Below are 57,671 nucleotides of genomic sequence, written 5' to 3'. Positions count from 1 at the left end.
GCTGGCCATCCACATCGTCTTCGCCGCGCTGCTGACCATCTCCGACACCGGCGTGCACATCGGTGGCTCCGACCAGCTCGGTCTCGCGCTCATCGGGGTAGTCGAGGCCGCCGCCATCCTGCTGTTCACCCAGCCACGGCTGCGGGTGGGTCCGTCGGGTGTCGCGGTACGCAACCTGGTGGGTGAGCGCCTGTTCGGCTGGGATCGGGTGCGCGGCATGACCTATCCGGACAAGGGCTTCTCCGCACGGTTGTTGCTGCCCGACGACGAGCACGTGCCGGTTCTCGCGGTGCAGGCAGCCGACGCCGATCGCGCGGTGTCGGCGATGAATTCGTTTCGTGAGTTGGCCGAGCGCTACGGCTCGGACTCCGGCGGCGAGATGGGTCCGGTCGAGCAGTCGTAGGCACCGATTAGCCTGGACTGTGTGGCAGACCCGTCAACCTATCGCCCCGCCGCGGGCAGCATCCCGACCGAACCCGGGGTCTACAAGTTCCGTGACGCACACGGCCGGGTCATCTACGTCGGCAAGGCCAAGAATCTGCGGTCGCGCCTGACGTCGTACTTCGCGGACCTGACCGGGCTGCATCCGCGCACCCGCCAGATGGTGACCACCGCCGCGGCAGTCGAGTGGACCGTGGTCGGCACCGAGGTGGAGGCGCTGCAGCTCGAGTACAACTGGATCAAGGAATTCGATCCCCGGTTCAACGTCCGCTATCGCGACGACAAGAGTTACCCGGTGCTCGCGGTGACCCTCAACGAGGAGTACCCGCGGTTGTTCGTCTACCGTGGCCCGCGACGTCGCGGGGTGCGCTACTTCGGGCCCTACTCGCACGCCTGGGCCATCCGCGAGACCGTGGATCTGCTGACCCGCGTGTTCCCGGCCCGCACATGTTCGACCGGCGTCTTCAAACGCCACCGACAGATCGACCGGCCCTGCCTGCTCGGGTACATCGACAAGTGTGCGGCGCCGTGCGTCGGGCGCGTGACCGCCGAGCAGCACCGTGAGATCGTCGACGACTTCTGCGACTTCCTGGCCGGCCGCACCGATCAGATGATCCGCCGACTCGAGCGTGAGATGACCACCGCTGCCGACGAACTCGACTTCGAGCGGGCCGCTCGACTGCGTGATGACGTGGGCGCGATGCGGCGCGCGATGGAGAAGCAGGCAGTGGTCCTCGGTGACGGTACCGACGCCGATGTGGTCGGCATGTCCGGGGATCAACTCGAGGTGTCGGTGCAGGTCTTCCACGTTCGCGATGGCCGGGTCCGTGGCCAACGCGGATGGGTGGTCGAGCGGTCCGACGACGATTCCGCCGGTGAGGAGGTCGGGCAGTTCCTGACCCAGTTCTACGGTGCCCAGGTCGATCTCGACGCCACCGTCGAGATCGACGACGACCGTGCGCACGGCGAGTCGATCCCGCGCGAGGTGCTGGTCCCGGCGCTGCCCGACGATCACGCGGATCTCCAGCAGTGGTTGTCGGATCTGCGGGGCAGCCGGGTGGACCTGCGTGTGCCGCAACGCGGTGACAAAAAGGCGCTGTTCGACACCGTGACGCGCAACGCCGCCGAGGCACTGGCGCAGCACAAGCTCAGGCGTGCCGGCGACCTCACGACGCGGTCGGCCGCCCTGACCGAGCTACAGGAGACACTCGGCCTCGACCAGGCGCCGCTGCGAATCGAGTGCGTCGACATCTCCCATGTGCAGGGCACCGACGTCGTGGCGTCGTTGGTCGTGTTCGAGGATGGCCTCGCCCGCAAATCTGACTACCGGCACTACTCGATCCGGCACGCTGCCGGAGACGGCCGCTCCGACGACGTCGCCTCGATCGCCGAGGTGACCCGACGGCGATTCCTGCGGCATCGGCAGGATCAGGAGAGTCCGATCACCTCCGCGGTGGACCCCGATACCGGTCGCGCCCGCAAGTTCGCCTACCCACCAAACCTTTTCGTGGTCGACGGTGGTGCGCCGCAGGCGCACGCCGCCGCCACGGTGCTCGACGAGCTCGGCGTGACCGACGTCGCGGTCGTCGGACTGGCCAAACGGCTGGAAGAGGTGTGGATTCCGGGTGATGATGAACCGATGATCCTGCCGCGGACGAGCGAGGCGTTGTTCTTGCTCCAACGCGTGCGCGACGAGGCGCACCGCTTCGCGATCACCTTCCACCGCAGCAAGCGCAGCAAACGCATGACCGAATCCGTTCTCGACGGTGTGCCGGGGCTCGGTCGTACCCGCCGCACGGCGCTCGTCACGCATTTCGGGTCGGTCGCCCGCCTGCGCGAGGCGTCTCTGGAGGAGATCTCGGGGGTCCCGGGAATCGGGTCGGCGACCGCACGAGCCGTCCGAGCCGCACTGGCCCAGGATGCGGCACCCGACCCCGCGGTGTCGGATCCCGCTGGGGCCGATCACGATGGGCCAGACCCTGCTGTGCGCGACCCTGCTGGGCCGGAGCACGCCGGCGCGGGAGCTGCAACAACTCAACGCGAATCGACGGAGCAACGAGTGGAGGAGACGACCGGTGATCGACCCACCTGACGCCGAACCGACCGCCGAGACCGGCAGAGAGGCCACGGACCTCACCGTCCTGTTCGTCGCCGGTCTGTCGGGGGCCGGCCGTTCCACCGCCGCAAACGTGCTCGAGGACGACGGGTGGTACGTCGCCGACAACGTGCCGCCGTCGTTGATCGCGACAATGGTGGAGATGGTGCGCGAGAGCGACCCGACGATCTCGCGCCTGGCGATGGTGATCCGCGCGTCCGACGACGAGATCGGCGGTCAACTCGACGATCTCCGCAAGTCGCTGGAAACGTCCGGCGCGCGCACCAAGCTGCTGTTCCTCGACGCCAGTGACCATGTCCTGGTGCGCCGCTTCGAACAGGTGCGGCGACGCCATCCGTTGCAGGGCCGCGAGACACTTGTCGACGGCATCGCCCGCGAGCGCGCCATCCTGGCGCCGATCAAGAACTCCGCCGACCTTGTCGTAGAGACATCGGCGCTGACCGCAGCCAAACTGCGCGAGGTGGTGGAGGGGGTGTACCCGCACGACACCGACAACCGCCTCAGCGTGGCCGTGCAGTCGTTCGGATTCAAGTACGGTCTGCCGATCGACTCCGACTACGTGGCCGACGTCCGGTTCCTGCCGAACCCGTATTGGATCGCCGACCTGCGGGCGCAGAACGGTTGTGATGACGAGGTCCGGGACTACGTGCTCGGTCAGGACGGTGCGGGTCGTTTTGTGGATCTCCATCTCGAGATCGTGGCGGTGGTGGCTCCCGGATACCTGCGAGAAGGCAAGCGGTACATGACGATCAGCATCGGGTGCACCGGCGGCAAACACCGCAGCGTGGCGATCTCGGAGGAGGTCGGCCGTCGGCTCGCGGCGGCGACCGACACGCACGGCACGCCTTGCTACGACGTGCGGGTGATCCATCGTGATCTGGGGCGCGAATGAGTGCCCCGCAGGAACCCGCGGCGCGCGACATGCGGATCGTGGCGCTCGGCGGGGGGCACGGTCTGTACGCGACGCTGACGGCGATGCGCTATCTGAGCCCTGATGTCACGGCAGTGGTCACCGTCGCCGACGATGGTGGATCGTCGGGACGGCTGCGCGCCGAATTGGGCGTCATCCCGCCTGGTGATCTGCGAATGGCATTGTCGGCGTTGATGTCTGCGCCGGCCGCGCTGGCCGACAGGGTAGATGGACCCACCCCGCACGGCCCATCGGCACACGAACTGTGGGCGAGTATCTTCCAGCATCGATTCGGCGGTCGGGGAGCTCTGGCGGGTCACCCGGTCGGCAACCTGCTGCTGGCAGGCCTGACCGAGGTCACCGGGGATCCGGTGGCGGCGCTCGACGAGCTCGTCGCCGTGTTCGACATCGATGGCCGCGTGCTGCCCATGTCGGCGGTGCCACTCGACATCGAGGCCGACGTCTCCGGGCTGGAGAGCGACCCGCGCATCAGCAGGTGCATCCGCGGGCAGGTCGCGGTCGCGACCACACCCGGAAAGGTCCGGCGGGTCCGTCTGCTCCCGGCAGACCCGCCGGCGTGCCCGGATGCCGTCGAGGCGATCCGCGAGGCAGATCTGGTGGTGCTGGGCCCGGGGTCCTGGTTCTCCAGCGTGATCCCGCACGTGCTGGTACCCGAGCAGCTCCGGGCGCTGCGGGAGACCCGCGCGCGGCGGATGCTGTTCGTCAACCTGGCACCCGAACCCGGTGAGACGACCGGATTCTCGGTGGAACGCCACCTCCATGTGCTGCACGCCCACGCCGACGTGTTCCAGGTCGACGACATCGTGGTCGACGCCGCCTCGGTACCCGCCGGGCGTGAGCGGGATCACCTGATCCGGGCGGCTGAGTTGTTCGGCGCACGCCTGCACGTAGGTGACCTCGCAATACCTGGTCGGCACGTGCACGACCCGGAGAAAGTCGCCACTCTGGTGAAGCAACTGTGCGAAGGTGAATTGAGTCGATACGCTGTCCGAGCGCAAGAATCGTGAGTGAGTCGTGTGCACCGGCGACGGCGTTCGGAGCCGACGCAGTGATCACCGGGGATGGGTTCAATGCTCCTGGCGTGCCACGGCGCGACCCGGACAGAAGAACCGTGACAGGAGGGCAGGGACCGGTGGCGATGACCGCGGCGGTGAAGGATGAGCTTTCACGTCTGACCGTGACCCAGGTGAGTTGCCGCAAGGCCGAGGTGTCGGCGCTGTTGCGATTCGCCGGCGGACTGCACATCGTGGCGGGGCGGGTGGTGGTCGAGGCGGAGGTGGACCTCGGCAACGTCGCGCGACGGCTGCGGCGGGAGATCTTCGACCTGTACGGCTACAACTCCGACGTCCACGTGTTGCGTAGCGGCGGTCTTCGAAAAGGTGCCCGCTACATCGTGCGGGTCACCAAGGACGGTGAGGGTCTGGCGCGCCAGACCGGACTGCTCGACCTGCGTGGCCGACCGGTCCGGGGCCTCCCGGCTCAGGTCGTCGGCGGCAGCGTCGCCGACGCCGAGGCCGCGTGGCGCGGTGCCTTCCTGGCCCACGGTTCGTTGACCGAGCCGGGTCGCTCCTCAGCACTCGAAGTCAGCTGCCCCGGCCCCGAAGCGGCCCTCGCGTTGGTCGGCGCGGCCCGCCGGCTCGGTGTGTCCGCGAAGGCACGTGAGGTGCGCGGAGCCGACCGGGTGGTCATCCGGGACGGGGAGGCCATCGGTGCGTTGTTGACCCGCATGGGTGCCAACGACACCCGGCTGGTGTGGGAGGAGCGGCGCATGCGTCGCGAGGTCCGCGCAACCGCCAACCGCCTCGCCAACTTCGACGATGCCAACCTGCGTCGTTCGGCTCGGGCCGCCGTCGCGGCGGCCGCCCGGGTCGAGCGGGCCCTCGACATCCTGGGCGATGAGGTGCCCGATCACTTGGTGGCCGCCGGCCAGTTGCGCATCACCCATCGGCAGGCCTCCCTGGAGGAACTCGGTCAGCTCGCCGATCCGCCGATGACCAAGGATGCCGTCGCCGGGCGCATTCGACGATTGCTGTCGATGGCGGACAAGAAGGCCCGCACCGACGGCATACCGGACACCGAATCGGCCGTGACCTCGGACCTGCTCGACGACGCCTGAGCGCAGTCGAACCCGCGTGTCGGGCGATTCGTACCCATCGCATGCTGTTCGGTGAGCCTCCTACTAGGCTGAGGTGGGCCACGGGTGATGTTCACCATCGTGAATGTCGCCCCCGTTTGCGGCCGCAGGCCTTGATGATGAATACCGCTAAGGAGCACAACAGTGACTGTTCGGGTAGGCGTTAACGGATTCGGCCGGATCGGCCGCAACTTCTTCCGCGCCGTGGAAGCACAGAAGGCTTTGGGTACCACCGACATCGAGATCGTCGCGGTCAACGACCTGACCGACAACGCGACACTCGCTCATCTGCTCAAGTTCGACTCCATCCTCGGCCGCCTCCCAGAGGACGTCAGCCTCGAGGGTGAGGACACCATCGTCGTCGGCGACAAGAAGATCAAGGCGATGGCGATCAAGGAGGGCCCGTCGGCACTCCCGTGGGGTGATCTCGGCGTCGATGTCGTGGTCGAGTCGACCGGCATCTTCACCGACGGCACCAAGGCCAAGGGGCATCTCGACGCCGGCGCCAAGAAGGTCATCATCTCCGCGCCCGCCAAGAACGAGGACATCACCATCGTGATGGGCGTCAATGACGACAAGTACGACGGCAGCCAGAACATCATCTCCAATGCCTCGTGCACCACCAACTGCCTCGGCCCGTTCGCCAAGGTGCTCAACGACGAGTTCGGCATCGTCTCCGGCCTGATGACCACCGTGCACGCCTACACCCAGGACCAGAACCTGCAGGACGGCCCGCACAAGGATTTGCGCCGCGCCCGCGCCGCCGCGCTGAACGTGGTCCCGACCTCCACCGGTGCGGCCAAGGCCATCGGCCTGGTGCTGCCCGAACTGCTCGGCAAGCTCGACGGTTACGCCCTGCGCGTGCCGATCCCGACCGGCTCGGTCACCGACCTCACCGCGATCCTGGAGAAGTCCGCGACCGCCGACGAGATCAACGCTGCGATGAAGGCTGCTGCCGAGGGACCGCTCAAGGGCATCCTGAAGTACTACGACGCGCCGATCGTCTCCAGCGACATCGTCACCGATCCGCACTCGTCGCTCTACGACGCCGGCCTCACCAAGGTCATCGGCAACCAGGTCAAGGCTGTCTCCTGGTACGACAACGAGTGGGGCTACTCCAACCGCCTGGTTGACCTGACCGGTCTCGTCAGCAAGTCGCTGTAATCGCCCTCGAGTCACTAGGAGCAACGCCACCATGGGCGTACCCACACTGAAAGACCTTCTGGAAGAAGGCGTTTCGGGTCGGGGAGTGCTGGTCCGGTCGGATTTCAACGTTCCGCTCGACGGAACCACGATCACCGACCCGGGCCGCATCCTGGCCTCCCTGCCGACCTTGTCGGCGCTGGTCGATGCCGGTGCAAAGGTCATCATCACCGCGCATCTCGGTCGTCCGAAGGGCGAACCGGATCCGAAGTTCTCGCTGGCCCCGGTGGCCGAGCGACTCGGCGCCGAACTCGGCCGCAACGTGCAGTTGGCCGGCGACGTGGTCGGAACCGATGCGCTCGCCCGGGCCGAAGGCCTCACCGACGGCGATGTCCTGCTGCTGGAGAACGTGCGTTTCGATCCGCGCGAGACCTCCAAGGACGAGACCGAACGGGAAGCGCTGGCCAAGGCGCTCGTCGAGTTGGTCGGCGACGACGGTGCCTTCGTCTCCGATGGCTTCGGTGTGGTGCATCGCAAGCAGGCGTCGGTGTACGACGTCGCGAAGCTCCTGCCGCACTACGCCGGCAAACTCGTGGCGGCCGAGGTAGACGTGTTGTCGAAGCTGACCCACGAGGTGGCGCGGCCGTATGCGGTCGTCCTGGGCGGGTCGAAGGTGTCGGACAAGCTCGGCGTCATCGAAGCGCTGGCCCCGAAGGTCGACACCCTGGTCATCGGTGGCGGCATGGCGTTCACCTTCCTTGCCGCGCAGGGACACTCGGTGGGCAACTCGCTGCTGCAGGAAGATCAGATCGACACCTGCAAGGGCCTGCTCGAGCAGTTCGGTGACGTGATCCGGCTGCCGGTCGACGTGGTGGTGGCCGACAAGTTCGCCGCCGACGCCGAGGCGAAGACGGTCTCCGTAACGGAGATCCCAGAGGGGTGGATGGGTCTGGACATCGGGCCCGAATCGGTCAAACGTTTCACCGCGGTGCTCTCCGGAGCCGAGACGGTGTTCTGGAACGGGCCTTCGGGCGTGTTCGAGTTCGAGAAGTTCGCATCGGGTACCCGCGGGGTCGCCGAAGCGATCGCGGCGACCACCAAGGGCGGCGCGTTCACGGTCGTCGGCGGCGGCGACTCGGCGGCCGCCGTGCGCACCCTGGGTCTGCCCGACAGCGATTTCTCGCACATCTCGACCGGTGGCGGGGCATCCCTGGAGTATCTCGAGGGCAAGGAGCTGCCCGGACTGAAAGTGCTGGAGAGCTGATGGCGCGTACACCGCTCATTGCGGGCAACTGGAAGATGAACCTGAATCATCTGGAGGCCATCGCGCTCGTCCAGAAGATCGCGTTCGCCTTGCCCGCGAAGTACTTCGACAAGGTCGATGTGACGGTCATCCCGCCGTTCACCGACATCCGGAGCGTCCAGACCGTCGTGGACGGCGACAAGTTGCTGCTCACCTATGGTGCGCAGGATCTGTCGGCACACGATTCGGGGGCGTTTACCGGTGAGATCAGCGGTGCCTTCCTGGCCAAGCTGGGGTGCACCTATGTCGTCGTCGGACACTCCGAGCGTCGCACCATGCATGCCGAGACCGACGAGGTCGTCCTGGCCAAGACCAAGGCGGCGCTCAAGCACGGCCTGACGCCGATCGTGTGCATCGGTGAGGGTCTCGACATCCGGGAGGCGGGCGAACACGTCGCATACAACGTCACCCAACTCAAGGGGTCGTTGGCGGGTTTGTCGGCCGAGGAGGTCGGCAAGGTGGTCATCGCGTACGAGCCGGTGTGGGCCATCGGCACGGGGCGAGTGGCCAGCGCGCAGGACGCCCAGGAGGTGTGTTCGGCCGTGCGGGGTGCACTCGCCGAAATCTCGGACGATGCGACCGCAGATTCGGTTCGGGTGCTGTACGGCGGCTCGGTGAACGCGAAGAACGTCGGCGACATCGTCGGCCAGACCGATGTCGACGGAGCCCTCGTCGGCGGTGCGTCGCTGAAATCCGACGAGTTCGCGACATTGTCGGCCATCGCGGCCGGCGGGCCACTGCCGTGACGGCTCCTGCTCGCAAGCTCCGGGCCTCCTGAGGGCGGCAGGGGTTTGGTTCCGCTGACCCCCGTCACCCCATTCTCTGAGCACCGGCGACGAGCGCGTAGACTGTGGCAGGTTGTGCGGAGTTCGACGCTCCGCGCGACCTGCCACAGTTGCTTTGCACCGACCGAACAGGACTGACTACACGTGAAGCTCGCACTCGACATCGGATTGGTCATCACCAGCGTGTTGATGGTGGTGCTGGTGTTGCTGCACCGCGGTAAGGGCGGTGGCTTGTCGTCGCTGTTCGGTGGCGGTGTGCAGTCGAGTCTGTCCGGTTCGAGCGTCGTCGAGCGCAACCTGGATCGGCTGACCGTCTTCGTCGGCATCATCTGGTTCATCTTCATCATCGGCATCGGAGTCGACATCAAACTTTCCTGACGATCAGACGTCGAAACATTCGGCGACCCTGCCTTTCCGCATCAGTGCGGAGGTATGGGTCGCCGTTTTCGCGCTGACCGCGCCCGCCACGGTGCCCGATACCGGCCGCCGGGCCGACGCGCCCCGACGCGCCCCGAGATGACGCACCGTGTGAATACCGGGATACTGACCTCATGAGCGAATCGATCTCGTCTGAGTCCACTCGGTCCGCCGGAGCGCCTGCGTGGCGTCCCACGATGACAATCGCCGACCACATCATCATCGACGACGAGGGCCGCGCTCTCACCGAGCCACTGCGTGAGGACATCCGCCTGCTCGGCGGCCTGCTGGGTGACATGGTTCGCGAACACTCGGGCGACGAGGTCTTCGATCTGGTCGAGAACGCGCGGATCGCCGCATTCCGCATCCGTCGCGCGGAGATCGATCGCGACACCCTCGCCGACATGTTCGCCGATGTCGACCTGTCGGTTGCCATGCCCGTGATCCGTGCGTTCTGCAACTTCGCCCTGCTGGCCAATCTCGCCGAGGACATCCACCGCGAACGGCGGCGCGCCATCCATGTGCGAGCGGGCGATCCGCCCCAGGACAGCACCCTGGCGGCAACCTACGCAAAGCTGGCCGAAGCCGGGCTGACCGATGCTCAGGTGGGCAAGGCGCTGGCGGACGCGACGGTGGTGCCGGTCATCACCGCTCATCCGACCGAGACGCGCCGCCGCACCGTGTTCGAAGCTCAGAACCGCATCACCGAACTCATGCGTTTCCGCAGCCGGACCGAACTGACGCCGGCCGAAGAGGCCGAGGTGCTCGAAGGCCTCCGCCGGCAGATCCTGACCCTGTGGCAGACGGCGCTGATCCGTCTCGAGCGACTCAACATCAAGGACGAGATCCGCTCCGGCCTGCGGTATTACGACGCCTCCTTCTTCGAGGTGGTACCCAAGATCAACACAGGTGTCCGTGCGGCGCTGCGCAGCGCGTACCCCGACGCCGGGCTCGACGACGATCCGATGCTGCGGATGGGTTCCTGGATCGGTGGCGACCGCGACGGCAATCCCTTCGTCACCGGGGAGATCGTGGAGATGGCCACCACCCTCGCGGCGCGTACGGCCATCGGTCACCACTTGTCGGAACTGCGCCTGTTGGCCGAAGAACTGAGCATGTCGACGCGCCTCATGTCGCCCGACGACCGGATTTATGAACTCGGGGGAGTCGACCGGGCCGATCCCGCAGCCGACGAGCCGTTCCGACTCGCCTTGGGCAAGATCCGATCTCGTCTCGTGGCCACCGCGGTCCACATGTTCGGTGAGGAGGTCATGAAGGCATCGGATCTCTTCGAGCTCGACGGGGCCGAGCCGTATTCCGACGCAGACGAGCTGCTCGCCGAGCTGGACATCGTGGACGCCGCGCTGCGATCCACCCACGACGACATCATCGCCGACGACCGCCTGCTCATGCTGCGAGAAGCGGTCCGTACCTTCGGTTTCAACCTATCCGGCCTGGACATGCGGCAGAACTCCGACATGCACGAAGAGGTCGTTGCCGAGTTGCTCGCATGGGCCGGCGTGCACCCGGACTATGCCTCACTCGACGAGGCGCAACGGGTGGAGATCCTGACACGCGAGCTCACCGCACGACGTCCGCTCACCCGACTGGACGCGGAGCTCAGCGAGCTCGCGACCAAGGAACTCGACATCGTGCGGGCAGCCGCCAAGGCCGTCAATATGTTCGGCCCCGAGTCGGTGCCGAACTACGTCATCAGCATGTGTACGTCGGTGAGCGACATGCTCGAGCCGATGATCCTGCTGAAGGAAGCCGGATTGATCGATCTGGATCCGGAGACCGGAAAGCTGTCGTCGTCGGTGCGTATCGTGCCGCTGTTCGAGACCATCGAGGATCTGCAGCAAGGGGCCGAGACACTGCTGGCGGCACTCGACATCCCCCTCTATCGCGACCTCGTCGAAGGTCAGGCCGGTATGCAGGAGGTGATGCTCGGCTACTCCGACTCGAACAAGGACGGCGGGTACATGGCCGCGAACTGGGCGTTGTACCGCGGCGAACTCGACCTGGTGGAGGCGGCCGAGAAGGCCGGAATCCGACTGCGACTGTTCCACGGACGTGGTGGCACCGTCGGGCGCGGTGGTGGCCCGAGTTACGACGCCATCCTCGCGCAACCGCCCGGAGCCGTGCAGGGTTCTCTGCGAATCACCGAGCAGGGCGAGATCATCGCGGCCAAGTACGCCGAACCCGTCCTGGCCGAACGAAATCTGGAGACCTTGCTGGCAGCGACCATAGAGTCGTCGCTGCTCGATGTGGAAGGACTCGGCGACGAATCCGAGGACGTCTACAGCAACATGGACGAGATCGCGGCCCTCGCACGTTCCGCCTACAGCAAGTTGGTTCACGAGACGCCCGGCTTCGTGGAGTACTTCACCACGTCGACACCGTTGTCGGAGATCGGCGCGCTGAACATCGGCAGCCGGCCGGCGTCGCGTAAGCAGACCGAGAAGATCTCCGATCTGCGGGCCATCCCGTGGGTGCTGTCCTGGACGCAATCGCGGGTGATGCTGCCCGGGTGGTACGGCACCGGTTCTGCCTTCGAACAATGGGTGCGCGACGACGAGAAGCGCTTGGAAACCTTGCGCCGCTACTACGAGACCTGGCCGTTTTTCCGCACCGTCATATCCAATATGGCGCAGGTGCTCGCGAAGTCCGATATGGGACTGGCGCACCGCTACGCCCAGCTCGTCGAGGACGAGGACCTACGCGACACGGTGTTCGGGATGATCGTCGACGAACACGAACGCACCATCGCGATGTGCGCGAAGATCACCGGTACCGAGGACCTGCTGTCGGACAACTCGGCGCTGAAACGCTCGGTGTACAACCGGTTCCCGTATCTGGAGCCGCTCAACTTGTTGCAGATCGAGCTGCTGCGCCGGTTCCGTGCCGGTGACGACGAGCCACGGATACGCCGCGGGATCCAGCTGACGATGAACGGCCTCGCCACCGCCCTACGCAACTCGGGCTAGTCCCCGGCCCGTCGACTGGGCGCCTTTCCCGTCGATTGGGCACTGATTCTTGTTGACTGGGCGCCCCGACCGGCGCAGGCGGTTCCCTCGCGCGGAATGCGGCAGTCGGTTGTCCGTGTTGCACCCGGCATGAAGGCTTTGTGGGTGAGTGCACATCCCGATCGCGGGTCTCTCAACTGCCATCTCCATCAATTCGGTGTACGGGCTCTGCACGCCGAGGGGTGGCAGGTGACCGAATCCGATCTCTACGCGATGGACTGGGATCCGGTTCTGCGCGAGGAGGGCGGGGCCGACGTCGAAACCGAACAGCGCAAACTGGCCGATGCCGACCTCGTCGTGCTGCAGTTCCCGCTCTGGTGGTACGGCATGCCGGCGATCATGAAGGGATGGATCGACCGGGTCTTCGAGCGCGGTTTCGCCTACGACGTGATGGATCCGGCCACGGGGAGAGCCCGAAAGTACGGCGACGGCGGGTTGGTCGGACGACGTGCGCTGACGATCGTCACCGCCGGCGACCGTCCCGGTAGCCTCGGCCCGCGCGGGATCAGCGGCGACATCGAGGACGTGCTGTGGCCTACGCTGCACGGAACCCTCTGGTACACCGGGATGTCCGCACTCCGTCCGCATCTCATCACCCAGGCGCGCGACGTGAATGCGTCCACCATCGAAGGGGTCGAACGCGAGCTGGCCGACAGACTTCGCAGTGTTGCCGACGAGGAACCGATCGGATTCCTACCCCTCGACGAGGAGTTCTACGATCACCCGATTCGATTGTGCGAGGGTGTCTCACCTGGGCTCACCGGCAACGCCGCTCATCGCTTCGTGACGTGACCGGGGCCTGACGACGTGTACCCGTCGGCCGCCCAGTTGGTCCATGCGAAGAGCATGGCCCGACGACGACCGCCTCAGAGGCGCGACGCGGCGGGACGATCCAGGAACCAGACCGTCTCGTCGGTTCCGTGCGCACCGGCGCAGGGCCAGTCGGCTGCGTGCGCGCCGGTGTGGGCTGCCGCGACCGCCTCGGCCTTGTCCTCGCCGGCAACCAGAAACCACACCGCCTTGCTGCGGTTGACCACGGGGAGCGTCAGGGTGATGCGTCGGGGTGGCGGCTTGGGCGAGTCTTCCACGGGGACAACAATCTTCTCGGTCTCGGCGGTGGCCGCGGTGTGCGGGAACAGCGAGTTGATGTGACCCTCACCGCCCATCCCGAGCAGGTGCAGATCGAAATGCGGCACACGGCCGGCACTGGTCCGCGTCAACACCGATGCGTACGAGGCGGCGGCGGCCTCGATGTCATCGCCGAACTCGCCATCCGACGGTGCCATGGCGTGCACTCGCGCCGGGTCGACCGGAACATGATCGAGCAACGCCTCGCGCGCCTGTCCGTAGTTGCGCTCCGGGTCGTCGGCGGGCACGAATCGGTCGTCGCCCCAGAACAACTCGATCCGTGACCAGTCGACGTCACCGCTGTCGGCCGCCAACGCACGCAGGATCGCTATCCCGTTGCTGCCGCCGGTCAACACGACCGAGGCGACACCGTGGTCGGCCTGGGCCTTGGTGACCAGATCCACGAATCGACTGGACGCGGTCGCGACCAGGTCGCTCTTGTCGTCGAACACCAGGGTTTCCGGAATCATCAGGCGACCGCCTGTCCTTCGAACTCCACGTCCACCACACCCTGCAGTGCCAGTGCGTAGACGTCGTCGGTGTCGAGGCGACGTAGTTCCTCGGCCAGCAGAAGAGGCAGTTCGCGGCGGGTCATCGCGACGCGCCCGTCGGGTTTGCCCGGCATGCTCAGCACAGCGTTGTTGTTCATGTCGAGCGAGAGGACGGTCGGGCCGTCTTCGCGCATCAGACGGACCTCGAAGCTTCCCACGGTCCGCCGGGTCGGCACCGACAGCGCCGACCGTAGCCAGCCCGCGAGCAGGTCGATGCCGGGGGAGTCGGCGGGGCCTGCCACCACGACCTCGGTGAGCGGCGTGTGCGGCGGTCGATCCGCTGCCGAGGCCAGCAGGGCCCGCCAATGGGTGATCTGCGTCCAGGCGAGATCGGTGTCACCCGGCGAGTACGTGGCCAACCGCCGGGCAAGCACCGTCTTGGGATTGGCACACCGGTTGGCGTCGAGGATGCGACGGCGCCCGAGTGAACCCATCGGATCGGATGCCGGCGCAGTGGGCGCCTCGCCGGGCCACCACACGACAACCGGTGTGTCGGGCAACAGGAACGGGGTGACCACCGAGCGCGGGTGATCGGCGAGTTCACCCTGTAGCGAGAGCAGCACCACTTCCGACGCCCCGGCGTCGCCACCCACCCGAATCTCGGCATCGAGCCGGGAGTCGGCAGAGCGATCGCCGCGGGTCACCACGATCACTCGGCTCGGATGCTCACTGCTGGCACCGATCGCGGCCTCGATGGCACCTTCGGTGGGTTCGCCGTGTTCGGCACACACGACCAGCGTGAGCACGCGACCGAGACTGATGGCGCCGCCGGCCTCCCGGACTTCGACGATTTTCTTCGCGACATCGGTGGTGGAGGTGTTGGGCAACTCGACGATCATCGTCAGCCATTCTGTCGTTGGTCTACCGGCGGATGCACGGGCGTCGCGGTCATGGTCGGCGCCAGGTTCGGCCGACGCGCGACATCATCTCGTCGGCGGACGCCGGGCCCCAGGTCCCCGACTCGTAGGTGTCGGGCGTGCCGGACTCGGCCCAGTGTTCTATGACCGGGTCGAGTATTTTCCAGGAGAGTTCGACTTCTTCGTTGACCGGGAAGAGCGACGGCTCACCGAGCAACACGTCCAAGATCAGTCGCTCGTAGGCCTCCGGCGACGCCTCGGTGAACGCGGTGCCGTAGCTGAAGTCCATGTTGACGTCGCGGACCTCCATGCTCGACGCCGGCACCTTGGACCCGAACCGAAGGGTGATCCCTTCGTCCGGCTGTACTCGGATGACCAGCGCGTTCTGGCTGAGTTCCTCGGTCATGGTCTTGTCGAACGGCAGATGGGGAGCCCGTTTGAACACGAGTGCGATCTCGGTGACGCGGCGTCCGAGGCGTTTGCCGGTGCGCAGGTAGAACGGGACACCGGCCCAGCGTCGGGAGTCCACCTCGAGGGCGATCGCGGCGAAGGTCTCGGTGGTCGAGTCCTTCGCGAAGCCCTCCTCATCGAGCAGTCCCGGCACCTTCTGGCTGCCCTGCCAGCCACCGCCGTACTGCCCTCGCGCGGTGTTTTCGTCGAGCGGCTCGATGTTGCGGGTCGCCGCGAGCACCTTGATTTTCTCGTCCTGCAGTTGCTTGGGTTCGAAGGAGATCGGTTCCTCCATGGCGACCAGCGCCATCAGCTGCAGCAGATGATTCTGGATCACGTCACGTGCTGCGCCGATGCCGTCGTAGTAGCCGGCGCGGCCGCCGAGTCCGATGTCCTCGGCCATGGTGATCTGCACGTGGTCGACGTAATGCGAACTCCACAGCGGATCGAACATCTGGTTGGCGAAGCGCAACGCCAAGATGTTCTGCACCGTCTCCTTGCCGAGGTAGTGGTCGATCCGGAAGACCGACGACTCGGGGAACACCCCGTTGACGATCGCGTTGAGTTCCTTGGCCGATTCCAGGTCGTGTCCGAACGGCTTCTCGATCACCACGCGACGCCAGTGGTCGCCGTCTTCCTTGGCCAGGCCGCTGCGGTCCAGCTGCTCGCAGACCGTGGGGAAGGCCTTGGGCGGGATCGACAGGTAGAACGCGTGGTTGCCGTCGGTGCCGCGTTCCTTGTCGAGTCCTTCCAGGGTTTCCTTGAGGCGGTCGAACGCGCTGTCGTCGTCGAAGGCACCCTGGACGAACCGGAAGCCTTCGGCGAGTCGCTCCCACACCTCCTCGCGGAACCCCGTGCGTGCGTGATCGCGCACCGCGTCATGGACGACCTTGGCGAAGTCCTCGTCGTCCCAGTCGCGCCGAGCGAAACCGACAAGCGCGAACGACGGCGGTAGCAGACCCCGATTGGCGAGGTCGTAGACCGCCGGCATCAACTTCTTGCGGGCGAGGTCGCCCGTCACGCCGAAAATGATCAGGCTGCACGGGCCCGCGATCCGTGGCAGCCGCTTGTCCTGGGGATCGCGGAGCGGGTTGTTCCAGGTGGTACCGCCGCCGGGCACGCGCGGTCAGCCCTTCGCGGCCGTGAGCTGCTCGGCGGTGGCGTCGAGCAACTCGTTCCACGACACCTCGAATTTCTCCACGCCCTCGTCCTCGAGGACCTTGAAGACGTCGGCGACGTCGATGCCGACAGCGGCGAGACTGTCGAAGACCTCTTGCGACTCGTTCGCCAGGCCGACGATGGATCCGGTGTTGACCCAGCCGTGATCGGCGAACGCATCCATCGTCTTGCCCGGCATGGTGTTCACCGTGTTGGGGGCGACGAGTTCGCTGACATACAGGGTGTCGGGGTAGTCGGGATTCTTCACCCCGGTCGACGCCCACAGGGCACGCTGTGGGCGGGCGCCCTGCGCGAGAAGGTCGGGGAAGCGGGACTCGACCTCGAAGACCTCCTGATAGGCCTGATAGGCGAGTCGTGCGTTGGCCAGTGCGGCTTTGCCCTTGAGGTCGGTGGCGGCCGGGGTACCGATGGCATCGAGACGCTTGTCGACCTCGGTGTCGACCCGCGAGACGAAGAACGAGGCGACCGAATGGATGGTCGAGAGGTCATGGCCCGCTGCGGCGGCCGCGTCGAGGCCGTCCAGGTAGGCGTCCATCACCTCCTTGTACCGCTCCACCGAGAAGATCAGCGTCACGTTCACGCTGATGCCCTCGGCCAGGGTGCGGGTGATCGCGGGCAGTCCGGCCTTGGTGGCGGGGATCTTGATCAGCAGGTTGGGCCGGTCGACGATCTTCCACAGTTCGACGGCCTGTGCGACGGTGGCGTCGGTTTCGTGGGCCAGTCGCGGATCCACTTCGATCGACACGCGCCCGTCGACGCCGTCGGACTCCTCGAACACCGGTGCGAGCACGTCGCAGGCGTTGCGTACGTCGTCGGTGGTGACGGTCCGGATCGTCGCGTCGACGTCGGCTCCGCGCGCGGCCAGCTCGTTGACCTGGCCGTCGTAGGCGGTTCCCTTCGACAGGGCCGCCTGGAAGATGGATGGATTCGTGGTGACTCCGACGACGGATTTGGTCTCGACCAGTTCCTTGAGGCCACCGGAGGAGATCAGTTCTCGGGACAGGTCGTCGAGCCAGACCGAGACGCCGGCCTCGGACAGTTCTGCCAGCTTTGCGTTCTGAGTCATGCTGCTATCCCTTCACGTTGGCGATCGAGCGTTGTGCGGCGGCGACGGTGGCGTCGGGTGTGATGCCGAACTCGGTGTACAGCGTCTGGTAGTCGGCGGATTCCCCGTAGTGCTCGAGTGAAACGCATTCGCCGAAGCCGCCCACGATCTTGTGCCACGACATGGCGATACCGGCCTCCACCGAAACGCGCGCCTTGACCGTCGGCGGCAGTACCTGATCGCGGTAGTTCTGGTCCTGACTTTCGAACCACTCGACGCATGGCATGGATACGACCCGCGCGCCGATGCCCTGCGCCTCCAGCTTCTGGCCGGCGGCGACGGCGATCTCGACCTCCGAGCCGGTGGCGATGAGGATCACGTCGGGGACGGGTGTGGATGCCTCGACGAGGACGTAGCCGCCCTTCTCTACGCCCTGGGCCGAGGTGTTCTCCAACACCCCGACCTTCTGGCGGGTCAGGCACAGACCGACCGGTCCGCTGCTGCTGGACTTCTCCAGCACCGTCTTCCACGCGAACGCGGTCTCGTTCGCATCGGCCGGACGGACCACGCTGAGATTCGGGATGGCGCGCAGGGCCGACAGGTGTTCGATCGGCTGGTGGGTGGGTCCGTCCTCGCCGAGCCCGATGGAATCGTGGGTCCACACATAGATCGGATCGATGTCCATCAGCGAGGCCAACCGGACCGCCGGACGCATGTAGTCACTGAACTGCAGGAAGGTGCCACCGTAGGCGCGGGTCGGTCCATGCAGCACGATGCCGGACAGGATCGAACCCATGGCGTGCTCCCGGATGCCGAAGTGCAGCGTCCGCCCGTAGGGCTCGGCATCCCAGTCGGCGTTGGAGATCGAGGTCGGTCCGAAGGACTTCGCGCCCTTCATGGTCGTGTTGTTGCTGCCTGCGAGGTCGGCCGAACCGCCCCAGAGTTCGGGCAGCACGGGGGCCACGGCGTTGAGCACGTCACCGGATGCGGATCGGGTGGCGACCGAGCCGCCGGGTTCCCAGCTGGGCAGCACGTCGGACCAGCCGGCGGGTAGCCGGTCCTGGCTGACCCGATCGAACAGCTCTTTGCGCGCCGGTTCGCGTTCGACCCACGCGTTGAACGACGACTCCCATTCCTGGTGCGCCGCCCGACCGCGGTCGACGAGACCGCGGGTGTGCGAGATGACCTCGTCGCTCACCTCGAAGGACTTGTCGGGGTCGAAACCGAGGATCTTCTTGGTCGCCGCAACCTCCTCGGCACCCAACGCCGAGCCGTGCACGCCACCGGTGTTCATCTTGGTGGGTGCCGGGTAGCCGATGATGGTGCGCAGCAGGATGATCGACGGTCGGTCGGTGACCGATTTGGCCTCGGCGACCGCGGCCTCGATGGCGGCCACGTCCTCGCCGCCCTCGACGACCTGGACGTGCCAGCCGTATGCCTCGTAGCGCTTGGCGGTGTCCTCGGAGAGCGCGATGCTGGTGCCGTGTTCGATCGAGATCTCGTTGTCGTCGTAGAACAGGATCAGGTTCCCCAGTTGTTGGGTACCCGCCAGCGACGACGCCTCGGAAGTGACGCCCTCTTCGATGTCGCCGTCGGAGGCCACCACGTAGATGTAGTGATCGAACGGGCTCTCACCCCACGCCGGCTCGGGATCGAACAGACCCCGTTCGCGGCGAGCGGCCATCGCCATGCCCACCGCCGACGCCAAGCCCTGTCCGAGCGGTCCGGTGGTGATCTCGACGCCACGGGTGTGCCGGAACTCCGGGTGGCCCGGGGTCTTGGATTTGAAGGTGCGCAGCGCCTCGAGATCGGCCAATTCGAGGCCGAATCCGCCGAGATACAGCTGGATGTAAAGGGTGAGGCTCGAATGGCCGCAGGACAGCACGAAGCGGTCGCGCCCGACCCACTCGGTGTCGGCGGGGTCGTGGCGCATCACACGCTGGAACAGCGTGTAGGCCAGGGGAGCGAGACTCATCGCGGTGCCGGGATGGCCACTTCCGCATTTCTGGACGGCGTCGGCGGCCAGTACCCGCACGGTGTCGACCGCGCGGGTGTCCACGTCGGTCCAATCGTCGGGGTAAGCCGGCTGGGTCAACGCGCGAATGTCATCTGTCAGCGCCACGGTCGTGGTGTCTCCTGTGCCTAGTCGGTGCGATCCGATCGCAGGTTGTCTGGTCCTGCCATCAACAGTATGTACAAGTCCACAAGGTGCTCGACGGTGTGATTCGCACGACCATCGCCCTGTCGGCGACGTCGCCACGATGGCGGGGTGCAACCACACCGGCCGCGAGTACGGCAGCCACGTCGTCAAGCCTAGTCGCCCTCGCTGTGCGACTGCGCGTCGAGTTGCCCGAATGGACCCGGGAGGCGATTCTTCGATCGCCCGACCCACCGTCTACCATGCTCTGTAGTAGCCCCTCGTCGAGTTCCGCGCCGAAGTATCCGAATCCGCCGTGCTCCGACGTCGTCGGGGCAGACGAGGAGAGGCCGTGAGGATTGGGGAACGTGTGAGCGGAGATCTGTCCGCTGCATCCCGCGGGTCCCATGGGTCGGTCGCGCCGGCACCAGCCGCCGCGGGGGACTCGTTCTTGGCCCGGTCGAAGGCGACGGTGCTCGCCTACGTCGCGCTCACCAAACCGCGGGTCATCGAGCTTCTGTTGGTGGCCACGATCCCGGTGATGCTGCAGGCCGACCGTGGCCACGTCGACATCGCGTTGATCGCCGCCACCCTCTTGGGTGGCTGGCTCGGCGCGGGCAGTGCCAACACCCTGAACATGGTGGCCGACGCCGACATCGACCAGAAGATGAAGCGCACCGCGCGCCGGCCGCTGGCGCGTCACGCCGTGACCACGCGCAACGCGCTGATCTTCGGCATCGTGCTGTGGATCGCGTCGTTTGCGGTGCTGTGGTCGGCGGCGAATCTGCTCAGTGCGCTGCTGGTCACCGCGACCATCGCGTTCTACGTAGGCGTCTACACGATGATCCTCAAGCGTCGCACCTGGCAGAACGTGGTGTGGGGCGGGGCCGCCGGATGTATGCCGACCCTCGTCGGCTGGGCAGCGGTGACCGGATCCATCGGCTGGCAGCCGATCGTGCTGTTCTTGGTGATCTTCTTCTGGACACCGCCACACACCTGGGCGCTGGCGATGCGCTACAAGGAGGATTACCGGGCGGCCGGCGTGCCGATGCTGCCGGTGATCGCCACCGAGGAGCGCGTCACCCGCCAGATGGTCCTCTACACCTGGGCGACGGTGCTCAGTTCGCTTGCGCTGATCGCCGGCACGAGTTGGATCTACGCTGCGGTCGCGGTGCTCTCCGGCGGCTGGTTTGCCAGCCGTGTGCACAAGCTGTACAGGGAGACCCGGGCCGGTGCCGAAGTGGCGCCTTTGAAGATCTTCCTGCAATCCAACGAGTATCTCGCCATCCTGTTCTGCGGTCTCGCCATCGATGCGGTGGTGAACCTGCCGCTGATCACCAGCTACTTCTGACCCCTCCGCATCCTCGCCGGTCGGCATCAGTCGCCGGGCGGTGGCGCCCAGACCGGGGTCAGCCCGGGATCAGCACGGTCGTTCCCGTGGTCAGGCGTGACTCCAGCGCCCGGTGTGCCTCGGCGGCGTCGGCGAGGCGATGGCGCTGTCCCACCCGGATGTCGATGTCACCGTCTGCGACAGCACCCAGGAACTCGCCGGCGCGCCAACGCAGTTCTTCGGTGTCGGCTATGAAGTGCCCCAGGGTCGGCCGGGTGACCGACAGCGAACCGGCCGGATTCAGACGCTGCAGATCAAACGGCGGAACCGGTCCGGACGCCGCGCCGAAGAGCACGATGATGCCGCGTACCGCGGTCGATGCCAGCGATTGTTCGAAGGTGTCGGCCCCCACACCGTCATAGGCCACCGACACCCCGCGGCCGTCGGTGAGTGACCGGACTTCCTCGGCCAGCGCGTCGCCGTATCGCACCACGTGATCGGCGCCTGCCGCTCGGGAAAGGGTCTCCTTGTCGTCCGAGGACACTGTCGTGATCACCCGCAGGCCACGACGCTTGGCCATCTGCGTCAGAATCAGACCGACTCCGCCGGCGCCGGCATGGATCAGCACGGTCTCACCCGTGGCCGGTCGAGCACTCCCGTCGAGTAGGTAGTGCGCGGTGAGTCCGCGGAGCATGGCCGATCCGGCGACATCGTCGGCGACCCCGTCCGGGATCGGCACAGCGCGGGCGGCGGGCACCGCGACCAGTTCGGCATAGCTGCCCGGCGCGTCGACCCAGCACACCCGTTGTCCGACGGCCACATCGTCGACGTCGGCGCCGACCGCGGTCACCTCGCCGGCGCCCTCGGTGCCGGGCACATACGGCGGCACCGACGGGTAGAGGCCGCGGCGCAGGTAGGTGTCGATGAAGTTGACCCCGACCGCGGCGGTGCGCACGATGACCTCTCCCGGTGCGGGTATGGGGTCATCGACGGTGCCGAAATCGAGGACGTCGGGGCCTCCGTGGCGGACCACCTGGATTGCACGCATGGCACCGTTGTACCCCATCGGCCGAGAGGTGATCGCGCGTGCCATGCGCAGCGTGCCGGCCACCGGTGGGTCGACATCACGGCGGGTGGGCACCGGTATGCTCAAGCACCATGAGCGATCAGCCCGCAACCGATTCCGTCGACGCCTCCGCCCCCGCCGTCGAGGTGCCGAACGACGTCGTCGCGTCCATCAAGGGCTTCGTCGAACGCGAGGGGGGTTCGGCGAAGGTGGTTCTGCAGCCGATCGGAGCAGCCGGGGTACGCATCACGCTGGTCGGTGAGAGCGGAGGCATCCTCGGCGACCGTGTGGTGCCCGACATGGCCGTGGCCCACGCCGTGGTTGCGGCGGTGGACGGTCTCGAGACCGCAGAGTGGGACCGTGACCTCACGTCGGCGGCGAATGTCTCACCGTCGCACTACACGAAGATGGCGGGTTGGGTGGCCAACCAGAAGCGCTTCCCGAGGCCGCGAAATCGGGCGATTCTGTGAGATTCGCGGTCTGCGTTCCGGCGCGGGCCTTGCGAGCGCTCTAGCGGCGACGCTCGGCCCGCAGGGTGCCGGCGGTGGCCGACACCTCCCCGTCGTCGTGCACCGATTCCCGGTCCACCGGCCGTGGACGGTCGCCGAACCGCAGGATCATCCACGTGGCGGCGATGAGCAGCAACGCGCTCACCGTCATGTGCGCGATCACCAGGGCGATCGGCAGACCGGTGTTGTACTGGACGACACCCAGCACACCCTGCAGGGTGATCAATCCGAGCACCACATCGGCCGTTCGGCGTTCGGGTTGGCGCATCAGGTGGGTGACCACCGCGAGCGCCACGGCAAGACCGATGAGTATGAAGACGCCGTCGGCGTGTAGCTGGGTGGCGTTGTCGGGTGCCAACCCGTTACGGGGGGCGTCGGCATCACCTGCATGCGGACCGGAACCGGTGACCACAGTGCCGAGATAGATGACCACCCACACCACGAGACATTGCAGCCACGCGAGCCGATGCCCCAGACGTGACGCGAGGTCGGCGACCGGTGTTGCATCGGTCCGCGGACGCATCCGGTACACCAGCACCGTCGCACCGGAGACCAGCACCATCGACAACACGAAGTGCAGCGAGACGACCCAGGGGTTCAGCTGGGTCAGCACGGTGATTCCGCCGATGACGCCCTGAAAAGGGATGCCGAGGGCGAGGAGTGCGGCGAGCCAGCGGTCGCGGCGCTCGGAGCGGGCGTATCGGTACACAGCGGTGAAGGTGGCGATCGCGATCACCACCAGTACCCAGGTGAGCATGCGATTGCCGAACTCGATCACCCCGTGCATGCCCAATGCGCCGTGGGGTACGAACGAATCGTCGGTACAGCGCGGCCAGGTGGGACATCCGAGTCCGGAACCGGTCAGTCGGACGGCGCCGCCGGTCGCGACGATCCCGACGTTTGCGACCAGCAGTGCGATGCTCCACAGCCACACGAAACGAGCGGTCGGGTGCCCGAAGCCCGGAACCCGCGTGAACCTGCCGGGCCGGTCGGATGTCGATGCCGACGTCTCGGTCGCCGATGTCTCGGTTGTCGAAGGATCGGCGGCCGATCCGGCCGGCCGCGTGTTGGACGTTGTCATTCGAACCGGAACCACCTCACCGCGAGCACAGCGGCCACCGCCGCCCATGCGAGCAATACACCTATGCCGAAGAAATCGATCGAACCCGCGGTCGCCTGGCCGAGGGCTTCGGTCAATGCGCCGGATGGGACGGCGCGGGCGATCCACTGCATCGCGTCGGGAACCCGATCACCCATCACCACCAAGCTGCCGACACCGACCATCGCGAACCACAGCAGGTTGCCCAGCGCCAGCACGACCTCGGCCTTCAGTGTGCCGCCCAGCAGCAGGCCGAGCGCCGAGAAGGTGATGGTCCCGACCGCGATGACAAGCGCTCCGAGGACGATGCCGAGCGCCGATGGTCGCCAGCCGAACGCGAGACCGATGGCCCCGAGGATGACGGCCTGCAGGGCGACCACGAGCACGACCGCGATCGACTTGCCCGCGATGATGCCCCAGCGGGGGATCGGTGTGGCGCCCAGTCGTTTGAGCGCGCCGTACCGTCGGTCGAAGCCCAGGGCGATCGCCTGGCCGGTGAAGGCCGTCGACATCACCGCGACCGTCATGATGGCCGGGACGAACGTGGTCGCCCGTTCGGCCGTCGACGCGCCGAGGTCAGTGTCCAACGGCAGCAGGCACAGACCGACCAGCAGCGTGATCGGGATGAACATGGTGAGCAGCAATTGCTCGCCGTTACGCAGCAGCAGCTTCAGTTCCATCCGCGACTGCGCGACGAGGATCGTCGGCAGCGATGACGCGCGTGGGCGAGGTGCGAACGTGCCGGGGGCGAACCGATTGGCGGCGGTGGTCATGAGCGCAGCGCCCGCCCGGTCAGGTCGAGGAACACGTCCGACAGGCTGCGGGTCTCCACCCGCAGATCGGTGGCGAGCACATCGATCTTCGCGAACCACGCGGTGACGGTCGCCAGGACCTGCGGACTCACCGGCCCCCGGACCAGATAGCTGCCCGGCGCCGTCTCCGTACAGCGATAGCCCTCGGGCAATGCCAGCAGCAGAAGTGAGACGTCGAGGCCGCGGGGTGCGGAGAATCGCAATTCGTTCTCGGCGCCGCGGCTGGTGAGGTCGGCAGGTGTCCCGGCGGCGACCACCCGACCGTGGTCGATGATCACCACGTCGTCGGCGAGCTCCTCGGCCTCATCCATCAGATGTGTGGTCAACAGCACCGCCACCCCATCGCTGCGCAGGCGATCGATCAGTTCCCACACCAGGATCCGGGCGTGGGCGTCGAGGCCCGCGGTCGGTTCGTCCAGGAAGACCAACTCCGGTCGTCCGACGATCGCGCACGCCAGTGACAGCCGTTGTTGCTGGCCACCGGAGAGTCGACGAAATGGTGTCCGCGCGCAATCGGCGAGACCCAGCACGTCCAGCAACCAGCCGGGATCGACGGGGTCGGCGCTGTAGGACGCGCAGAGTCGGAGCATCTCCTCGGCCCGCGCGCCCGGGTACGCGCCACCGCCCTGCAACATGACGCCGATGCGCCGCCGCAGTTCATCGTTGTTCTCGATGGGGTCGAGGCCCAGCACTCGGACGGAGCCGGCGTCGGCGGTCAGAAAGCCCTCGCAGACCTCGACGGTGGTGGTTTTCCCGGCACCGTTCGGCCCGAGCAGCGCGAGGATCGAGCCGGGCGCGAGGTGGAGGTCGAGGCCGTCGACCGCGGTGTGCGTGCCGTATCTCTTGACCAGGCCGGTGACGTGCAGAGCCGGTGTGGTCCTCGCGGCGCGATCGGTGTTCATCGGGCGACCGTCGGCCGACCGTTGCTCATCTCGCCGATCATCGCCGTGGTACCGCTCCCGCATCGTCGTGCCGTGCACACCCGCCAGAGTATGCGGAGGGGGCCGTCGGCCAAAAATTGCGTCGAACCGAGGAATCGCGTCGGTTCAGCCGGTGTGCGCATCGTCTCGTGCCGACTCCCGGTCGCGGTGGGCGCCGCGCCGCGTCCGCCACCAGCGCTGGATCGGCAGATCCTCGAAGAACAAGGCGGTCATCACCGCGACCATGATCACGCCGGCGAGAAGTCCTTGTGCCAGAACCACTCCGCTGGTGTTGGAGCTGGTGGGCATCACCACGATGGCGATGATCGCCGATACCGCGATGGTGGAGATGCGGAACCACGGGCGGGTCGCCCACGCTGCCAGTGGGATGACCGCCCACAGGAGATACCAGGCCTGCACGAACGGGAAGAAGACGACCACTGTGGCCATTGACACACCGAGTGCGCCGAGTGGATGCAGCCGTCCGCCGAGGCAGGCGAGCATCCATCGGACGATGAACACCGCGGCGATCAGTTGGCCCAACGGTCGACCGATCTCCAGGATCGCCTGCGTCTGATCGCCGAGACCCAATGCGACGCCGAGCCGGCCGGTGGTGACCGACAGCAAGGTCGGCATCGACATCCAGGAACGCACCACGTCGCCGGTGGACAGGGTGCTGGTCCAGCCGAACCCGAGGCCGGTACCGACGCAGATGCCCACCATCACCGTCACCAGCACACCGGCCAGGGTGGCCGCCGAGGCAGCGAGCGCGGCGATGGATCGACGCGATCGATCCCACCACTGGCGCACCGGTGCGTGACGCAGCGCGGGCAGGTACGCGCCCCAGCGTTGGGCGAGCGCGATGCCGACGAACCCGAGCGCCAGCATCGACGTCACCTTCACCATGGCCGACGCAGAGATCACCGCGGCGCCGGCGATCAGGATCCAACCCGCCGACGATGGCCAGATCGACCCGGGTCTGCGTAATCGATCGCTGCCGTAGATGGCGCGGAAGCACAGTTCGAGACCCACCAGCATCATGCCGAGCATCAGGGCTTCGTTGTGGATGCCGCCGACGAGATGCAGGATCAGCAACGGGTTCATCGCACCGAGCCACAGCGCGGCCACCGAGGACACCCCGCAGCGGCGGGCCAGCCGAGGCAGTGCCCACACGATCAGCGCGATGCCCACCAACGCCAGCAGCCGATGCAAAAAGATCGCAGCCGTGATGTTCTCCCCGGTCACAGCGGTGATCCCCTTGCCGAGCCAGAGGAACAGGGGGCCATAGGGGGCCGGGGTGTCGCGCCACAGGTTGGGCACCGACCGCGTCAGTACGTGGTCGACCCCGAGGCCGCGCACCGGGCTGATCACGTAGGGGTCCATCCCTCGGAACGCGATCGCGCTCTGTGCCAGATACGAGTAGATGTCCTTGGACAGCAGTGGCGGTGCGACGATGATCGGCGCGATCCACAGCATCAGGGTGCGGTCGGCTTGTCGGCGGGTCATCCGACGGTCGGGGCTGCGTCCGTGCAGGACCTCCACACCGAACCGTCCGACGGCGAATCGGCCGATCAGCAGCCATGCCACCACGAGCATGATGGTGCCGCCGATCGACAAGGTCAGCGCCGTGCTCCACATGCGGGAGGGCAGCGAGAGCACCCGCATACCGGCCACCGGGTTCTGCAGCACGGGAATCGCGCCCGTGCCGAGCGAACCGATCAGCAGCAGAACCGACCCGGTGGCGCCGAACAGCTTGATGCGCAGCAGCCGACGGTTCTCCGCTTCGTTGAGCGGGCCGACTTCGCGCTCGTCGTCGTGGAGCCGGGCGACCGTCCTGCCGTAGTCGCCGCGCCGTTCGGTGGCGTCATCGGCGGCGCCGTTGTCTCGGCGGGGGCGGGACCGGCGCAGGCCGAGGTAGTCCACTGCCCCCCGCAGGCGCGGACCCAGCGAACGGGCCCGACCACCCGTCACTGTGGTGTCTGGCACGCCGACGACTCTAATGCCCCGGGTGGTCGCGGCGGATCCGCCACAGACAGACGGGGCGCGAACCGGTCGGATTCACCACACTAAGGCGACCCTTGCTGGCACCGGGGAAGCAATTACGTCACACTTGTGTTGTGAAAACCATGCGGAGCGATACGACGCTGCGATCAGCAGCGCATGCCGCCCCCGTGGACGGGGGAGCGGCCGGCCTCGGTCATCCCGATGGCCAGACCCGTGCTGCGGTGGTGTCACTGCTGGTCGAAGACGGACCCTTGACCGCTTCGGAGATCGCCGATCGGTTGGGGATAAGCGCTGCCGGTGTGCGCCGCCATCTGGAGGCGCTCACCGACGCCGGTGACGTCGAGACCTCGTCGTCGGGCTTCGGCCGAGCTCACCGCGGTCGGGGAAGACCGGCCAAGTGGTTCCAGCTCACGGCCACCGGCCGGGGCAAGTTGCGGCACGCCTACGACGATCTCGCGGGTGCGGCGATGCGCCGACTGCGTGCCGTCGGCGGCGAGGCCGCGGTCGAGGAGTTCGCGCGCGATCGTGTGGAGGAGATCGTGGCCGACGTCGTGCCCGCGCAGGAATCCGGTTCGGTCGCGGACACGGTCAACGAGATCGCCGACGCGCTCACCAGCGCCGGGTTCTCGGCCAACACGCGTCAGGTGGGTACCGGGATGCAGATCTGCCAGCATCACTGCCCGGTCGCACATGTCGCCACCGAGTTCCCCGAACTGTGTGAAGCCGAGACCGCGGTGTTCACCGAACTCCTCGGCACGCACGTGCAACGTCTGGCGACCATCGCCAACGGCGACTGCGCGTGCACCACCCACGTGCCGCTGCACCCTCCGCCGGAGAGTGCCCAGGTCCCGTCCGGGACCACCACGACGCAAGCGAGTGATGCACAGCCCGCATCCGCTCGAACACAGAAGACGAGTCGAAAGGCCTCGCGATGACAGTGACCGACCCGACCGCAACCGATACCGGAACACCGACGAAGCCTGCTCCGCTGACCCAAGAGGAGACCATCGCGTCGCTCGGCAACTACGGCTACGGCTGGGCCGACTCGGATGTCGCCGGCGCCAGCGCGCAGCGCGGTTTGTCCGATGCCGTCGTCGCCGACATCTCCGGCAAGAAGAACGAGCCGGAGTGGATGCTCGAGCAGCGACTCAAGGCGCTGCGCATCTTCGATCGCAAGCCGATGCCGCACTGGGGCGGCGACCTCGGCGGGATCGACTTCGACAACATCAAGTACTTCGTCCGCTCCACGGAGAAGCAGGCGGCGAGCTGGGACGACCTGCCCGAGGACATCAAGAACACCTACGACAAGCTGGGCATCCCGGAGGCCGAGAAGCAGCGTCTGGTCGCCGGCGTCGCAGCCCAGTACGAGTCGGAGGTGGTCTACCACCAGATCCGCGAGGACCTGGAGGAGCAGGGCGTCATCTTCATGGACACCGACACCGGGCTGCGTGAGCACCCGGAGATCTTCCAGGAGTACTTCGGCTCGGTCATCCCGGCCGGGGACAACAAGTTCTCCGCGCTCAACACCGCGGTGTGGTCGGGTGGTTCGTTCATCTATGTGCCGCCGGGCGTGCACGTCGACATCCCGCTGCAGGCCTACTTCCGCATCAACACCGAGAACATGGGGCAGTTCGAGCGCACGCTGATCATCGTCGACGAGGGTGCCTACGTGCACTACGTCGAGGGTTGCACCGCGCCGATCTACAAGACCGACTCGCTGCACTCGGCGGTCGTCGAAATCATTGTGAAGAAGGGCGGACGCTGCCGCTACACGACCATCCAGAACTGGTCGAACAACGTCTACAACCTGGTCACCAAGCGTGCCAAGGCCGAGGCCGGCGCCACCATGGAGTGGATCGACGGCAACATCGGATCCAAGGTCACCATGAAGTACCCGGCCGTGTGGCTGACCGGTGAGCACGCCAAGGGCGAGGTCCTCTCGGTCGCGTTCGCCGGTGAGGGGCAGCATCAGGACACCGGCTCCAAGATGGTGCATCTGGCCCCGAACACGTCGAGCAACATCGTTTCCAAGTCCGTTGCGCGCGGCGGCGGGCGAGCCTCGTACCGCGGCCTGATCAAGGTCAACAACGGTGCACACGGCAGTCGGTCCACGGTGAAATGCGATGCGCTGCTGGTCGACACGATCTCCCGCAGCGACACCTACCCGTACGTCGACATCCGTGAGGACGACGTGACCATGGGTCACGAGGCCACCGTCTCCAAGGTGAGCGACGATCAGCTCTTCTACCTCATGAGCCGTGGCCTCACCGAGGACGAGGCGATGGCCATGGTGGTGCGCGGATTCGTCGAGCCGATCGCCAAGGAACTCCCGATGGAGTACGCCCTCGAACTCAACCGCCTCATCGAACTGCAGATGGAAGGAGCCGTCGGCTGATGGCCGATCCGACTATTCCGACGACCGGCAGCCCGGCAACCAACAGCACTGCCGGCACCCCCGGACTGACCACGACGGCCGTCAACAAAGGTGAGATGTTCACCTCGTTCGACGTCGACGCTTTCGAGATCCCGAGCCCGCGCGAAGAGGTCTGGCGGTTCACGCCGTTCCGCCGCCTGCGCGGACTGCACGACGGCAAGGCCACCCGCACCGCCGAAGCGCAGGTCACGGTCGAGGGCGCCGGTGACGGCGCCTCGGTGCAGACCGTAGGGCGCGACGACGCGCGGCTCGGCGACGGCGGCGTCCCGTTCGATCGCATCGCAGCGCAGGCGTACACGTCGTTCACTCAGGCCACCGTGGTCACCGTCGGCAAAGAGGTCGATCACACCGACCCGATCACGCTGACCGTGACCGGGCCGGGCGTCGACGAGGTGGCCTTCGGTCACATCCAGATCCGGCTCGAACCGTTCGCCCGCGCCGTGGTGGTCCTCGACCAGAAGGGCAGCGGCACCTACGCGGAGAACGTCGAGTTCGTCGTTGGCGACCAGGCATCGTTGACCGTGGTGAACGTGCACGACTGGGCCGACGATGCCGTGCACGTCGCCGCCCACCATGTGCGTGCGGGTCGTGACTCGACGATTCGTCATTTCGCCGTCAGCCTCGGTGGCAACCTGGTCCGGCTCTCGCCGGTGGTGCACTACGACGCACCAGGTGGCGACGTCGAACTGTGGGGGCTCTACTTCGCCGACGCCGGCCAGCACCTCGAGCAGCGTCTACTCGTCGACCACAGTCAGCCGCACTGCCGCTCGAATGTGGTGTACAAGGGTGCGCTGCAAGGTGATACGACCGGCGATCGCACCCGCGAAGCCCACACCGTGTGGATCGGTGACGTCCTGATCCGTGCGGAAGCCGAGGGCACCGACACCTTCGAGCTCAACCGCAACCTGGTGCTGACAGATAACGCCCGCGCCGACTCGGTGCCGAACCTCGAGATCGAGACCGGAGAGATCGTCGGCGCCGGACATGCCAGCGCCACCGGACGTTTCGACGACGAACAGCTGTTCTATCTGCAGGCCCGCGGCATCCCCGAGGATCAGGCGCGTCGCCTGGTGATCCGGGGCTTCTTCCGCGAGGTCATCGCCAAGATCGGCGTCCCGGACCTGCGCGAACGGCTCGAAGCCGCGATCGAAGAAGAACTCGAACTCGCCGGCGCCTGACCCGTACCTCCGCTGATCGAGTAGCCCGAGACGCCACCCGCTGATCGAGTAGTCCGAGGCACCACCCGAGACACCACCCGCTGATCGAGTAGTCCGAGGCACCACCCGAGACACCACCCGCTGATCGAGTAGTCCGAGGCGCTAGCCGAGGACGTATCGAGATCGAGATCACCAGCCCTAGAAAGAAACACACCACATGACCACACTGGAAATTCGTGACCTGCACGTCGACGTCGCGCAGAGCGACACCGACGCCGAACCCATCCACATCCTCAAGGGTGTCGACCTCACCGTGTCGTCCGATCAGACGCACGCGATCATGGGACCCAATGGTTCGGGGAAGTCGACGCTGTCCTACGCCATCGCCGGACACCCGAAGTATCAGGTGACCCAGGGGTCGATCACCCTCGACGGCGAGGACGTCCTAGAGATGAGCGTCGACGAGCGGGCCCGCGCCGGTCTCTTCCTGGCCATGCAGTACCCGGTCGAGGTGCCCGGCGTGTCGATGTCGAACTTCCTGCGCACGGCGGCCACCTCGGTACGAGGTGAGGCCCCGAAGCTGCGCCACTGGGTCAAGGAGACCAAGGAGGCGATGAGCGCGCTGGAGATCGATCCGTCGTTCGGCGAGCGCAGCGTCAACGAGGGCTTCTCCGGTGGTGAGAAAAAGCGTCACGAGATCCTGCAGCTCGATCTGCTCAAGCCGAAGATCGCGATCCTCGACGAGACCGACTCGGGACTCGACGTCGACGCGTTGCGCGTGGTGAGCGAGGGTGTCAACCGTTACAAGGCCACCGAACACGGCGGCATCCTGCTGATCACCCACTACACGCGCATCCTGCGCTACATCAAGCCGGACTTCGTCCACGTGTTCGTCAACGGTCGCGTGGTCGAGTCGGCCGGTCCCGAACTCGCCGACGAACTCGAAGAGAACGGCTACGTGCGGTTCACCTCGGCAGCTGCCGCGGGCTGAGCCCAGTCGAAGGAGGTGCAGACGTGACGATCTCACCGGATGTGGTGGCGTCGCAGCCTATCGATGTGGACCGTCTGAGGGCCGACTTCCCTATCCTGGCGCGCACGGTTCGCGACGGGAAACGGTTGGTGTACCTGGATTCCGGCGCGACATCGCAGCGCCCGGTCCAGGTGCTCGACGCCGAACGCGACTTCCTCACCACACACAACGCTGCTGTTCATCGCGGGGCGCATCAGCTGGCTGAGGAGGCCACCGACGCCTACGAGGATGCACGTGCCGCGATCGCCGAGTTCGTTGGTGCGACCTCGGAGACGATCGTGTTCACCAAGAACGCGACCGAGGCCATCAACCTCGTCGCCTACACACTCTCCGACGACCGGTCAGCCGCCCTGCTGGGCGGGCGGCGCCTGGGTGCCGGGGACACCGTGGTCATCACCGAGCTCGAGCATCACGCCAACCTCGTCCCGTGGCAAGAGCTGTGCCGCAGGACCGGAGCCACCCTCAAGTGGTACGGCGTAACCGACGACGGACGTATCGACCTGGACTCGCTGGAGCTCGACGAGACCGTCAAGATCGTCTCCTTCACCCACCAGTCCAATGTCACCGGGGCAGTGTCCGACGTTGACGAACTCGTCCGGCGCGCACGGGCGGTGGGCGCCCGGGTGGTGCTCGACGCGTGCCAGTCGGTGCCGCATGCACCGGTGGATTTCACGGCGCTCGACGTCGATTTCGCTGCGTTCTCCGGACACAAGATGTTCGGCCCGTCGGGCGTGGGAGTGCTCTACGGCAAGCCGGAACTGCTCGAGTCCCTGCCACCTTTCGTCACCGGCGGTTCGATGATCGAGTTGGTCACGATGGAGACCTCGACGTATGCGCCGGCACCGCAGCGCTTCGAGGCCGGCGTGCCGATGACCTCGCAGGTGGTGGGGCTGGGGGCAGCCGTCAAGTATCTGAACCAGATCGGCATGGATGCGATCGCGGCCCACGAGCATCGACTCACCGTGTACGCCCTGGAACGCCTCGGCACAATCGATGGGCTACGCATCATCGGCCCACAGACGGCCACTGATCGCGGCGGTGCTGTCGCGTTTTTGACCGAGGGTGTGCATGCACACGATCTCGGGCAGATCCTCGACGACGAGGGTGTGGCGATTCGCGTGGGACATCATTGCGCCTGGCCGTTGCATCGACGTTTCGGTGTGGCCGCGACCGTTCGGGCATCGTTCGCCGCGTACAACACCACCGCCGAGGTCGACGCGCTGGTCGACGCGATCGTCAAGGCCCAGAGCTTCTTCGGAGTGCGCTGATGCGGATGGAGCAGATGTACCAGGAGGTGATCCTGGATCACTACAAACATCCGCACGGTCGTGGCCTGCGTGAGCCATTCGGTGCCGAGGTGCACCACGTCAACCCGACCTGCGGCGACGAGGTGACCCTGCGCGTCGCGGTCTCGGCGGACAACACAACGATCGAGGACATCTCCTACGACGGTCAGGGCTGTTCGATTTCACAGGCTTCCACCTCGGTGCTCTACGACCAGCTGGTCGGGGAGTCGGTGGACGACGCACTGGCCACCGTCGAGTCGTTCAACTCGATGATGACCTCGCGGGGTGCCGATGAAGGAAACGAAGATCTGATCGGCGACGGCATCGCGTTCGCTGGTGTCAGCAAGTATCCAGCGCGGGTGAAGTGTGCGCTGTTGGGATGGATGGCGTTCAAAGACGCGTTGTCACAAACGGTCGACGCAAAGGAGTCAGCATGAGCGAGGAAATCACCGCGCCGGAGGCGCCCGAAACAGCACAGCCTGAGGCGCCGAACACGTCGCTGCCTCAACTCGAGGATGTCGAAGAGGCGATGCGCGACGTCGTCGACCCGGAACTCGGTATCAACGTCGTCGATCTCGGTCTGGTGTACGGCATCGAGGTCACCGACGAGGCGGTGGCCAAGATCGACATGACCCTCACCTCGGCAGCGTGCCCGCTGACCGATGTGATCGAGGATCAGTCGCGCGGAGCACTCGTCAGCAGCGGGTTGTGCACCGACCTGGAGATCAACTGGGTCTGGATCCCGCCGTGGGGTCCGGACAAGATCACCGATGACGGCCGCGAACAACTGCGGGCGCTCGGCTTCACGGTATAGCTGTCAGCGATGCTGCGACGAAGCATACTGGTGGACGTCGAGGATCTCGCGCACCTGTGGCCGGTCATGGCCGCGTGCCACACATCGTGATCGATTGCTGTCCCAGATGTTCTGCAGTACGCCGATGAAGTGCTCGGCCTGCTCTTTCGCGCAGAAGTCGAGGTCGACGTAGACCTTTGTCGGATCGTCGAGGTTCCGCGTGACTCGGTATGCGGTGACTCCCGCGCCCGCGCGGAACCCTTCGGCCTGTGCGAACGCGTCGTGCCAGCGGCCGTAGTCGTCGGTCACGGTGGCGACATGCAGTGCGAACATGACTCTCTCCCTGTTGTTGTGGTGTCCGTGTGACCTCAACGTAGAGCCCTGGTCTGCGGTGCCACCATCCCCAACTCTGGGGATCTTCGCCCGGTCGCCGGCAGGATAGGGTGAGATCATGCGTGCCGATCTCGTGGCGCGGGTGGAACGAACCTGCTCCCGGCGCCAGGACGCGAAAGGACTGCGATTGGCAGTCCTCGAGCACCTGCGTGACGAGTTCGCCTTCGACGGCTACGTATGGCTGCTCACCGATCCACAGACCAGCGTCGGGACATCACCGTTGGCCGCGATTCCCGGTTTGCCGTGGCACCGGCTTCCGGCGCTCATCACCGCACGCTATCTCGCCACCGCCAACCGCTGGACGGCGTTGACGTCGTCCCCCCGGCAGGTCGGAAGGCTCTCTGCGGCAACCGAATCCGAGCTCGCCGGGTCGCAACTGTGGCGAACGGAATTGGCGAAGCTCGGCGTCGTCGACATCGCCTCGGTGGTCTTCGCCGACAAACACGGGTATTGGGGATGGCTCGATCTCTGGCGATCGAACGGCCGCCGAGCGTTCGACGATGCCGATCTGGAGCTCCTCGCGCAGATCCGGTCCGCCGTGACACACGCGCTGCGCGGGTGTCAGGCCCGATGCTTCGGGGACCGCGTCGACGGTGCACGTGCTGGTCCGTCGGTACTCGTGCTGGCGCCGGACTTGTCGGTCCGCGGGCAGACCGCGGAAGCGGGGCGACAGTTGTATCGGCTAAATCCTCCCGATCCCGGTCCCGACGGTGCGCCGCCGGATGTGCCGGCCATTCCTGCAGCTGCCTACAACGTTGCTGCGCAACTGGTTGCGCGCGAGCGCGGTGTCGACGCCCGGCCGTCCCGTGCGCGGGTGCACATCGCCGGGTTGGGCTGGCTCACGCTTCAGGCCGATCGGATGACGGGCCCGGCACCCGTCGACGAGCGCGACATCGCCGTCACGATCGAACCATCCGGATTCACCGATCGGCGTGAGGTGTTCGGTCGGGTACACGGTCTCACCCGCCGCGAGGTCGACGTGCTCGAATCGGTGCTGCGCGGCGCGGACACTCACGCGATCGCGCAGGAATTATCGGTGTCCGAGCACACCGTCAACGATCACGTGAAAGCGATTCTTGCGAAGACGGGATGCCCGAACCGACACGGGCTCGTGGCGCGGGTGGCCGGTGACCTACCGGCAGATGCACGCGTCGACGAGGGCATTCTCGGTCGTGGGGACGCCCCGGGTCGATGCGCGGTGTAGAACTGCACACGTGGGTGAACCGTCGGATGAGCATGCGGCATCGGACGGGCGGTTTCGGCGCGTGCGGCGCTGGAAACCGCCCGTCTACGAGTCACGCGTGGAGAAGATGATCCGGGAGGCGACCGAACGTGGCGAGTTCGACAACCTGGACGGTATGGGCAAGCCCCTCGATCTCAGTGACGCCGACGACCCCGACTGGTGGGTCAAACGCAAGATCCGGGACGAGAATCTGGACTCCTCGGCATTGCTCCCGATGCCACTGCAACTGAGAAAAGAGGCGCAGGGCTTTCCGGAGTCGCTGCGCCACATCGCCGACGAGGTCGCGGTGCGGGAGATCCTGATCGATTTCAATCGTCGTGTGCGCGAAGCCCATCTGAGCAGTCGGGCCGGACTTCCGACGCTGGTGACCGCGCACACCGTCGACGTCGATGCCCTGGTGTTGCGCTGGCGTACGCTACGCGAGCGCTGACAGGGGCCCGGCCGGAAGCGGAACGCAAGATTAGGGTAGCCTAATCCCAGATCGTCCGGTCTTCGGTGATGGGGGTGTCGAATGCCGACCGTTGGCGTCGTGATCCCGCTCTATCGGTGCGCGCCCTACGTTCGGGGGTGTCTGGAATCCGTGCTCGCCCAGACCCGGCCGATCGATGAGATTGTTCTCGTCGACGATCGTGGCGATGATGACTCGGTCGGCATCGCCACCGCCACCCTCGATGGACAGGGGCGTTCCTACATCCTCCTCACGCAGCCGCACAACAAAGGGCTCGGCGCCGCACGTAACACAGGTCTGGCCGCGCTGACCACCGACCTCGTGTGGTTCCTCGACAGCGACGACCAGGTCGACGCCGAGTTCGTCGAAACACTCGTCGACGCACTCGAGGCCGCAGACGCAGATTTCGCGGTCACCCGCACGCGGCGTGTCGATGAAGCAGGGAACACGCTGCAGATCGACGAGGAGCATGTTCGGGCGCCCGTGGTCACCGGAACGCACTACGCACGCGAGCTGATCAGTGGCGGCGCCAAGGGATATGCATGCACCAAGATGTTTCGCCGGGAGGTGCTCGGTGCACGTCCTTGGGCGGAGGGCCAAGCCTACGAAGACATCGGTACCAGTGTGCGCATTGCGCTGTCGTCACGACGCGTGGCGATGGTCGATCGACCCTTGTACCACTACCTCTATCGGGAGGGTTCGATCTCGACCACCTTGTCGCCGGCGACCCTCGACCTGTTCACCGTCGAAGACGACATCCGCAAGCTGTTGTGCGAGTCATCGCTCGAGCACGATTGGCGCCGCGAGTTCACTGGATTCCGGTATCGGGAGGTCCTGACCTCGGTCGCACATCTGGCCATGCGTGACCAGCACGCCCAGGGGACACGATCGGGTCTGCAGCACACCGCCATCAGCCAGGTGCGCACCCGGATCGCGCTCCGGGACATCCCGATACTGTGGCAGGGCAGGCACTACCGGGAAATGGTGTTCGCCGGGCTGGTCAAGTACCTCCCCGGCATGTACTCGGCCATCCTGCGTCGCCGTTGACGGGTCGATGGGCGCGGTGGGCGTTGCTACGCTGGGAGACGTACGGACCAACGCGAGTTTCGAAAGAGGTGCGCGATGACCGTCAACGATCCGATCCCGTCTGCCGATGACGCCGATCTCATCGAGCAGTCGATGGAGGTCGATGAGGGCGATGACGACTACCCGGCCACCAGCCACGACACCGTCAGCGACGAAACCGAGGCCATCGCGCCGGTGACACCGGGCCAACGACACTGACATCCTCGGCTGACCCAGGGGTGCTCCCGCCTGCCGCCGCCAGAGGCTATTAGGCTAACCTAAGTTGGTTGTCTCAACGGGTCGTCGGATGGAGCGGATGGGCAATGGCGCCGACACGGATACCGCTGATCACCATCCTGATGCCGGTGTACAACGCGGCGGGCTACATCGCTGATGCGGCTCGTTCGGTGATGGCCGGAGATCACATCGACCTCGAACTGTTGGTCGTCGACGACGGGTCGACCGACGCCGGGATGGATGAACTCGCAGCGCTGGGCGATCCGCGCATCAGGGTGGTGCGTCAGCCGAACTCCGGGCTGATCGCGGCCCTGAACACCGGGTTGGACGAGGCGCGTGGCGCGTACCTGGCTCGGATGGATGCCGATGATCTGTCCGTCCCGGGACGACTGACGGCACAAGTGCGCTGGCTCGAGGAACGACCGACAGCGGTCGTGTGCGGTACGGACTACGAGATGTTCGGGACGATGACCGGTCGGGTGCGCATGCCCCGTGGCGATCGGGCTTGTCGGGAGCGGCTGCTGCTGGCGAGTTGTCACTGCGGCGCGTCGGTGATGATGCGTCGGAAAGTACTCGCCCGGAACGGCTTACGCTTCGACCCCAAGTATCCGCACGCCGAGGATTACGAGTTCTTCTCCCGGCTGGCCGAGCATGGTGAACTCGGCAACCTCCCGATGGTCGGCTACCGGTATCGCACACACAGCGCGCAGGTCAGTGCACGGCACGCCGAGATCCAGCGGGCGACTCATCTCCGGGTGGCCGCCGCATACGCCGAGCGGACGGGGAGGCGGCCGGTGTCGGAGGCCACCATCCGCCAGTTGATGTGGCCGGCCCCCGCACCGGTGATCCGGACCACCATGTCGACGGCGGCTGCAGCGGCCGCCGCCCTTCGTCGCCGGCCGGGCATGGAAACGGCTCGGTTCGGCGGGCGCCGGGTGGTCGAGGCAACGTTGAACGCCGTCAAGGACTGACCGCGGCTTGCTGAGCCTGCTCACCCCACCAGCGGGCGGGCCGGTGCGACCGGTGACGGTTCGCCCGCCATCTCCCGAACGCCGCGTGCGAGGGGCCGTGCGACGAGCGCCAACGCCACGGTGGCCGATGACAGCGAGGCAAGCCCGACCCCGGTCAGGCCGAGAGGTCCGATCAGGACGAATGCTCCGCCAACGGTGACGATCACCATCACGATCTGCGTGATCAGCATCAGCCGCATCCGCCGCTGCAACTGCGCGATGAGGAAGTAGGTGAGCACCACCGTCTCCACGACCGCGGTGCCTGCCATGATCACCATCAACCAGCCGGCGGACTCGACGTACTCGCGGCCGGCGAGGAGCAGGACGATGGGTCCGCCGATGGCCACGCCGACAACGGTCAGCGCGGTGACGCCGGTCAGCATGCGTCGCAGATGACGAAGCAGCGCCGGACGATCCGCAGAGGGTTGGGACGCTTCCACTACGAACGCGGAACCGACCGCGCTGCGCAGCAGCCCGGCAGCCGTACACATCGTCCACGCGAGGTTGAAGTAGGCATTGGCGGTGGTGCCCAACTCGTGCACGACGATCAACGGCACCACCAACGGCGTGGTGGAACTGACCAGGGTCATGGTGAAGAAGGCGCCTTGAAAGGCGAGCATCTCGCGGGCGGGCGGGAGCTGGTCGCCCCTCTCGCCGCGCCGGGCGGCTGCGTGACGCACCGCGTGGAACACGAAGGCGGTGGTGATGACGGCGGCCAGCACCGTCCACGATCCGGTGATCGACAGTGCCGAACCGCTGCCGGCCAGTAGGAACAACGGGACGATCTTGATCACCGACAACGTGATGTTCTTGGTGGCCACGGCTGGTGCGCGCCGTAGGCCGGTCAGGATCGGATCGGTGAGCGCGTAGAGGGCGAACACGATCACCACCAGAGGAAACGTGGCCCTCTCGACGGTGGTCAGCAGGATGCGGTCGCCGAATCCCGTCAGCACGAATCCGGTGCCCAAGACCACCGCGGCGGTGCAGACGATCGCGTAGCCGCCGGCCACCAACCTCGCCGACCGGTCGCCGGCGATGGGCAGGAACCGTTGGAAGGCGCCACCGAGCGACAGACATGACAGCGATGCCAACGCGGTGGCGGTGCTGACCACCGCAGAGGCCTGGCCGACTGCCGCCGCGGGAAAACATCGCCCCGCGACAACCCAGTAGACGAGGCCCAGCAGCCCGGTCGCCAGCGACGAGATCATCAGCGCACCGGCGTTGACCACCAATCGGTTGGCGGTGACCCGGTTGGCGGTGTTGGTGGAACGGTTCAGCATGTGGGTGCCATCCGCCAGGTCCAGTCGGCGCCGGCCTTGCGGGCGAACATGGCCGGACCGGCGCGTGCGCGCGCAAGCGATTCGGCGGTCAGCTCGGGCGGTCGCAGTGCCGTCGGATCCGACCAGTCGATGAAATGCTGACCGTGCACCGTGTGATCAGGACACTCGGTGAGCGCGGAGTACTCCTGCGCGATCATTTCCCGGTAGCGGGTCGCCATCAGCGCCGAGTGGATCACGAATTCGTCGGGACAGTGCGAGAAGCGGTGGCGTCGCAGCCACTTCGGGTGATCGTCGATCACCTTGCGGGCTGCGGCGACCGCGTCATCGGTGAGCGACCACCATTGCGATCCCTGGAAGATCGGCAGGGTGATGTCCGTCCTGCGTGGTATCCGGCCGGAGAGCCGAAGCCGGTCGAGCAGGGGATGGTCGGGGAAGTGGTACGTGGTGATCTTCTGCGCCATCGGCTGATCGGGGCTGTCGATCCGTCGGTCGACCCGGATCAGTTCGTCGTCGCCGGACCACAGGTCGATCAGTTCGGGCAGGTCGCGCAGCAGCACGTCGGTCCCGGACAGAAGTGAATGCCGGTGATAGCGGCCGCCGTTGGCTCGGGCTTGGTCGAGCAGTGCGAAGGTGGCGCGCAGTTGACTCAGCCCGCCCCACCGGACCCGTACCCGTCGGTGGTGCGGCACGAAGTGTGCGGTGATCCCGCGGGGTAGCGCATCGACGAACATCGGTTGCGCCGCACCTGCATCGATGTGGATGTAGACGTCGATGCGGGCGTGGTGCAACGACTCGACGAGAGCGCCGAGCAGCTGAGGTTTGTCGTGCGCCATGATGTGCGCGGCGAATCGTGCGCTCACACCGGCACTCCCGACAATGCGGATCGGACGAGGTCGGCGGTGCGATCGACATGCGGTGAGCGCAGCATGCCGTTGTGATCGCCGCCGACGCGGTGGACCGCGCGGCACTCGGGTGCCACCGAATACCACCACTCCGCGAGATCCGGATTGTCCTCGGCCAGCACGGCGGTGAGGGCACCGGGATAGGGCCGCAGTCGATGCAGCATCGCCGAACGGCGGCCGAGCTCGTGGAACAGCGCCCACTGTGCTTCGGTTGGTCGCCGCCACCACCCGGCGGTCAACAGAGCCATGCGGGTGCGCCACAACTCGGTGCGCCGGGCCGGGGCGCGCGACTGCGCCGCGTGCGCCGCCGACGCGGTGCAGTCGGTCAACGCGACACTGCTGCGGGTGCCCAGCGGACCGGTGAGAATGGTGTCGAGGCAGACGATGTGACTGACCTCTCGGCCGGATCGGGCCAGGATGCGCGCGGCCTCCATGGCGATCACGCCGCCGAGGGAGTGTCCGACGAACTGATACGGTCCGGTCGGGTCGATCGCGGTGATGTGGTCGACGCACCGACGGGCCGCGCGAGTGATGGTCCAATCGGGCAGTCCGCGGCGCTCCAGGGCATGCGCCTGTAATCCGATCACTCGGTATCCCCGCATCCGACGCGACAGCGGTGCGAACGCGAGCGCAGCTTCGCCGGCGCCGGCGAACGCGAAGACCAGCGGTCGCCCGGCCGATCGAATGAGGTTGTCGTCCACGGACGGGAGTTCGGCAACAACTCCGGCGCCGGCATGGTCGGCTTGTCCATCGATGCGCGTGGCCAGCGCGGCCAGGGTGCCGGCGCTGACAACGGTCGACGGGGAGATCCGGACGCCGAAGGTGTCCTCGATCCGCCGGATCAGTTCGACAGCGGTCAACGAGTCACCGCCGAGAGACGTGAAGTCGTCGTCGGCGCCGATATCGCTCACCGACAACAGATCCGCCCAGATCGGCGCCAGCAGACCCTCCGTCACACTTCTCGGCGCCACCCGCGGCGCACGATCGACCGGGTCGGGCAGGGCGGTGCGGTCGACCTTGCCGTTGCTGGTTCGGGGCAGTGCCGCAACCATGATGAGATGGGTCGGCTGCATCCAGGTCGGCAGCACCGTGCCCAGCGCGGCACGGACGTCGGCGACCGCGGGAGGCCGCCTGCCCGGGGTCGGGGCCAGATGGGCCACGATCTCGGGACGTCCCCGCGTCGTGGTGATCGTGACGACCGCATCGTCGATGCCCGCGACGGCCATCGCGGCCGAGGTGATCTCGGCGATGTCCACGCGGTAGCCGCGGATCTTGATGGTGTCGTCGGTGCGGCCCACGAGATGCAGCTCGCCATCGTGGAAGCGACCCCGGTCACCCAGTCTGTGGTCGCGGCGCCCGTCAGCAGCGGATTCGAAGAGCTCTACCCGGCCGTCGACGACGTAGCCCGACGCGATGTGGGCCGAAGTGACATGGACGTGCCCGATCTCGCCGTCGGGCAACGTGGTTCCGGCGTCGTCGACGATGCGAATCTGCTTGTGCCGCGCCGGTCGGCCGGCGCTGAGCATCCCGTCCGGCAGCGGGCATGCGGGCGGAACCACGTTGAAGGTGAGGTTCCCGGTCTCCGAAGAACCCGATCTATTGATGAACGTCGCCGAGGGGGCGAGTGCGCGTAGCGCCCGCACATCCGCCGAGTGGACGGTTTCGCCGCAGGTGGCGACCACACCCACAGCGTGTAGTGCCGCATGGGCGTCGGGTGCGCCGCAGATCGCACGGAGGAGGGCCGGACTCAGGTGCAGAGAGTCCGGCGCGTGGTGCCGCAGCGCCTGCACTGCCGCGTCGACGCCGTCGAGGCGGGGTTCCACCAGGTGCAGCGTCGCACCGTTGAAGAGGGCGGCCAGGGTGATGTCGAGCCCGCCGCCGTATCCGACCGGCAGGGCCTGAGCGGCCCGGTGGTCGGGGCCCAGGCCGAGTTCCTCACCGAGTTCCTCGATCTGGTTGAGCCACAATGCAGCCGGATGCAAGACGGCCTTCGGCCGACCCGTGCTACCCGAGGTGAACGCGATCACCAGGCACGACGGCGGTATCCGCACGGTCGGGGGCGGTGGCCCGGCGGCGGTCGCCGCAGCCGGGAGGTCGCAGCCCGGGAGATCGCAGCCCGGGAACGCACGCGCGTGCACCGCGCCGACCATGGCGCGCACCCGCTCGGATGGCAGGGCGGCGTCGACGGGAACCACCGGACGGCCCGACAGCAGCGCGGCGATCAGTGCGGCCACCGCCTCGCCGGACCCGTCGAGACGCACCGCCAGCGGCCGCGGGTCGTCGGCCCCGCCGATCCGGTCGCTGCGCTGTGCGACCTGCCGTCCCAGTTCCGCGTAGGTGATCAAGGCCTGCCCGGTGTGCACCGCCGTGCGGTCGGCGTGTGCGGACACCACAGCAGCGAACCTGTCGCTCAGGACTGCTTGTGGTGTCACCGGACTGGACCCCCTGTTCGTGCTCGCGGCGAGGTACGTGCGAGACATTGGTTAGGTTAGCCTACTGTTACCTGTCGGAGCGGGGCGGCTCGGTAGCTGCGCTGTGGGATCTCCTACACGAAATGGGGAAGCAATGGGGTCGCGGACGTCGCTGGCACCCGGAATCGAGCGGAACTCCCTGGCGCTCGCGATCTCCGGCGTCGTCACCGCGGGGGTCGGGCTCGTCTACTGGATCGTGATGGGCCGTCTCTACCCGCCCGGCGAGGTCGGCGCTGCGGCAGCGGTCATCACCACCGCGACGATGTTGTCGGCCTTCGGGAATCTCGGGTTGGGCGCGTATTTCGAGCGGTTCCTGCCGATCGCGGGCGCTCGCAGCGTGCGGCTCCCCATCCGAGGACTCGCCGTCGGCGCCTCGGTGGGAGCTCTGCTCGGACTCGGCTTCCTGCTCGTCGGCCCCACTTCAGAGATGTTCGCCTCGCCGGCGCAGATGGCACTGTTTCCGGTTGTGGTGGTGGTGCTGTCGGGGTTCGCGCTGCTCGACCACATCTCGATCGCGATGCAACGCGCCGATTGGGCGGCGCGCAAGAACATCGCCCACGCCGTCCTGAAACTCCTTGTGGCGGCGGGTGTGGCGGCGGTGGCCGGACGTCTGGGCATGATTCTCGGTTGGGTGGTGACCGCAGCCTTGTTGAGCGGTGCTCTGTGGGTGGTGGCACGCCGCGCGTTGGTGCAGGCGGCGCGCACACCCGCGGCCGTCGACGTGGATCTGCCCCCGTGGTCGCAGCAGTGGCGCTTCATCGCCGGCAACTACGGCATCTACGTCGCGAGTTCGCTGACGCCGCTGCTGTTGCCGCCGGTGGTGATCGGACTTCTCGGCGCCGAGTCCAACGCCTATTTCGCGATCGTATGGTCGCTGGTGAGTGCCGTGTTGGTGCTGATGACGATGCTGATGGGACCCTATGTTGCCGCGGTCAGCGCGGCGCCCGAGGACGTGGTGTCGTTGACGAGACGTTTCGTAGCGATCCTGGCGGTGGTGGCGGGGGTCGCGTCGCTCGGTTTGCTGACCGTCGGGCCGCTGCTCCTGCGACTCGCAGGGCCCGGTTACAGTGATGCGGGGACACCGCTGATGCGGTTGGCTGCGATCGCGATTCCCTGCGCCGTGGCCGGACTGGCGTTCACCGCGATCTGCCGGATGCGGCGCAGACTGCTTCCCGCACTGCTGGTCCAGTCGCTCAATGCCGTCGTGATGCTCACCCTCTGTGCGCTGTGGATCTCCCGGGACGGACTGGCCGGCGCGGGATGGGCCATGATCGTGGCCGAGGCGATCACCACCGTGCTGGTGGCCATTCCCGTGGCCCGCGCCCTGCTCGATCGGCCACCGCGGCGATATCCGGGGTGACTCACTCGCCGATCTGTATCGCACCGGGGGTGGGGCTGAAGTAGCCCTCGGCGGCCGAGGCGAACTCTGCGCTCGGTCGGTACACACTGACCCAGTCCACCTCGAGATCCGCGCTCTGCGGCCTCGGTTCATCATCGCCGCACGGCGTCATACCCCAGTCCAGGCGCCGCTCGCAGGCACCTGCCTCGACTTGCATGCCGAGCCACATGGGCGTGTTCGGAACCATGTCGGCCGAACGCACCTCGGCCCACACCTGGCCGTCGAGCAGGTAGCGGATCAGGCCCGGCAGCCACTCGACCCCGACCGTGTGCCAGTCGATGAAGCGACCCGCGATGTCGGCGTTGGCCTTTCGGTTCTGGCCCGCGCTCTGCCAGTGCACGAACGCCGACATCTCGTCGCGCATCGCCGACACCGATTCGGCGAAGTCGATCTCCGGCGGCCACTGCTCGTTCTGCGGCCACAGGAGTAGGTGGTAGGACAGGTCGGCGCTGGGATCGGCGCGCATGCGCACCTCCCACCGCCCATAGGTCTGGGTCACCGGATAATTGGAGACACCGCCGGTCACCCATCCGGTGGGTGTCCGTTGGCCGGCGAGCCGAAGCGTGCCGTCGGCCAGCGTGACCATCGACTCGTCCCATGTCCCCACGGGATTGCCGCCCGGGCTGCCCGCATAGGTACCCCACTGTTCGCCGAGCGAACACCGATCGAAGTCGTCGACGAAGACCTGTTCCCACGCAGGTCCCGCCGCCGATGGTGCCGGTGCCGTTGCATTCACCGCATCGGGCTGCGGACAGGCTGCGCCACCGGTGGTCGCTGCTTCATCGGCGGACCCCGATGCCGCGGTGCAGGCGGACACCATGGCGACGAGCGGGACCAGTGCGGTACTGAGCAGGCGACGTGACGCGCCCACCCTCACCGCGCCGACCCTCACCGCGCCCACCCTCACAGGGCCCACCCTCACAGGGCCTCGGCCAACCGCATGAGCGTGACGTAGGCGGTGGCCACCGTGCAGATGGCCAGCACCGCGGTCAAGCGGTGCGCCGACGCCTGCCGCCCGATCGTTCCGGTCGAGGCGACGGTCAACTCGCGCAGCAGGTCCCCGCACAACAGGAGCAGTCCGCAGGTGATGAAGAACACGATCGAGACGTTCATGGCAGATCCCGTCGATAGTTGGGCCCGAGTACTCCGGAGTAGTCGATCGACGGTTCGGTGACGCGCCGCAGAATCGTCACCGAGTCGGTGTCGACGTCGGTGACATAGGTGCCGGACGCCAGGATCGCGTCGATCTCATCGTGTACCTCGGCCAGTGGCACGCCGTACTGCAAGGCGATCATCTGCAGTCCCTGATTGGGAATGTAGAGGTAGTCGGGACCGTGTTCGTCGGCGCACCTCGCCAGATCGTCGAGACAGTCGTAGCTGTCGACGGTGAACAACTGTGGGCCGGCCGGGTCGAGTGTGCGGCGCACCCCGACGCTCTGCGGTGCGTAGCCGAAACTCAACACCCGCGCATCGGGTGGCGCGGCGGCGATGAACGCGTCTGTCACGGCCACCTCGTCGCGGGTGGTGGCCTCGAAAGCGGTGTTGAGTCCGCGATTGGTCGTCTCCAGCACACCCAGCAGGGTCACGAGGACCATCGCGCCGACCACGACTGCGGGTGCTAACATCCGGCGCAGCCGGGGCGCGAGGAGGGCCAGCGCGAGTGCGGCGAACGGGGCCACGGTGGGGGAGGCGAGCAGGAAGGCACGCAGGATCATCTCGCCGCCGTAGCTCTGCAGGAAGACGAGGACGAACGGCGACGCGCACACCATGCCGCCCACCGCCCAGGACCGTCTGCCACGCCACAGACTCCACCCCACCAGCCCCAGCAGCACGAAACCGCCGGAGGCCGCCATCCTCAGGTACTGCATCCGCTGGTAGGTGGGATCTCCGTTGAGGCGATCACCGACGCCCGCGTTCACCGATTGCCCGACCTGACCGATCTCGCTGACCACCGATGGCAGATGCCCGAACCAGTAGTCCGTCGCGCCGTAGGTGAACCACGCCGCGAAGATGAGACCCGCTGCCAGCCAGAGTGTTCGGTACCGGGTGGCCCCGGTGAGCGCGAAGGCGGCGAGTGCCAGCACGGTCAGCATCGGTGTGATCTGGTGGGTCACGGTGTTCGCCGTGATGATCACCAGCACGACGGCGCCCACGGCGAGTGTGCGTCCGGGACCGAAGCCGGGGACGCGGCCGGGGGTGCGGGAGATCGCCTGTCGGATGCGTTGTCCGCGCGTGTCACCGGTCAGCGGTGGCAGTGGGGCGCGGCGTAGCTGCCAGAACAGTGTCGCGATGATCGCGGTGTAGCCGATCATCGCCATCGCCTGCGGGGCGAAGTAGTCCTGCTGGTACCAGTTGGTGGCGTGGTACAGGAACACCGCCAGCCACGCGAGGCGTGCGCGACCGGTGATCGCGATGGCGATGGCATAGAGCCCGAACGACAACACGATCCCGGAGACCAGAGGCGCCCACATCATCAACGCGGTCACGTCGGACAATCCGGTGAGGTCCTGGATTCCGGCGCTCAGCGCAAAGAACCCGGCCCAACTGAACCGCGCGTCGATCTGGCTGGGCAGGTGATGCGACTCGGCGAGGATCGAGATGAATCCACGGTGCACGAAGGACGTCGGGATCGAGGTCTGGCCGGTGGCCAGTCCCACCAGCATGGTGTTGAAGAGGATGATCACGGTGGTGAGCGCGCCGAGCACGACCGTGTCGAGACGCCGGGCTCGCAACGCCGACACGAGGACGCCGGCGACGATGGCTATGCCGACGATGTACCAGGGGCTCACCAGGGCGATGACGCCGTAGTGGCCGGCGTCGAGGACATCGATGCTGCGCGCCGCGGCGACGAACATCACCACCGCGACGGCGAGTGCGAGCAGTTCGCATCCTCGTCGGCCCGTCCACCGGTGACGGGCGAACCCGATCGGACCGCTCGAGGTACGCGCCGGGACCGTACGGAAGGCGACGGCGCACGCCACCAGGCCCAGGATCACGACGATGCTCTGGGTGCGCAGCGGGTTCCACGCCTCGGCGACGATGCTCACCTGTGCGGCGAGCGCATTGATCGACACGGACACCGACACAGCCAAGACCGTGCTCAAGGCCCGCCCCGGGATCCGCAGCGCGATCACCACGGGAATACCCGGCAGGAACATCACCCCGGCGACGACAAGCACCACCCGGACTGCCGTGGGCGGCGCGGTATCGGGCATGACCGACTGCCACAGCGTGATCAGCAGCAGCGAGAGACCCAGCAGAGCAGCGGAATACAACCCCACGCGCGGAGACCACCCGTGGGCGGTCGACTCGGCGTTCGTATGCGTACCGACCGGCTCGGCGACGGTGGTGGTCACGACTGCCGCCTCCTCGGGCCGGCCACGGTGCGTCGACGCAGCTGCAGATGCGTACGCACGAACAGCCATGGACCGGTGAGGTATCCGAGCTGTTCGAGAGCGCGCAGGTGCCGAGGCCAGGCGTCCGGGAAGATCTCGTTGCGCGTCGACCCCGGTGCGAACAACAACCAGAGCCCCAGCGGTAGGCACCGAAGCACGCCGAGCGCATGACGCGAGCCGAGTACCTTGGCCAACGACGCGGCCATGCCGGTGCCGTAGCCGTAGCACTGGGCACGCAAATCCGCCATCGTGTCGCGATGATGATGACGCACGATCATCTCCGGGCGATAGCAGACTGTCCATCCGGCGAGGATCGCCGAGCGAAAGCCATCGAGATCCTCACCCCCACGCGAGGGCGTCCCGGTTCCCAGTCGTTCGTCGAACCCACCGATGCGTGACAGCGCTTCCGCGGTGAACGCCATGTTGTTGCCGGAGCCGAATTGCCCCGCCACGTAAGGGAAGAAGACCCCGGTGGGCCCCTGTTCGCCGAGCACCCGGTGGGCGGGCTGCGGCGCCATCGACCAGACGGTGGCGGTGGGGCCCTTGTCGAACATTCCGGTGGCCTCGAACCATCCCTGGATCTCGGTCGTCTGTTCGGTGCTGAACACGCGACCACTGACCGCGCCCAGGCTGCCGGTGGAGTCGGCGGCGAAGGTGTCGAGAATCCGTGTCACCCAGTCGGGATCGGTGATCGCGTCGTCGTCGGTGAAGGCGATGATGCGCCCGGACGCCGCCGCGATGCCGGCGTTGCGGGCGGCGGACACACCAGCGCGGGGCTGGTCGACGACGCGTAACCGACCGTCGGTGATCGCGCTGACCAGCGCGCGGGCGTCACCCCGCGCGGGACGATTGTCCACCACGATCACCTCGATGTTCGGGCTCTCCTGTGCCAACAGCGCGTGCACCGTGAGCGGCAACAGGTCTCGGCCGACCGACGGGATCACGATCGACACCAGATCGTCGGCGGTCACCGGGGTGTGTGACCTTCCGGGAACCGAGGGCCGGGCAGCCGACGGGGCGCCGCGAAGCGATCCGATCAGTGTGCCGATCGCGGTCACGGCCACGCCGAGGACCATAACGGCCAGGCGCGCTGCGGCGCTGCGGTCACCGTGGAAGAACCGGGCGGTGTATCGGGCGACTGCGGTGGTCACCGTCGCCGCCACGAACCTGATCTCGGCGGACAGCGCCTGCGATGGTACGGCGATGCGACTCAGCAGCGCCTTCGACTGGCCTTCGTGACGACAGCGGGACAGGAAGTAGCGTAGGTCGGCACGCTGCGCAGGCACGTGATGGTCGACCGCGAAAGCGACCCGTCGCAGTATCCGGCCGTCGGGGTAGGCCCGGCGCAACTCGATTCCCATCAGCGTCTCCTCGCAGCCGGCCGGGATCGTGCCGACTCGCCCCAGTTCGGTGGCGAAGCCCCCGATCGTCTCGAGTGCGGCACGTCGAACCGCCATCGCGGCACCGATCGGGTTACGGATCTCGCCGCCGTCGGCCGCGATTCCGCGATAGTCGCATCCGATCACCCAGCCGAACTCACGGGGAAACCACCTCGGGGCCCGACCGTCCCACGCGGGGTGGACGCCACCGCCGATCGCCACGGTCGCGGCATCGGTGAACGCGATCCGTACCTCGTCGAGCCCGCCCGGTCGGACGATCGCGTCGTCGTCGAGGAAGACGAGCACGTCCTCGGTGGCGTTGGCCAGTCCGGTGTTGCGCGCGCCGGACAAACCAGTCTCACCTGCGTTGTCCACCACGACGATCTGATCGGTCGCAACGCCTACCGGCCGCTGTTCGTCGACGTGGTCGAGGAATCGCCGGCGCAGAGCCGCATTGTGGTCGACCACGATGAGCAGCCGATCGGTCGGCGCGAGCTGTCGCGCCACCGCGTCAATGCCGCGAGTGGCCACCGACCACCGGTCGGTCGTGTAGCAGCAGATCACCGCGCAGATCGAGACCGGGCCGGATCGAGCGGGACTGTGTACACCGGTGGCAGAACTGGTCACCGACCGTCTCCTCTGAACGTCCAACGAAACCTTGGTCACCTTGAGAAACCTCAATTAGGCAAGGCAAGGCTAACCTAGAGTAGGCGATGGTCGGGCAGCAGCTCAATCGGGGACGTCGCCGGACGGTGGTGGCCGGTCCAGACACCCTCGGGCGACGTCGGCTCGCACGGACATGTCGAGACCGGCGAACACTCGCGCCATGGCGGCCAGGGTCCCGGACAGGTCGCCACGGTCGCTGAGATAGCTGCGTTGGGCGGTCAACGGCATGGCGAAGAAGGCGTCGAAGAAGCCGATGGTCTCCTCGGCGTCGAGTCGGAGCAGCACGGCGAGCCCCCGCAAGCGGAGGCGGTACACCGCCCGTGCGCTCCGAGGCCACAGGGTCGACGCCGGGTCGCGGCCGGCGGAGATCGCCCCGACCAGCCGATCGGCCTCGCACAGTGCCGACGCGACGCTGTATCCGGTGGTGGGATGCAGGAGGCCACCGGCGGCTCCGTGGCGCAACGGCCGGGGTCGCCAGGGTCGTCCGGACGTCGCCGTCAACGGAAACGACACCCGCTCGGTTCGTCGGACGCCGGTTGGGGTGCCCCGGAGACGACTGCGCAGACGATGCTCGAGCACGTCGAGCGACAGTGCGGGCCGACCGGCCAGGCACGTCTCCTCGAGGAGAAACTCGTCATCACCGAGCGGGATGGCGTACAGGAATGACGGCAGGGCACCCGGATCACGCTCGGTGGCACGCCAATCCATCAGAACGGCGTCGGCGCTGTCGAGATGGCGGCGCGCGGTGGCCGCGTCGACGACGATGCCGAAAGCCGTCTGGCGCGGCGCGTGGCGCGCCGACGATCCGCGACAGTCGACCACCACGTCGGCAGTGACAGTTGTTCCGTCGGTGAGGCGGATGCGCCCACCATCGACGTCTGCGACGCGTCCGCCGACCACCCGCGCGTCGTCGAGCGTGAGCTTGCGCTGCAGCGCGGCGGTGTGGAACACGCTGTATCCGCGAGCGAGTTCGGTTGCGGTGTGGCCGATCACTCCGACAGCACTCACCTGGGCGGCGATCGTGGACGGGTCCAGCCAGGCCGGGAGTTCGTCGCTCCAGCAGGCATAGGTCGCCAACCACGGCCGGCTCGGGTGGGCCTCCACCACCGTGACGTCGAGGCCGGCCACGAGGAGTCGATGGGCGAGGCCGCGGCCCGAGGGTCCTGCACCGAGGACTGCGACGTGCGTTGTCACATCCTCACGCGCCGCCGGTGGCCATCATGCCGCCGTCCACGCGAATGGTCTCTCCGGTGATCCAGGCCGATGCGTCGCCTGCGAGAAATGCGGCCGCGCGGGCCACGTCCACGGGTTCGCCGATACGGGCCATCGGGTAGCCGGCGGCGATGCGCGCCTCGTTGTCACCGGCGATCAGTCCGGAAGCGAAGGTCGTCCGCACCACCGATGGGGCGATCGCGTTCACCCGGATCCCGGGCCCCAGTTCCCACGCGAGTTCTTCGGTCAACCGGATCAACGCCGCCTTCGACGCCCCGTAGGCGGCGATCGCGCCGGTCGACCGCAGTCCGGCCACCGAGGAGATGTTGACGATGGACCCGCCGTGCTCGCGCATCCCGGCGCGATAGGCCTCCTGGATGAATCCGAGGGTGCCGGCGACGTTGACATCGAAGATCTTGCGGACGGCGCTGAGATCGGCGTCCATCAGGGGGCCCATGATCGGGTTGATGCCGGTGTTGTTCACCAGAATGTCCACACCACCGAGTTCGACTGCAGCGGCGATCGCCTCGGCGCGGTGAGATTCGTCACCGGCATTGCCGGGGGACGTGACGATGGTGGCACCGGCCACGGCGGCCCGGATATCCTCGGCGGCGGCGGCCAACGGATCCGGTTTGCGTGCGGTGATCACCACCGAAGCTCCGCATCGTGCCAGTTCGGTGGCGATGGCCAGCCCGATACCACGGCTGGCGCCGGTCACCACGGCGCACTTTCCGGTCAGGTCGCCAGGGGCGTTGATCATGGTCGAGGTGCGTTGCGGTTCACTCACGCACTCACCGTATCGGGCCGATCGATCGTTCGGGCAGAGTCGGCCGGATAGGTCTGAGCCGCTGCGCAGGTAGACTGGTTCGCCGTGATCACCGCGACTGACCTGGAAGTTCGAGCGGGCGCGCGGACACTGTTGGCGGCGCCCGGCGATGCGCTGCGCATTCAGCCCGGCGACCGTATCGGTCTCGTCGGCCGAAACGGGGCCGGCAAGACGACCACCCTGCGCATCCTGGCCGGTGAGACCGAGCCGTATGCGGGCAGCGTGCTGCGCAGCGGCGACCTCGGATATCTCCCGCAGGACCCCAAGGAGGGCGATCTCGACGTCCTCGCCAAGGACCGGGTGCTCTCGGCCCGCGGACTCGACGCCATCCTGCGTCAGATGGAGAAGCAGCAAGCGCTGATGGCCGAGGCGGCCGATGACCGCGTGCGTGACAAGGCGGTGCATAAGTACGGGCAGCTCGAGGAGCGGTTCGCCGCCCTGGGCGGTTACGTGGCCGAATCGGATGCGGCCCGGATCTGCCACAGCCTCGGTTTGCCGGACCGGGTTCTGGGTCAGCCGCTCGGCACGCTCTCCGGAGGTCAGCGACGTCGTATCGAGCTGGCGCGCATCCTGTTCGCCGCCTCCGATGACGCCGGCAAGTCTGACACCACCCTGTTGCTGGATGAGCCGACCAACCACCTCGACGCCGATTCGATCGCCTGGTTACGGGGCTTCCTGCAGAACCACGAGGGCGGCCTTGTCGTGATCAGCCACGACGTGGAGCTGTTGGCCGACGTCGTGAACCGAGTGTGGTTCCTCGACGCCGTCCGCGGTGAGGCAGACGTCTACAACATGGGCTGGAAACGCTACCTCGACGCGCGTGCCACCGACGAACAACGACGCAAGCGCGAACGTGCCAACGCGGAGAAGAAGGCCGGCGCGTTGCGCGCGCAGGCGGCCAAACTCGGCGCCAAGGCGACCAAGGCCACCGCCGCACAGAACATGCTCAAACGCGCCGATCGCATGCTCGACTCGCTCGACGAGGAACGCGTGTCCGACCGCACCGCACGCATCCGGTTCCCGGAACCGGCCACCTGCGGCAAGACTCCGCTCATGGCCAGCGGTTTGACGAAAACCTATGGGTCGCTCGAGATCTTCACCGGCGTCGACCTGGCGATCGACAAGGGCAGCCGGGTGGTTGTGCTCGGCCTCAACGGTGCGGGCAAGACCACCCTGCTCAAGCTCCTGGCGGGGGTCGAGAAATCTGACATCGGCTCGATCGAACCCGGCTACGGGCTCAAGATCGGCTACTTCGCGCAGGAGCACGACACTCTTGACGACATGGCGACGGTCTGGGAGAACATCCGCCATGCCGCACCGGACGCGGGCGAGCAGGATCTTCGAGGTCTACTGGGCGCCTTCATGTTCAGCGGCGCGCAACTCGACCAGCCGGCCGGCACGCTGTCCGGCGGCGAGAAGACACGACTGACCCTGGCCGGGTTGGTCTCCTCGTCGGCGAATGTCCTGTTACTCGACGAACCGACCAACAACCTCGATCCGATCTCCCGTGAACAGGTGCTCGATGCGCTGCGCAGCTACACCGGTGCGGTGGTGCTGGTGACCCACGACCCCGGCGCCGCGGCCGCACTGGACCCGCAGCGCGTGATCCTGTTGCCGGACGGCACCGAGGACCACTGGTCCGACGAATACCAGGAGCTCATCGAACTCGCCTGACCCACGCGATCTCGTAGTACGAACCGGCGGTTCCCGCACGGTTCGTACTACCAGATCAGCTGTCCGTCAGTGCACCTTCTCGGGCCAATATTGCTTGCGCAGTTCACCTTTCACCAGTTTGCCGGTGGGTGTGCGCGGCAGGTCGTCGACGAAGTCCACCGAACGAGGCGCCTTGTACGCCGCGATCGACTCCTTGGTGTAGTCGAGCAGTTCATCGGCGAGCTCCGGCGATGGCGCGTAGCCCGGTGCGGGTTGGACACAGGCCTTCGCGACTTCGCCGAGCTCCTCGTCGGGGACCCCGATCACTCCGACGTCGAACACGGCGGGGTGATTGACCAGAACGTTCTCCGCTTCCTGCGGATAGATGTTGACCCCGCCGGAGATGATCATGAACGCCTTGCGGTCGGTGAGGTACAGGTAGCCCTCGTCGTCGACGTATCCCATGTCGCCAGTGTTCGCCCAGTTCGCGTGCTCGGGATGTTGTGCGCTGCGGGTCTTCTCCGGGTCGTTGTGGTATTCGAAGGCGGGTTCGTCGCGTTCGAAGTAGACGAGGCCGACCTCGCCGGTGGGTAGGTCGTTGCCGGCCTCGTCGCAGATGTGCACCACACCCAGCAGCGGCTTGCCGACCGAGCCGGGATGATCAAGCGCCTCCTGCGGTCCGATGAAGGTGGCGCCGGCGGCCTCGGTGGAGGCGTAATACTCGTGGATGACCGGACCCCACCACTCGATCATCGCGCGCTTGACGTCGACCGGGCACGGGGCGGCCGCGTGGATGGCGAGCTTGATGCTGCTCACGTCGTACTTCTCGCGGACATCCGCCGGCAGCTTGAGCATCCGGATGAACATCGTCGGTACCCATTGACTGTGCGTGATCCGGAACTTCTCGATGGCGCTCAGGGCGGTCTCGGGGTCGAACCGGTCGAGGAACACGACCGTCCCGCCGACCGAGTTGGTCATTCCGCAGTAGCGCAGTGGCGCAGCGTGATACAGCGGTGCAGGGGAGAGGTAGACGGCGTTGTCGTCGTAGCCGTACATCGGGGCGAAGATCGCCGTGTAGGTATCGGGGATCTCGTCGACCTGTCCTTGGGGCAACGGAGTCTGAATTCCCTTGGGACGGCCTGTGGTCCCGGACGAGTACAGCATGTCGGTGCCGCGGGGCTGATCGGTGCGCGGGGCATCGGAAGCGGTGGTGAGCGCGGCATCATACGATTCGAATCCGGCGATCTCGCCGCCCCAGGCGAGACGATGACCGGGCTCGGCCAGCGCTGGGATCTGGTCGCTCGCGGCGACCGCATCGGCCACTGACGCGCCGGCGAAAACCACCTTGGCGTTGCAGTCGCCGAGGATGTAGTTCGTCTCCCCGGCGGTCAGGTGGTGGTTGATCGCGGTCACATACAGGCCACTACGCAGCGCCGCCCAATAGACCTCGAACATGTGCAGGTCGTTTTGCGAGATCATCGCGACGGTGTCGCCAGGCCGTAGGCCGAGCGATTCCAGGTGATTGGCGAGGCGCGTGGAGTTGTCGTCGAGTTGGCGATAGGTGAGTTGTTCGCCGGTGGAGGCGCGAATGACGGCGGGCTTGTCCGGGGTGGAAGCGGCGAAGACTCCGGGGAACACGTGGTACTCCTCTGACGAAGGGACGACTCTGCACATCTGTGTCGACTGTTACCGAACGATCGATCGGGGTGTCGTGCATCACAGTACCCCACCCGATCGAACCTCGATTGTCAGAGGGTGGCGACGAACCTGTCCATCGTGCGTTCGGCCAGGGCCAGAATGGTCAGCGACGGGTTGACCAGACCCACGGCGCCCGGCGCGAAGGATCCGTCCACGACATAGAGGTTGTCATAGCCGATCACCGATCCGTCTGACCGTGCGGCACGGTCGATCACGACCCCACCGAGGCCGTGATAGGTGCTTCCCGAGCCGAACCCGGATGCGCGGCTGTACACCGGGATGCCATTGCGCGGGTGTCCGTGTCGCGTCTCGGTCATGCGATGGAAATGCCCGGCGAACGCGGACGCGCGTCGGTCGAGGACGCTGGTCCCCTCGGCGAAGGGATACGTCAGACGTGTCTGGCCGGTCGCGTGGTCGAAATCGATGCTCCCGCGCTCATCGGTGTGGACCTGGATCAGGTGGGTGGTCGCGACCCCGCCCAGCGGCGACGGGAAGGGACTGGCCTGATAGACGATTGCGGCCGGTCCGCCCGAGAGCTGATCGTCGCGAATTCGCCCGTAACCGGGCCCGCCCTGGATCGGCCCGTAGGGGTCACGCAAGGCGGTGCGCAGGACCACGAAGTCTCCGTTGGCGCCGAAGCCGTCGCCGATGTGTGGGGACAGACGCGGCAGGTGTCCGAGCGCACGCGCCCGCACGAGCAGCGATGTCGTGTGGAATGAGCCGGCCGCCATGAACAGATAGTCGGACTCCATCGTCACGATCCGCAGCGTGGTGCGGCGCTCGTCGATGAGTCGGGCCCGCACGACGAAGCCGGGCCGCCGACTGCGAGGTCGGATCTCGAAGACCTCGTGCATGGGTTTGATGGTGACGTGCCCGGTCGCCTCGGCGGCGGGCAGGTAGTTGTGATCCACGGATGTCTTCGCGCCGCTGTTGACGCCATAGGACAGATCGCCGTTGCTGATCCCGGGCGGGGCCGTTCCGGCGAGTTCGCTGCGGACGATGTCCCAGTTCACCGAATAGTCGATGAAGCTCGGCGCCACGCCATATCGGGCAACCGTCCGGATCCAGGATCGAGCACCCACGTAATTCGGATGAGCCAGGATGTCCGGAGGTAGCGGCGCGGCCCGAATCATCTGCCGCGCCCGCGGATAGTACGTCCGTGCCAGTTCGTCGTAGTCCGTGCCACCGGGAAAGACCATGTCGAAATCGGGCTTGTCGGGCTGCGCCGCGAACGCGCCGAACACCAGCGAACCGCCGCCGACACCGGCACCGTACACCGCCTCGATCCCGTTGCCCTGGATCTTCTCAAGCACACCGGGATACGGCTCGACGGGTATCTGCAGGAGGCCGGAGATCCCGGCGGTCGGGCTGAACCACGCGGCCCGCTTGTCCGGACTGGTGAAGGTGGCGAAAGTGTTGCCGTCTGCGCGAATCGGCCAGCGCCTGCCGCGTTCGAGGACGGTTGTGCGGATGCCGGCACGGCCGAGTCGCAATGCGGCGACCGCACCGCCGAAGCCGCTGCCGATCACGATGGCCGAGGCCGGTTGGGCAGCCGAGGTGCGGGATGTGACGGCAGCGAGGGCACCGAGCGCGCCGAAACCCGCAGAGCCCCGGATCAGCGCTCTGCGTGTGATCGGTGTGCGCCCGGCCGCCGCACGGTCCACCCGAGCAATTCTACGGGCCTGGCCGGACCTTCGACGCCGAAATCGCGCTCGCCTCCGGGCCCGGAGCGTCAGCGTTTCGTGCGCACCGATTCCTCGACGAGGTCGAGCACAGCGTGCAGATCGTCGGTCGGTTGCCCGGTGGCCAGTCTGGTGATCAGACCGTCGAGAACGAGGTCGAGATACTTCACCAGGACGTCGGTGTCGACATCATCGCGGAGTCTGCCTGCTTGTCGTCCCCGTTCGAGACGCCGCAGCGTCGCGGCCTCCACGTCACCCGAGAACGCAAGCCAGGTGGAACGAAACGACGAGTCGGTGCGCAGTTTACGGGCGATCTCCAGTCGCGTGCCGAGCCAGTCGAAATCCTGCGGACGCGCGAGCATGTCGCGCATGACCTGTACCAGACCCTGTTCGGCCGCGACATCGGCCATCCGCTCGGCGTCCTCCTGGGCAAGGGCGAGGAACAGCGCTTCCTTGTCGCGGAAATGGTGGAAGATCGCGCCCCGGGACAGCCCGGTGGACTCTTCGATGCGTTTGACGGTCGCGCCGTCATAACCGTATTCGGCGAAGCAGTGCCGCGGGGGGGGGGGCGGCCGGGCGAAGCGCCCCGGCGCGCCCGCCCACAACACCAATGGGACATACAAGGGAGC

Annotated in this window: 50 protein-coding genes (1 of these 50 running past the window's edge); 27 read left to right on the top strand and 23 right to left on the bottom strand. The window is 66.9% G+C overall.

The genetic code is table 11. The features are described from left to right. From L1892_RS03465 to L1892_RS03415, 11 genes are all read left to right on the top strand, one after another. On the top strand, nt 1–403 hold the 3' portion of the coding sequence (locus L1892_RS03465; protein WP_235722063.1) for a PH domain-containing protein. Its footprint begins 86 nt before the window's first position; the window shows 403 of its 489 coding nt (coding positions 87–489); its start codon lies off the left edge, out of view; it ends in the stop codon at nt 401–403. 21 nt (nt 404–424) lie between these two features. Then, on the top strand, nt 425–2,533 hold the full coding sequence (uvrC, locus tag L1892_RS03460; RefSeq protein WP_235722062.1) for an excinuclease ABC subunit UvrC: 2,109 nt from the start codon (nt 425–427) through the stop codon (nt 2,531–2,533). Beyond that, a complete protein-coding gene (gene rapZ, locus L1892_RS03455; protein WP_235722061.1) occupies nt 2,517–3,449 on the top strand; it encodes an RNase adapter RapZ in 933 nt (310 codons plus the stop codon). The genes uvrC and rapZ overlap by 17 nt, the downstream gene beginning before the upstream one ends. Beyond that, on the top strand, nt 3,446–4,495 hold the full coding sequence (locus L1892_RS03450) for a gluconeogenesis factor YvcK family protein (RefSeq protein WP_272492736.1): 1,050 nt from the start codon (nt 3,446–3,448) through the stop codon (nt 4,493–4,495). Before rapZ ends, L1892_RS03450 begins: the two co-directional genes overlap by 4 nt. Before the next feature lie 131 nt (nt 4,496–4,626). Further along, nucleotides 4,627–5,604, top strand: coding sequence for a DNA-binding protein WhiA (gene whiA, locus L1892_RS03445; protein ID WP_235722362.1), 978 nt, complete (start codon nt 4,627–4,629; stop codon nt 5,602–5,604). Between the two features lie 162 nt (nt 5,605–5,766). After that, complete coding sequence (gap, locus tag L1892_RS03440; protein ID WP_235722060.1) at nt 5,767–6,786, top strand: type I glyceraldehyde-3-phosphate dehydrogenase; 1,020 nt, start codon at nt 5,767–5,769, stop codon at nt 6,784–6,786. Between the two features lie 31 nt (nt 6,787–6,817). Continuing rightward, nucleotides 6,818–8,029: a phosphoglycerate kinase gene (locus L1892_RS03435; RefSeq protein ID WP_235722059.1), complete on the top strand. Its 1,212-nt coding sequence runs from the start codon at nt 6,818–6,820 to the stop codon at nt 8,027–8,029. Further along, nucleotides 8,026–8,814: a triose-phosphate isomerase gene (tpiA, locus tag L1892_RS03430; RefSeq protein ID WP_235722361.1), complete on the top strand. Its 789-nt coding sequence runs from the start codon at nt 8,026–8,028 to the stop codon at nt 8,812–8,814. Before L1892_RS03435 ends, tpiA begins: the two co-directional genes overlap by 4 nt. Before the next feature lie 183 nt (nt 8,815–8,997). Then, nucleotides 8,998–9,231, top strand: a complete 234-nt coding sequence (gene secG / locus L1892_RS03425) for a preprotein translocase subunit SecG (protein ID WP_235722058.1) — start codon at nt 8,998–9,000, stop codon at nt 9,229–9,231. A gap of 173 nt (nt 9,232–9,404) precedes the next feature. Next, nucleotides 9,405–12,257 carry a phosphoenolpyruvate carboxylase gene (gene ppc, locus L1892_RS03420; RefSeq protein WP_235722057.1) on the top strand — a complete coding sequence of 951 codons (2,853 nt, stop codon included), beginning with the start codon at nt 9,405–9,407 and terminating at the stop codon, nt 12,255–12,257. Between the two features lie 96 nt (nt 12,258–12,353). Further along, nucleotides 12,354–13,088 (top strand): NAD(P)H-dependent oxidoreductase, encoded by a 735-nt coding sequence (locus L1892_RS03415; protein WP_308191647.1) that lies wholly within the window; start codon nt 12,354–12,356, stop codon nt 13,086–13,088. Between the two features lie 74 nt (nt 13,089–13,162). Here L1892_RS03415 and pgl read toward each other — a convergent pair whose 3' ends face one another. Genes pgl through tkt form a run of 5 tightly spaced genes read right to left on the bottom strand, consistent with a single transcriptional unit; the run spans nt 13,163 to nt 19,628 of the window. Then, nucleotides 13,163–13,894 carry a 6-phosphogluconolactonase gene (gene pgl / locus L1892_RS03410; RefSeq protein ID WP_235722055.1) on the bottom strand — a complete coding sequence of 244 codons (732 nt, stop codon included), beginning with the start codon at nt 13,892–13,894 and terminating at the stop codon, nt 13,163–13,165. After that, nucleotides 13,894–14,814 carry a glucose-6-phosphate dehydrogenase assembly protein OpcA gene (locus L1892_RS03405; protein ID WP_235722054.1) on the bottom strand — a complete coding sequence of 307 codons (921 nt, stop codon included), beginning with the start codon at nt 14,812–14,814 and terminating at the stop codon, nt 13,894–13,896. The genes pgl and L1892_RS03405 overlap by 1 nt, the downstream gene beginning before the upstream one ends. 49 nt (nt 14,815–14,863) lie before the next feature. Continuing rightward, the gene (gene zwf, locus L1892_RS03400) at nt 14,864–16,402 is read right to left on the bottom strand and encodes a glucose-6-phosphate dehydrogenase (protein ID WP_235722053.1); all 1,539 of its coding nucleotides are present in this window, start codon (nt 16,400–16,402) and stop codon (nt 14,864–14,866) included. Nucleotides 16,403–16,408: 6 nt separating this feature from the next. After that, entirely contained in the window at nt 16,409–17,527 is a 1,119-nt protein-coding gene (gene tal / locus L1892_RS03395) for a transaldolase (RefSeq protein WP_235722052.1), read from the bottom strand. A gap of 4 nt (nt 17,528–17,531) precedes the next feature. Further along, complete coding sequence (gene tkt / locus L1892_RS03390; RefSeq protein ID WP_235722051.1) at nt 17,532–19,628, bottom strand: transketolase; 2,097 nt, start codon at nt 19,626–19,628, stop codon at nt 17,532–17,534. 385 nt (nt 19,629–20,013) lie between these two features. Between tkt and L1892_RS03385 the strand changes: the two genes are divergently transcribed. Then, nucleotides 20,014–20,994, top strand: coding sequence for a heme o synthase (locus L1892_RS03385; RefSeq protein WP_372474963.1), 981 nt, complete (start codon nt 20,014–20,016; stop codon nt 20,992–20,994). 58 nt (nt 20,995–21,052) lie between these two features. Here the strand turns inward: L1892_RS03385 and L1892_RS03380 are convergent, their stop codons facing one another. Then, complete coding sequence (locus tag L1892_RS03380) at nt 21,053–22,021, bottom strand: quinone oxidoreductase family protein (RefSeq protein WP_235722360.1); 969 nt, start codon at nt 22,019–22,021, stop codon at nt 21,053–21,055. A 110-nt stretch (nt 22,022–22,131) separates the two neighbouring features. On the opposite strand from L1892_RS03380, the gene L1892_RS03375 reads away from it, so the two are divergent. Continuing rightward, entirely contained in the window at nt 22,132–22,509 is a 378-nt protein-coding gene (locus tag L1892_RS03375; protein ID WP_235722049.1) for a hypothetical protein, read from the top strand. Between the two features lie 40 nt (nt 22,510–22,549). Here L1892_RS03375 and L1892_RS03370 read toward each other — a convergent pair whose 3' ends face one another. The 4 genes from L1892_RS03370 to mptB all read right to left on the bottom strand — a co-directional run bounded on the left by L1892_RS03370 (nt 22,550) and on the right by mptB (nt 27,314). Continuing rightward, on the bottom strand, nt 22,550–23,629 hold the full coding sequence (locus L1892_RS03370; RefSeq protein ID WP_235722048.1) for a COX15/CtaA family protein: 1,080 nt from the start codon (nt 23,627–23,629) through the stop codon (nt 22,550–22,552). After that, nucleotides 23,626–24,420: an ABC transporter permease gene (locus L1892_RS03365; RefSeq protein ID WP_235722047.1), complete on the bottom strand. Its 795-nt coding sequence runs from the start codon at nt 24,418–24,420 to the stop codon at nt 23,626–23,628. Before L1892_RS03365 ends, L1892_RS03370 begins: the two co-directional genes overlap by 4 nt. Continuing rightward, nucleotides 24,417–25,361, bottom strand: a complete 945-nt coding sequence (locus L1892_RS03360) for an ABC transporter ATP-binding protein (RefSeq protein WP_235722046.1) — start codon at nt 25,359–25,361, stop codon at nt 24,417–24,419. Before L1892_RS03360 ends, L1892_RS03365 begins: the two co-directional genes overlap by 4 nt. A gap of 144 nt (nt 25,362–25,505) precedes the next feature. After that, a complete protein-coding gene (mptB, locus tag L1892_RS03355; RefSeq protein ID WP_372474962.1) occupies nt 25,506–27,314 on the bottom strand; it encodes a polyprenol phosphomannose-dependent alpha 1,6 mannosyltransferase MptB in 1,809 nt (602 codons plus the stop codon). Nucleotides 27,315–27,505: 191 nt separating this feature from the next. Between mptB and L1892_RS03350 the strand changes: the two genes are divergently transcribed. The 7 genes from L1892_RS03350 to L1892_RS03320 all read left to right on the top strand — a co-directional run bounded on the left by L1892_RS03350 (nt 27,506) and on the right by L1892_RS03320 (nt 34,104). Next, complete coding sequence (locus tag L1892_RS03350) at nt 27,506–28,318, top strand: helix-turn-helix transcriptional regulator (protein WP_235722358.1); 813 nt, start codon at nt 27,506–27,508, stop codon at nt 28,316–28,318. Beyond that, a complete protein-coding gene (sufB, locus tag L1892_RS03345; protein ID WP_235722045.1) occupies nt 28,315–29,778 on the top strand; it encodes a Fe-S cluster assembly protein SufB in 1,464 nt (487 codons plus the stop codon). Before L1892_RS03350 ends, sufB begins: the two co-directional genes overlap by 4 nt. After that, nucleotides 29,778–30,995, top strand: a complete 1,218-nt coding sequence (gene sufD / locus L1892_RS03340) for a Fe-S cluster assembly protein SufD (protein ID WP_235722044.1) — start codon at nt 29,778–29,780, stop codon at nt 30,993–30,995. The genes sufB and sufD overlap by 1 nt, the downstream gene beginning before the upstream one ends. Nucleotides 30,996–31,191: 196 nt before the next feature. Beyond that, entirely contained in the window at nt 31,192–31,965 is a 774-nt protein-coding gene (gene sufC / locus L1892_RS03335) for a Fe-S cluster assembly ATPase SufC (RefSeq protein WP_235722043.1), read from the top strand. 23 nt (nt 31,966–31,988) lie between these two features. Continuing rightward, nucleotides 31,989–33,272: a cysteine desulfurase gene (locus L1892_RS03330; RefSeq protein WP_308191646.1), complete on the top strand. Its 1,284-nt coding sequence runs from the start codon at nt 31,989–31,991 to the stop codon at nt 33,270–33,272. Further along, nucleotides 33,272–33,727: a Fe-S cluster assembly sulfur transfer protein SufU gene (gene sufU / locus L1892_RS03325; RefSeq protein WP_235722042.1), complete on the top strand. Its 456-nt coding sequence runs from the start codon at nt 33,272–33,274 to the stop codon at nt 33,725–33,727. The genes L1892_RS03330 and sufU overlap by 1 nt, the downstream gene beginning before the upstream one ends. Then, the gene (locus L1892_RS03320) at nt 33,724–34,104 is read left to right on the top strand and encodes a metal-sulfur cluster assembly factor (protein WP_235722041.1); all 381 of its coding nucleotides are present in this window, start codon (nt 33,724–33,726) and stop codon (nt 34,102–34,104) included. The genes sufU and L1892_RS03320 overlap by 4 nt, the downstream gene beginning before the upstream one ends. Nucleotides 34,105–34,107: 3 nt before the next feature. Here the strand turns inward: L1892_RS03320 and L1892_RS03315 are convergent, their stop codons facing one another. After that, nucleotides 34,108–34,416, bottom strand: a complete 309-nt coding sequence (locus tag L1892_RS03315; RefSeq protein WP_235722040.1) for a hypothetical protein — start codon at nt 34,414–34,416, stop codon at nt 34,108–34,110. Between the two features lie 118 nt (nt 34,417–34,534). Here L1892_RS03315 and L1892_RS03310 point away from each other — a divergent pair, with 118 nt between their 5' ends. The 5 genes from L1892_RS03310 to L1892_RS03290 all read left to right on the top strand — a co-directional run bounded on the left by L1892_RS03310 (nt 34,535) and on the right by L1892_RS03290 (nt 38,440). Then, the gene (locus L1892_RS03310) at nt 34,535–35,680 is read left to right on the top strand and encodes a helix-turn-helix transcriptional regulator (protein ID WP_235722039.1); all 1,146 of its coding nucleotides are present in this window, start codon (nt 34,535–34,537) and stop codon (nt 35,678–35,680) included. A gap of 106 nt (nt 35,681–35,786) precedes the next feature. Further along, the gene (locus tag L1892_RS03305) at nt 35,787–36,149 is read left to right on the top strand and encodes a DnaJ family domain-containing protein (RefSeq protein ID WP_235722356.1); all 363 of its coding nucleotides are present in this window, start codon (nt 35,787–35,789) and stop codon (nt 36,147–36,149) included. 81 nt (nt 36,150–36,230) lie between these two features. Continuing rightward, entirely contained in the window at nt 36,231–37,214 is a 984-nt protein-coding gene (locus L1892_RS03300; RefSeq protein WP_235722038.1) for a glycosyltransferase family 2 protein, read from the top strand. A 75-nt stretch (nt 37,215–37,289) separates the two neighbouring features. Beyond that, on the top strand, nt 37,290–37,451 hold the full coding sequence (locus tag L1892_RS03295; protein ID WP_235722037.1) for a hypothetical protein: 162 nt from the start codon (nt 37,290–37,292) through the stop codon (nt 37,449–37,451). A gap of 104 nt (nt 37,452–37,555) precedes the next feature. Continuing rightward, nucleotides 37,556–38,440 (top strand): glycosyltransferase family 2 protein, encoded by an 885-nt coding sequence (locus L1892_RS03290; protein WP_235722036.1) that lies wholly within the window; start codon nt 37,556–37,558, stop codon nt 38,438–38,440. Between the two features lie 20 nt (nt 38,441–38,460). Here L1892_RS03290 and L1892_RS03285 read toward each other — a convergent pair whose 3' ends face one another. From L1892_RS03285 to L1892_RS03275, 3 genes are read right to left on the bottom strand one after another with little or no spacing between them, the layout of a single operon-like run. Then, complete coding sequence (locus L1892_RS03285) at nt 38,461–39,759, bottom strand: lipopolysaccharide biosynthesis protein (protein WP_235722035.1); 1,299 nt, start codon at nt 39,757–39,759, stop codon at nt 38,461–38,463. Beyond that, a complete protein-coding gene (locus L1892_RS03280; protein WP_235722034.1) occupies nt 39,753–40,619 on the bottom strand; it encodes a beta-1,6-N-acetylglucosaminyltransferase in 867 nt (288 codons plus the stop codon). The genes L1892_RS03285 and L1892_RS03280 overlap by 7 nt, the downstream gene beginning before the upstream one ends. Further along, the gene (locus L1892_RS03275; protein ID WP_235722033.1) at nt 40,616–43,051 is read right to left on the bottom strand and encodes an AMP-binding protein; all 2,436 of its coding nucleotides are present in this window, start codon (nt 43,049–43,051) and stop codon (nt 40,616–40,618) included. The genes L1892_RS03280 and L1892_RS03275 overlap by 4 nt, the downstream gene beginning before the upstream one ends. Nucleotides 43,052–43,226: 175 nt before the next feature. Between L1892_RS03275 and L1892_RS03270 the strand changes: the two genes are divergently transcribed. Beyond that, a complete protein-coding gene (locus L1892_RS03270; RefSeq protein ID WP_235722032.1) occupies nt 43,227–44,492 on the top strand; it encodes a lipopolysaccharide biosynthesis protein in 1,266 nt (421 codons plus the stop codon). Nucleotide 44,493: 1 nt separating this feature from the next. Here L1892_RS03270 and L1892_RS03265 read toward each other — a convergent pair whose 3' ends face one another. The 6 genes from L1892_RS03265 to L1892_RS03240 form a co-directional block, all read right to left on the bottom strand. Further along, nucleotides 44,494–45,423 carry a glycoside hydrolase family 16 protein gene (locus L1892_RS03265; RefSeq protein WP_235722031.1) on the bottom strand — a complete coding sequence of 310 codons (930 nt, stop codon included), beginning with the start codon at nt 45,421–45,423 and terminating at the stop codon, nt 44,494–44,496. A 26-nt stretch (nt 45,424–45,449) separates the two neighbouring features. Then, nucleotides 45,450–45,644: a hypothetical protein gene (locus L1892_RS03260; protein WP_235722030.1), complete on the bottom strand. Its 195-nt coding sequence runs from the start codon at nt 45,642–45,644 to the stop codon at nt 45,450–45,452. Continuing rightward, nucleotides 45,641–47,887: a hypothetical protein gene (locus L1892_RS03255; RefSeq protein ID WP_235722029.1), complete on the bottom strand. Its 2,247-nt coding sequence runs from the start codon at nt 47,885–47,887 to the stop codon at nt 45,641–45,643. Before L1892_RS03255 ends, L1892_RS03260 begins: the two co-directional genes overlap by 4 nt. After that, nucleotides 47,884–49,932, bottom strand: coding sequence for a glycosyltransferase (locus L1892_RS03250; RefSeq protein ID WP_235722028.1), 2,049 nt, complete (start codon nt 49,930–49,932; stop codon nt 47,884–47,886). Before L1892_RS03250 ends, L1892_RS03255 begins: the two co-directional genes overlap by 4 nt. A 102-nt stretch (nt 49,933–50,034) precedes the next feature. After that, complete coding sequence (locus tag L1892_RS03245; RefSeq protein WP_235722027.1) at nt 50,035–51,165, bottom strand: lycopene cyclase family protein; 1,131 nt, start codon at nt 51,163–51,165, stop codon at nt 50,035–50,037. A gap of 4 nt (nt 51,166–51,169) precedes the next feature. Then, nucleotides 51,170–51,943: an SDR family oxidoreductase gene (locus tag L1892_RS03240; RefSeq protein WP_235722355.1), complete on the bottom strand. Its 774-nt coding sequence runs from the start codon at nt 51,941–51,943 to the stop codon at nt 51,170–51,172. Between the two features lie 111 nt (nt 51,944–52,054). Here L1892_RS03240 and L1892_RS03235 point away from each other — a divergent pair, with 111 nt between their 5' ends. Further along, nucleotides 52,055–53,683: an ABC-F family ATP-binding cassette domain-containing protein gene (locus tag L1892_RS03235; RefSeq protein ID WP_235722026.1), complete on the top strand. Its 1,629-nt coding sequence runs from the start codon at nt 52,055–52,057 to the stop codon at nt 53,681–53,683. Nucleotides 53,684–53,749: 66 nt separating this feature from the next. On the opposite strand, the gene L1892_RS03230 is transcribed toward L1892_RS03235, so the two are convergent. The 3 genes from L1892_RS03230 to L1892_RS03220 form a co-directional block, all read right to left on the bottom strand. Further along, nucleotides 53,750–55,300, bottom strand: coding sequence for an acyl-CoA synthetase (locus tag L1892_RS03230; RefSeq protein ID WP_235722025.1), 1,551 nt, complete (start codon nt 55,298–55,300; stop codon nt 53,750–53,752). 110 nt (nt 55,301–55,410) lie between these two features. Then, a complete protein-coding gene (locus L1892_RS03225) occupies nt 55,411–57,024 on the bottom strand; it encodes a GMC oxidoreductase (RefSeq protein WP_235722024.1) in 1,614 nt (537 codons plus the stop codon). A 68-nt stretch (nt 57,025–57,092) separates the two neighbouring features. Beyond that, nucleotides 57,093–57,653: a TetR/AcrR family transcriptional regulator gene (locus L1892_RS03220; RefSeq protein ID WP_235722354.1), complete on the bottom strand. Its 561-nt coding sequence runs from the start codon at nt 57,651–57,653 to the stop codon at nt 57,093–57,095. Nucleotides 57,654–57,671 lie beyond the last annotated feature (18 nt).

It is taken from the genome of Gordonia tangerina (assembly GCF_021556435.1).
Lineage (GTDB): Bacteria > Actinomycetota > Actinomycetes > Mycobacteriales > Mycobacteriaceae > Gordonia > Gordonia tangerina.
This window is presented reverse-complemented; position numbering and strand designations above follow the sequence as displayed.

Excerpts from the sequence above, each read along its gene's own strand:
- L1892_RS03450 (WP_272492736.1), top strand. The coding sequence starts at position 3,446 with ATGAGTGCCCCGCAGGAACCCGCGGCGCGCGACATGCGGATCGTGGCG.
- whiA (WP_235722362.1), top strand. The coding sequence starts at position 4,627 with ATGACCGCGGCGGTGAAGGATGAGCTTTCACGTCTGACCGTGACCCAG.
- L1892_RS03435 (WP_235722059.1), top strand. The coding sequence starts at position 6,818 with ATGGGCGTACCCACACTGAAAGACCTTCTGGAAGAAGGCGTTTCGGGT.
- ppc (WP_235722057.1), top strand. The coding sequence starts at position 9,405 with ATGAGCGAATCGATCTCGTCTGAGTCCACTCGGTCCGCCGGAGCGCCT.
- L1892_RS03415 (WP_308191647.1), top strand. The coding sequence starts at position 12,354 with ATGCGGCAGTCGGTTGTCCGTGTTGCACCCGGCATGAAGGCTTTGTGG.
- pgl (WP_235722055.1), bottom strand. The coding sequence starts at position 13,894 with ATGATTCCGGAAACCCTGGTGTTCGACGACAAGAGCGACCTGGTCGCG.
- L1892_RS03405 (WP_235722054.1), bottom strand. The coding sequence starts at position 14,814 with ATGATCGTCGAGTTGCCCAACACCTCCACCACCGATGTCGCGAAGAAA.
- tal (WP_235722052.1), bottom strand. The coding sequence starts at position 17,527 with ATGACTCAGAACGCAAAGCTGGCAGAACTGTCCGAGGCCGGCGTCTCG.
- L1892_RS03380 (WP_235722360.1), bottom strand. The coding sequence starts at position 22,021 with ATGCGTGCAATCCAGGTGGTCCGCCACGGAGGCCCCGACGTCCTCGAT.
- L1892_RS03375 (WP_235722049.1), top strand. The coding sequence starts at position 22,132 with ATGAGCGATCAGCCCGCAACCGATTCCGTCGACGCCTCCGCCCCCGCC.
- L1892_RS03370 (WP_235722048.1), bottom strand. The coding sequence starts at position 23,629 with ATGACAACGTCCAACACGCGGCCGGCCGGATCGGCCGCCGATCCTTCG.
- L1892_RS03365 (WP_235722047.1), bottom strand. The coding sequence starts at position 24,420 with ATGACCACCGCCGCCAATCGGTTCGCCCCCGGCACGTTCGCACCTCGC.
- L1892_RS03360 (WP_235722046.1), bottom strand. The coding sequence starts at position 25,361 with ATGAACACCGATCGCGCCGCGAGGACCACACCGGCTCTGCACGTCACC.
- L1892_RS03350 (WP_235722358.1), top strand. The coding sequence starts at position 27,506 with ATGCGGAGCGATACGACGCTGCGATCAGCAGCGCATGCCGCCCCCGTG.
- sufB (WP_235722045.1), top strand. The coding sequence starts at position 28,315 with ATGACAGTGACCGACCCGACCGCAACCGATACCGGAACACCGACGAAG.
- sufD (WP_235722044.1), top strand. The coding sequence starts at position 29,778 with ATGGCCGATCCGACTATTCCGACGACCGGCAGCCCGGCAACCAACAGC.
- sufC (WP_235722043.1), top strand. The coding sequence starts at position 31,192 with ATGACCACACTGGAAATTCGTGACCTGCACGTCGACGTCGCGCAGAGC.
- sufU (WP_235722042.1), top strand. The coding sequence starts at position 33,272 with ATGCGGATGGAGCAGATGTACCAGGAGGTGATCCTGGATCACTACAAA.
- L1892_RS03320 (WP_235722041.1), top strand. The coding sequence starts at position 33,724 with ATGAGCGAGGAAATCACCGCGCCGGAGGCGCCCGAAACAGCACAGCCT.
- L1892_RS03315 (WP_235722040.1), bottom strand. The coding sequence starts at position 34,416 with ATGTTCGCACTGCATGTCGCCACCGTGACCGACGACTACGGCCGCTGG.
- L1892_RS03310 (WP_235722039.1), top strand. The coding sequence starts at position 34,535 with ATGCGTGCCGATCTCGTGGCGCGGGTGGAACGAACCTGCTCCCGGCGC.
- L1892_RS03305 (WP_235722356.1), top strand. The coding sequence starts at position 35,787 with ATGATCCGGGAGGCGACCGAACGTGGCGAGTTCGACAACCTGGACGGT.
- L1892_RS03300 (WP_235722038.1), top strand. The coding sequence starts at position 36,231 with ATGCCGACCGTTGGCGTCGTGATCCCGCTCTATCGGTGCGCGCCCTAC.
- L1892_RS03295 (WP_235722037.1), top strand. The coding sequence starts at position 37,290 with ATGACCGTCAACGATCCGATCCCGTCTGCCGATGACGCCGATCTCATC.
- L1892_RS03290 (WP_235722036.1), top strand. The coding sequence starts at position 37,556 with ATGGCGCCGACACGGATACCGCTGATCACCATCCTGATGCCGGTGTAC.
- L1892_RS03285 (WP_235722035.1), bottom strand. The coding sequence starts at position 39,759 with ATGCTGAACCGTTCCACCAACACCGCCAACCGGGTCACCGCCAACCGA.
- L1892_RS03270 (WP_235722032.1), top strand. The coding sequence starts at position 43,227 with ATGGGGTCGCGGACGTCGCTGGCACCCGGAATCGAGCGGAACTCCCTG.
- L1892_RS03260 (WP_235722030.1), bottom strand. The coding sequence starts at position 45,644 with ATGAACGTCTCGATCGTGTTCTTCATCACCTGCGGACTGCTCCTGTTG.
- L1892_RS03240 (WP_235722355.1), bottom strand. The coding sequence starts at position 51,943 with ATGATCAACGCCCCTGGCGACCTGACCGGAAAGTGCGCCGTGGTGACC.